Source organism: Mucilaginibacter sp. AK015, from assembly GCF_014200785.1.
GTDB lineage: Bacteria > Bacteroidota > Bacteroidia > Sphingobacteriales > Sphingobacteriaceae > Mucilaginibacter.
The window spans coordinates 1-57,671 of sequence record NZ_JACHCV010000006.1; the positions used below are offsets into that span (position 1 = coordinate 1).

General features: G+C 46.1%; 48 protein-coding genes (1 of these 48 running past the window's edge). 30 read left to right on the plus strand and 18 right to left on the minus strand.

From position 1 onward, the window contains the following. Positions 1 to 75 precede the first annotated feature (75 nt). The 6 genes from HDC91_RS18580 to HDC91_RS18605 all read left to right on the plus strand — a co-directional run bounded on the left by HDC91_RS18580 (position 76) and on the right by HDC91_RS18605 (position 9,184). Complete coding sequence (locus HDC91_RS18580; RefSeq protein WP_183554762.1) at positions 76 to 321, plus strand: hypothetical protein; 246 nt, start codon at positions 76 to 78, stop codon at positions 319 to 321. 236 nt (positions 322 to 557) lie between these two features. Beyond that, on the plus strand, positions 558 to 1,883 hold the full coding sequence (locus HDC91_RS18585; protein WP_183554763.1) for a Gfo/Idh/MocA family protein: 1,326 nt from the start codon (positions 558 to 560) through the stop codon (positions 1,881 to 1,883). A 21-nt stretch (positions 1,884 to 1,904) separates the two neighbouring features. After that, entirely contained in the window at positions 1,905 to 3,281 is a 1,377-nt protein-coding gene (locus HDC91_RS18590; RefSeq protein WP_183554766.1) for a DUF1080 domain-containing protein, read from the plus strand. A gap of 376 nt (positions 3,282 to 3,657) precedes the next feature. Next, the gene (locus tag HDC91_RS18595) at positions 3,658 to 6,060 is read left to right on the plus strand and encodes an ABC transporter permease (protein WP_183554768.1); all 2,403 of its coding nucleotides are present in this window, start codon (positions 3,658 to 3,660) and stop codon (positions 6,058 to 6,060) included. Between the two features lie 93 nt (positions 6,061 to 6,153). Then, positions 6,154 to 8,625: an ABC transporter permease gene (locus HDC91_RS18600; protein WP_183554770.1), complete on the plus strand. Its 2,472-nt coding sequence runs from the start codon at positions 6,154 to 6,156 to the stop codon at positions 8,623 to 8,625. Positions 8,626 to 8,638: 13 nt separating this feature from the next. Beyond that, positions 8,639 to 9,184 carry a family 16 glycoside hydrolase gene (locus HDC91_RS18605; protein ID WP_183554772.1) on the plus strand — a complete coding sequence of 182 codons (546 nt, stop codon included), beginning with the start codon at positions 8,639 to 8,641 and terminating at the stop codon, positions 9,182 to 9,184. 191 nt (positions 9,185 to 9,375) lie between these two features. Here HDC91_RS18605 and HDC91_RS18610 read toward each other — a convergent pair whose 3' ends face one another. Continuing rightward, on the minus strand, positions 9,376 to 9,786 hold the full coding sequence (locus tag HDC91_RS18610; RefSeq protein ID WP_183554774.1) for a BrxA/BrxB family bacilliredoxin: 411 nt from the start codon (positions 9,784 to 9,786) through the stop codon (positions 9,376 to 9,378). Positions 9,787 to 9,987: 201 nt separating this feature from the next. Between HDC91_RS18610 and HDC91_RS18615 the strand changes: the two genes are divergently transcribed. The 4 genes from HDC91_RS18615 to ahcY all read left to right on the plus strand — a co-directional run bounded on the left by HDC91_RS18615 (position 9,988) and on the right by ahcY (position 12,914). Continuing rightward, positions 9,988 to 10,839: a M23 family metallopeptidase gene (locus HDC91_RS18615; protein WP_183554776.1), complete on the plus strand. Its 852-nt coding sequence runs from the start codon at positions 9,988 to 9,990 to the stop codon at positions 10,837 to 10,839. Positions 10,840 to 10,897: 58 nt separating this feature from the next. Next, positions 10,898 to 11,074: a hypothetical protein gene (locus HDC91_RS18620; RefSeq protein ID WP_183554778.1), complete on the plus strand. Its 177-nt coding sequence runs from the start codon at positions 10,898 to 10,900 to the stop codon at positions 11,072 to 11,074. Positions 11,075 to 11,080: 6 nt separating this feature from the next. After that, on the plus strand, positions 11,081 to 11,461 hold the full coding sequence (locus tag HDC91_RS18625; RefSeq protein WP_183554780.1) for a hypothetical protein: 381 nt from the start codon (positions 11,081 to 11,083) through the stop codon (positions 11,459 to 11,461). Between the two features lie 136 nt (positions 11,462 to 11,597). Then, positions 11,598 to 12,914, plus strand: a complete 1,317-nt coding sequence (gene ahcY / locus HDC91_RS18630; RefSeq protein ID WP_183554782.1) for an adenosylhomocysteinase — start codon at positions 11,598 to 11,600, stop codon at positions 12,912 to 12,914. Between the two features lie 162 nt (positions 12,915 to 13,076). Here ahcY and HDC91_RS18635 read toward each other — a convergent pair whose 3' ends face one another. Beyond that, positions 13,077 to 13,478, minus strand: a complete 402-nt coding sequence (locus HDC91_RS18635) for a DUF5655 domain-containing protein (RefSeq protein WP_183554784.1) — start codon at positions 13,476 to 13,478, stop codon at positions 13,077 to 13,079. Positions 13,479 to 13,620: 142 nt separating this feature from the next. On the opposite strand from HDC91_RS18635, the gene HDC91_RS18640 reads away from it, so the two are divergent. The 4 genes from HDC91_RS18640 (at position 13,621) to HDC91_RS18655 (ending at position 19,992) form a co-directional block, all read left to right on the plus strand. Then, positions 13,621 to 15,219: an aminopeptidase P family protein gene (locus tag HDC91_RS18640; protein WP_183554786.1), complete on the plus strand. Its 1,599-nt coding sequence runs from the start codon at positions 13,621 to 13,623 to the stop codon at positions 15,217 to 15,219. Positions 15,220 to 15,307: 88 nt separating this feature from the next. After that, complete coding sequence (locus tag HDC91_RS18645; protein WP_183554900.1) at positions 15,308 to 16,024, plus strand: pyridoxine 5'-phosphate synthase; 717 nt, start codon at positions 15,308 to 15,310, stop codon at positions 16,022 to 16,024. Between the two features lie 116 nt (positions 16,025 to 16,140). Further along, positions 16,141 to 19,050, plus strand: coding sequence for an aminomethyl-transferring glycine dehydrogenase (gene gcvP, locus HDC91_RS18650; protein ID WP_183554788.1), 2,910 nt, complete (start codon positions 16,141 to 16,143; stop codon positions 19,048 to 19,050). A gap of 522 nt (positions 19,051 to 19,572) precedes the next feature. Further along, positions 19,573 to 19,992, plus strand: coding sequence for a response regulator (locus HDC91_RS18655; RefSeq protein ID WP_162430774.1), 420 nt, complete (start codon positions 19,573 to 19,575; stop codon positions 19,990 to 19,992). Here the strand turns inward: HDC91_RS18655 and HDC91_RS18660 are convergent. Next, entirely contained in the window at positions 19,989 to 20,759 is a 771-nt protein-coding gene (locus HDC91_RS18660; protein ID WP_183554790.1) for an MBL fold metallo-hydrolase, read from the minus strand. The genes HDC91_RS18655 and HDC91_RS18660 overlap by 4 nt on opposite strands. A gap of 285 nt (positions 20,760 to 21,044) precedes the next feature. Here HDC91_RS18660 and HDC91_RS18665 point away from each other — a divergent pair, with 285 nt between their 5' ends. From HDC91_RS18665 to HDC91_RS18680, 4 genes are all read left to right on the plus strand, one after another. Beyond that, positions 21,045 to 21,419 (plus strand): BlaI/MecI/CopY family transcriptional regulator, encoded by a 375-nt coding sequence (locus tag HDC91_RS18665; RefSeq protein ID WP_183554792.1) that lies wholly within the window; start codon positions 21,045 to 21,047, stop codon positions 21,417 to 21,419. A 121-nt stretch (positions 21,420 to 21,540) separates the two neighbouring features. After that, positions 21,541 to 23,607, plus strand: coding sequence for a M56 family metallopeptidase (locus HDC91_RS18670; RefSeq protein WP_183554794.1), 2,067 nt, complete (start codon positions 21,541 to 21,543; stop codon positions 23,605 to 23,607). A 126-nt stretch (positions 23,608 to 23,733) separates the two neighbouring features. Then, positions 23,734 to 25,455 carry a DNA repair protein RecN gene (recN, locus tag HDC91_RS18675; protein ID WP_183554796.1) on the plus strand — a complete coding sequence of 574 codons (1,722 nt, stop codon included), beginning with the start codon at positions 23,734 to 23,736 and terminating at the stop codon, positions 25,453 to 25,455. 103 nt (positions 25,456 to 25,558) lie between these two features. Further along, complete coding sequence (locus HDC91_RS18680) at positions 25,559 to 26,371, plus strand: enoyl-ACP reductase (RefSeq protein WP_129876133.1); 813 nt, start codon at positions 25,559 to 25,561, stop codon at positions 26,369 to 26,371. A 160-nt stretch (positions 26,372 to 26,531) separates the two neighbouring features. Here HDC91_RS18680 and HDC91_RS18685 read toward each other — a convergent pair whose 3' ends face one another. After that, the gene (locus tag HDC91_RS18685) at positions 26,532 to 26,933 is read right to left on the minus strand and encodes a hypothetical protein (RefSeq protein WP_183554798.1); all 402 of its coding nucleotides are present in this window, start codon (positions 26,931 to 26,933) and stop codon (positions 26,532 to 26,534) included. Positions 26,934 to 27,070: 137 nt separating this feature from the next. Here HDC91_RS18685 and HDC91_RS18690 point away from each other — a divergent pair, with 137 nt between their 5' ends. Genes HDC91_RS18690 through HDC91_RS18705 form a run of 4 tightly spaced genes read left to right on the plus strand, consistent with a single transcriptional unit; the run spans position 27,071 to position 31,531 of the window. After that, positions 27,071 to 28,171, plus strand: coding sequence for a carboxypeptidase-like regulatory domain-containing protein (locus tag HDC91_RS18690; RefSeq protein ID WP_183554800.1), 1,101 nt, complete (start codon positions 27,071 to 27,073; stop codon positions 28,169 to 28,171). A gap of 25 nt (positions 28,172 to 28,196) precedes the next feature. After that, positions 28,197 to 29,264 carry a carboxypeptidase-like regulatory domain-containing protein gene (locus HDC91_RS18695; RefSeq protein WP_183554802.1) on the plus strand — a complete coding sequence of 356 codons (1,068 nt, stop codon included), beginning with the start codon at positions 28,197 to 28,199 and terminating at the stop codon, positions 29,262 to 29,264. A gap of 20 nt (positions 29,265 to 29,284) precedes the next feature. Next, entirely contained in the window at positions 29,285 to 30,424 is a 1,140-nt protein-coding gene (locus HDC91_RS18700; protein ID WP_183554804.1) for a carboxypeptidase-like regulatory domain-containing protein, read from the plus strand. A 36-nt stretch (positions 30,425 to 30,460) separates the two neighbouring features. Further along, complete coding sequence (locus tag HDC91_RS18705) at positions 30,461 to 31,531, plus strand: carboxypeptidase-like regulatory domain-containing protein (RefSeq protein ID WP_183554806.1); 1,071 nt, start codon at positions 30,461 to 30,463, stop codon at positions 31,529 to 31,531. A 60-nt stretch (positions 31,532 to 31,591) separates the two neighbouring features. Here the strand turns inward: HDC91_RS18705 and HDC91_RS18710 are convergent, their stop codons facing one another. Continuing rightward, the gene (locus tag HDC91_RS18710; RefSeq protein WP_183554808.1) at positions 31,592 to 34,129 is read right to left on the minus strand and encodes an ATP-dependent Clp protease ATP-binding subunit; all 2,538 of its coding nucleotides are present in this window, start codon (positions 34,127 to 34,129) and stop codon (positions 31,592 to 31,594) included. Positions 34,130 to 34,605: 476 nt separating this feature from the next. On the opposite strand from HDC91_RS18710, the gene ettA reads away from it, so the two are divergent. Then, positions 34,606 to 36,288 carry an energy-dependent translational throttle protein EttA gene (gene ettA, locus HDC91_RS18715; RefSeq protein WP_183554810.1) on the plus strand — a complete coding sequence of 561 codons (1,683 nt, stop codon included), beginning with the start codon at positions 34,606 to 34,608 and terminating at the stop codon, positions 36,286 to 36,288. Between the two features lie 192 nt (positions 36,289 to 36,480). Here ettA and HDC91_RS18720 read toward each other — a convergent pair whose 3' ends face one another. Continuing rightward, positions 36,481 to 37,344, minus strand: coding sequence for a DUF4349 domain-containing protein (locus tag HDC91_RS18720; protein WP_183554812.1), 864 nt, complete (start codon positions 37,342 to 37,344; stop codon positions 36,481 to 36,483). 166 nt (positions 37,345 to 37,510) lie between these two features. Between HDC91_RS18720 and HDC91_RS18725 the strand changes: the two genes are divergently transcribed. Continuing rightward, positions 37,511 to 37,780, plus strand: coding sequence for a hypothetical protein (locus HDC91_RS18725; RefSeq protein ID WP_183554814.1), 270 nt, complete (start codon positions 37,511 to 37,513; stop codon positions 37,778 to 37,780). Between the two features lie 2 nt (positions 37,781 to 37,782). Here HDC91_RS18725 and HDC91_RS18730 read toward each other — a convergent pair whose 3' ends face one another. The 11 genes from HDC91_RS18730 to HDC91_RS18780 form a co-directional block, all read right to left on the minus strand. Then, positions 37,783 to 38,931 (minus strand): MFS transporter, encoded by a 1,149-nt coding sequence (locus tag HDC91_RS18730; protein WP_255476795.1) that lies wholly within the window; start codon positions 38,929 to 38,931, stop codon positions 37,783 to 37,785. Positions 38,932 to 39,017: 86 nt separating this feature from the next. After that, complete coding sequence (locus tag HDC91_RS18735) at positions 39,018 to 39,524, minus strand: hypothetical protein (RefSeq protein ID WP_183554816.1); 507 nt, start codon at positions 39,522 to 39,524, stop codon at positions 39,018 to 39,020. An 81-nt stretch (positions 39,525 to 39,605) separates the two neighbouring features. Then, positions 39,606 to 40,307, minus strand: coding sequence for a DsbA family protein (locus HDC91_RS18740; RefSeq protein ID WP_255476796.1), 702 nt, complete (start codon positions 40,305 to 40,307; stop codon positions 39,606 to 39,608). A gap of 748 nt (positions 40,308 to 41,055) precedes the next feature. Then, positions 41,056 to 41,271, minus strand: a complete 216-nt coding sequence (locus HDC91_RS18745) for a hypothetical protein (protein WP_183554818.1) — start codon at positions 41,269 to 41,271, stop codon at positions 41,056 to 41,058. A gap of 299 nt (positions 41,272 to 41,570) precedes the next feature. Beyond that, a complete protein-coding gene (locus HDC91_RS18750; RefSeq protein ID WP_162430789.1) occupies positions 41,571 to 41,780 on the minus strand; it encodes a heavy metal-binding domain-containing protein in 210 nt (69 codons plus the stop codon). A gap of 3 nt (positions 41,781 to 41,783) precedes the next feature. After that, positions 41,784 to 43,223 carry a PepSY domain-containing protein gene (locus HDC91_RS18755; RefSeq protein WP_183554820.1) on the minus strand — a complete coding sequence of 480 codons (1,440 nt, stop codon included), beginning with the start codon at positions 43,221 to 43,223 and terminating at the stop codon, positions 41,784 to 41,786. A 1-nt stretch (position 43,224) separates the two neighbouring features. Continuing rightward, a complete protein-coding gene (locus tag HDC91_RS18760; protein ID WP_183554823.1) occupies positions 43,225 to 45,567 on the minus strand; it encodes a TonB-dependent receptor in 2,343 nt (780 codons plus the stop codon). Between the two features lie 118 nt (positions 45,568 to 45,685). After that, positions 45,686 to 46,057 carry a hypothetical protein gene (locus tag HDC91_RS18765; protein ID WP_183554826.1) on the minus strand — a complete coding sequence of 124 codons (372 nt, stop codon included), beginning with the start codon at positions 46,055 to 46,057 and terminating at the stop codon, positions 45,686 to 45,688. A gap of 102 nt (positions 46,058 to 46,159) precedes the next feature. Further along, positions 46,160 to 46,519, minus strand: coding sequence for a glycoside hydrolase (locus HDC91_RS18770; RefSeq protein ID WP_162430793.1), 360 nt, complete (start codon positions 46,517 to 46,519; stop codon positions 46,160 to 46,162). A gap of 138 nt (positions 46,520 to 46,657) precedes the next feature. Next, positions 46,658 to 47,092, minus strand: a complete 435-nt coding sequence (locus tag HDC91_RS18775; RefSeq protein ID WP_183554828.1) for a hypothetical protein — start codon at positions 47,090 to 47,092, stop codon at positions 46,658 to 46,660. A gap of 21 nt (positions 47,093 to 47,113) precedes the next feature. Beyond that, positions 47,114 to 47,548: a hypothetical protein gene (locus HDC91_RS18780; protein WP_183554830.1), complete on the minus strand. Its 435-nt coding sequence runs from the start codon at positions 47,546 to 47,548 to the stop codon at positions 47,114 to 47,116. A 317-nt stretch (positions 47,549 to 47,865) separates the two neighbouring features. On the opposite strand from HDC91_RS18780, the gene HDC91_RS18785 reads away from it, so the two are divergent. The 6 genes from HDC91_RS18785 (at position 47,866) to HDC91_RS18810 (ending at position 57,469) form a co-directional block, all read left to right on the plus strand. Further along, positions 47,866 to 49,872: a glycoside hydrolase family 127 protein gene (locus HDC91_RS18785; protein ID WP_183554832.1), complete on the plus strand. Its 2,007-nt coding sequence runs from the start codon at positions 47,866 to 47,868 to the stop codon at positions 49,870 to 49,872. 72 nt (positions 49,873 to 49,944) lie between these two features. Next, entirely contained in the window at positions 49,945 to 52,167 is a 2,223-nt protein-coding gene (locus HDC91_RS18790; RefSeq protein ID WP_183554834.1) for a putative Ig domain-containing protein, read from the plus strand. A gap of 139 nt (positions 52,168 to 52,306) precedes the next feature. Then, positions 52,307 to 53,254, plus strand: coding sequence for a dihydrodipicolinate synthase family protein (locus tag HDC91_RS18795; protein ID WP_183554836.1), 948 nt, complete (start codon positions 52,307 to 52,309; stop codon positions 53,252 to 53,254). 197 nt (positions 53,255 to 53,451) lie between these two features. Beyond that, positions 53,452 to 55,023, plus strand: a complete 1,572-nt coding sequence (locus HDC91_RS18800) for an aldehyde dehydrogenase (NADP(+)) (RefSeq protein WP_183554838.1) — start codon at positions 53,452 to 53,454, stop codon at positions 55,021 to 55,023. A 67-nt stretch (positions 55,024 to 55,090) separates the two neighbouring features. Further along, complete coding sequence (locus tag HDC91_RS18805) at positions 55,091 to 56,092, plus strand: 4-hydroxyproline epimerase (RefSeq protein ID WP_183554840.1); 1,002 nt, start codon at positions 55,091 to 55,093, stop codon at positions 56,090 to 56,092. 132 nt (positions 56,093 to 56,224) lie between these two features. Continuing rightward, positions 56,225 to 57,469 carry an FAD-binding oxidoreductase gene (locus HDC91_RS18810; protein WP_183554842.1) on the plus strand — a complete coding sequence of 415 codons (1,245 nt, stop codon included), beginning with the start codon at positions 56,225 to 56,227 and terminating at the stop codon, positions 57,467 to 57,469. A gap of 79 nt (positions 57,470 to 57,548) precedes the next feature. Here HDC91_RS18810 and HDC91_RS18815 read toward each other — a convergent pair whose 3' ends face one another. Continuing rightward, positions 57,549 to 57,671 carry the end of a DUF5777 family beta-barrel protein gene (locus HDC91_RS18815; RefSeq protein WP_183554844.1) on the minus strand. The gene runs 816 nt beyond the window's last position, so only the last 123 of its 939 coding nucleotides appear in the window; its start codon lies beyond the right edge, outside the window; it ends in the stop codon at positions 57,549 to 57,551.

Sequence of the window (57,671 nt, forward strand, 5' to 3'; positions counted from 1 at the left end):
AACGAAGATAGATAAAGTGTCGTGCTTTCATGAACGGTAGTCCGCTCATTGCCGCGGAGGGCTACTTCTTTTGTCTTGATACAAAAGAAGCAAAAATCAAGTCAGCAAAAAGGCTTCTTTGCGCACAAGGCCTTTACCCTGCAAGGCAGGCAGAACCACGGGCTGCAAAATCTCGCCCCAACTTCGTTCGCACCCGGCCCCTGCGCTTCGGGCAAGTATTGCTATGCCCTTGCCGCGCTAAAGGCCATTATCGTTCTGCCCGCTTTCGCCCGAAGCTGTTTTGCTGACGAGAGAAAACATAACCGTCATTGCGAGCGATAGCGTGGCAATCCTCGATAGAAAGGCCGCTGTAAAGGGGGGAAGTACATCCACTGACGATCCATCAACTCACTACCAGTCGTAACGAAGAACAAATGAAGTGTTGTGCTTTTATGAACATCAGCGCAAGAACGGGTGGCTTTTATGTAATAAAATCGCTACCCTGCCGGATATTTTATGATTAAACTGCTATTTTAGCTTTTACCAATTGTGCTTATACATCACTAATACCTATTGTTATGCAACGCAGAAGATTTATCCAGGGGGCAGCCCTCACGGGCACCAGTTTTTTAATTGGGTCGCAATTAGCCGCGGCCGGTACCTTCACGGGGTCGCCAAATAAAAAAGTTATCATTGGGGTAATGGGGGTTAACAGCCGCGGAGGGTTCCTGGCGCAAAAGTTAGCCGCCCTGGCCGATGTAGAGATAGGGTACATATGCGATGTAGACAGCGTTGCCATGGGCAGGTGCATTGCCGATATCGAAAAAATAACCGGCAAAAAGCCTACCGGGATTACCGACGTACGCAAACTGCTTGAGAAAAAAGACCTTGACGCCCTGGTAATAGCCGCGCCCGACCACTGGCACGCGCCTGCCACTATATTGGCCTGCCAGGCAGGTAAACATGTATACGTAGAGAAGCCCTGCAGCCATAACCCGCACGAAGGCGAGCTGGCCATAGCCGCCGCAGCCAAGTATAACCGCCTGGTACAAATGGGCAGTCAGCGGCGGTCGTTTGATAATGTACAGAAAATGGTTGCCGAACTGCATGCCGGCATTATTGGCCGGGCTTATTTTGCAAGGGGCTGGTATGTAAATAACCGCAAAAGCATTGGCATAGGCAAGGTAGTGCCTGTGCCAGCAAACTTGAATTATGAATTGTGGCAGGGCTATGCCCCGCGCAGGCCATACAAAGATAACCTGATACACTACAACTGGCATTGGCACTGGAACTGGGGCACCGGCGAAGCCCTTAACAACGGCACGCACGAAATTGATGTAATGCGCTGGGGGCTTGGGGTTGATTTTCCGAACAGGGTGACCTCGTCGGGCGGTCGCTTTGCCTTTAAGGATGATTGGGAAACCCCTGATACGCAAACTATACTGGCGAATTTCCCGAATAATACCGCCTTGTCATGGGAGGGGCGCAGTTGCAACGGCTTTAATTCTGAAGGAGTGGGCCGTGGTGTTGTATTTTATGGCGATCACGGTACCATTTATTATGGCGGCGGGAATGGCTACCAGGTTTATGATTATGATAACAAACTGGTGAAAGAAGTAAAGGATGAAACCCCGGTAGATGCTGCTAACAAAGTAAGCCCTACTGAAATGCTTGACCGCGTGCACCTGCAAAATTTTGTGAACGCCATACGCGGTACCGAAAAGCTGAATCAAACTATCATCAACGGGCATAAATCAACCGTGATACCGCAATTGGGTAATATTGCCCAGCGTGTTGGCCGTGTGCTGAATCTGGATACCACTAATGGCCATATCCTGCACGATGCCGAAGCGGCCAAACTTTGGGGCCGCGAGTACCAACCCGGATGGAATTTAAAAGTTTAACACATCAGCCTGAAATAAATTATGAAGAACTTAACTACCTACCTGCTTGCTATAGCTATGGCCGCCGGTGTCCAAACTGCATCGGCGCAAAGCAAAGCCGGCTACACCAATTTGTTCAATGGCAAAAACCTTAGCGGCTGGAAAATACTGGCCGGCAAAGCCGAATATAAAGCAGAGAACGGCGGCATAACGGGCACAGCGGTATTAAACAGCGGCAATACTTTTTTAGTTACCGAGAAAGAGTACGGCGATTTTATTTTAGAACTTGATGCCAAAACCGAAAGCAACCTGACCAACTCCGGCATACAATTGCGTAGCCATTTTGACCCGGCAGGGCACGATGGCAAGGGACTGGTTTATGGCCGCCAATGCGAAATTGACCCGAGCGACCGCAAATGGAGCGGCGGGATATACGACGAGGGCCGCCGCGATTGGCTTTATCCAATGGAGCTGAACGCCAAAGCCCAAAACGCCTGGAAGAACGGGCAGTTTAACCATATTAAAATTGAGTGCATTGGCAACACTACCAAAACCTGGATAAATGGTGTAGCAGCAGCTTACGTTATTGATACCATAGATACCAAGGGCTTTATTGGATTGCAGGTACACGCCATTAACGATGCCGGGCAGGCAGGGAAGAAGATATTTTTTAAAAACATCCGTATAAAAACTACTAACCTGCAGCCGCAGCCCTTTGCGAAGGATGTTTACGTAGTTAACCTGCAGCATAACACCTTGTCGGCTTACGAAAAACAGGATGGCTGGAAGCTTTTATTTGACGGAAAAACCAGCGCGGGCTGGCATAGCGCTACCGCCGCTACCTTCCCGGCAAAAGGGTGGAAGATCGAGAACGGGATGATATCCGTTATCGGCGCCAATGGCGGCGAGGCTACCAACGGCGGGGATATCATTACCGATAAAATGTATAGCGCCTTTGATATGTCGTTCGAGTTCAGGATGAGCCGGGGGGCTAACAGCGGGGTTAAATACTTTGTTACGCTTGATGAAAAAACACAAGGCTCGGCCATCGGGCTGGAGTACCAGGTGCTGGATGATGCCGTTCACCCCGATGCCAAACTGGGCCGGGATGGTAACCGCACCCTGGCATCGTTGTATGATCTGATCCCTGCAAAAAAACAATCCCGCTTTGTGCACCCTATCGGCGCATGGAATACCGGGCGTATTGTGGTTTTGCCAAATAACCATGTAGTGCATTATCTGAATGGCATCAAGGTGCTGGAATATGACCGCGGCTCCAAAGCCTACCGCGACCTGGTAGCCATAAGCAAATACAAGGTTTGGAAAGATTTTGGCGAAGCTAAGGAAGGGCACATCCTGTTACAGGACCACGGCTTTGATGTGGATTACAGGAACGTGAAGATTAAAGAGTTAAAATAACCCTTTGCCTTTGTCATACTGCATCTGATCGCCGGCATATAACCGACATGCATAGTTGGTATCAGTTCCCTTACTATCGCCCAGGATGACAGATTATGTAATACGTCATGGTGAGCCTGTCGAACCGTTAGCGGACTATGCCCGCCGCGCACCCTTCGACAGGCTCAGGCTGACACCTCCGCTTTCTCATACACCTAAACAGCTCATTTTAAAAAGTTTATAACCGAACACCGCACCGTCCGTTTACGAACGGTTGATGAGTTGCTTTTGATTGTAAATAATTTATAATCAATTGGTTGTAGTTTTGGCACGTATGTTATATTGTTCCTTATAGCAAGCTTGCTTGCTAACTAACAATAAACTAAACTGTAGGGCAATGTTTAAAAATTATCTGAAAATTTCCTGGCGCAACCTGTTAAAAAACAAGGCGCATACGTTTATTAATGTTACCGGGCTATCGGTTGGTATGGCGGTAGCTATGCTGATTGGCCTTTGGATATGGGACGAGGTATCTTATGATAAGTATTTTAAAAACCGCGATAGAATAGTGCAGGTTTGGCAGCACCAAACCTTTAACGGCATTGTAGGCAGCCAAACCTCCATACCCATCCCTTTAGGAACGCTGCTGCGTACAGATTACACCGGCAAGGGTAAGGACTTTAAGTATATGGTGCTTTCCAGCTGGACATTTGAACATGTACTTGCCGTTGGCGATAAAAAGATAACGCAAACCGGCAACTTTATGCAGGCCGAAGCGCCGGATATGCTGTCGCTTAAAATGCTGAAAGGGACACGCGGGGGGTTAAAAGATCCGTTGTCCATCCTGTTATCGGCTAAAGTTGCCAAAACTCTTTTTGGTGATGCCGACCCGATGAATAAAACCATTAAGATAGATAACAAGCAATTGCTTAAGGTTACCGGCATTTACGAAGACCTGCCGCACAACACTACCTTTAATGATCTGAACGTAATTATCCCCTGGGATTTTTATATGACCACGCAGGATTGGTTTAAGCGTGCGGCAACAAGGTGGGGCAATAACTCGTTCCAGCTGTTTGCACAGTTAAACGATAACGTTGACATACAGAAGGTTGATGAGCGGATAAAACCTCTGAAGCAAAAAAACATTGCGGCGCAGGGCGACTCGGTAGGCGCGGCGGCCAAGCCTGCGATATTTTTACATCCGATGAATAAATGGCACCTGTACTCGGAGTTTAAGGATGGCGTTAATACCGGCGGGGCGATACAATTTGTATGGTTGTTTGGCATTATCGGCATGTTTGTGCTATTGCTTGCCTGTATCAATTTTATGAACCTGAGCACCGCCCGGTCAGAGAAACGCGCCAAGGAAGTAGGTATCCGTAAAACGGTGGGCTCGCTGCGCAGCCAGCTGATAGGCCAATTCTTTAGCGAATCGTTAATGGTAACGGGCTTTGCATTTTTGTTTTCGATAGTGCTGGTGCTGTTGATATTGCCGTGGTTTAACCAGGTAGCTTCTAAAACCGTTCAGGTGTTATGGAATAACCCGGTATTCTGGATAATGGGATTGGGCTTTGCCTTGTTCACGGGACTTATAGCAGGGAGTTACCCCGCGTTCTACCTGTCGTCTTTCCAGCCGGTTAAGGTTTTGAAGGGCACCTTTAAAGCGGGCAGGTACGCCGCGTTGCCGCGTAAGGTATTGGTAGTACTTCAATTTTTTGTATCGGCAACCCTTATTATAGGAACAATTATCGTTTTCAGGCAGGTGCAGTTCACCAAAAACAGGCCGGTAGGGTATGATCGTACAGGCCTGGTGCAGGTAAGCATGAAATCTGACGATATACATAAAAATTTTGCTGCGGTACGTAACGACTTGCTGCAAAGCGGCACTGTCGTAGAAATTGCCGAATCAAACAGCCCGTTAACCGGCATTTATTCAAACAACAGCGGTTTAAACTGGCGCGGTAAGTCGCCCGACCTGCAGGACGATTTTGCAACCATGCGGGTAACGCACGAATTTGGCAAGGTAGCCAACTGGAAACTTATTGAAGGCCGCGACTTTTCAAGAGAGTTTGGGAGCGATACATCGGCAATGATATTGAACGAGTCGGCAGCGAAATTTATGAATTTTAAGCATGCGGTAGGCGAAATTATTGATTGGGACACCAAATTTAAAGTGATAGGTGTTATAAAAGATATGGTGATGTCATCGCCGTATGAGCCTGTAAAACCAACTATTTTTATACTGGCCAACGGTCCCGAAGGCACTATCGATATTCGACTGAACCCTAAAAAAAGCACACACGAAGCATTGGCTAAGATTGAAGCCGTGTTTAAACAATACGATCCCGGCAGCCCCTTTGAGTATAAGTTTACAGACGATGAGTACGCTCAAAAATTTGCTAATGAGGAACGGGTGGGTAAGCTGGCAGGTTTCTTTACCCTGTTAGCAATATTTATAAGCTGTATGGGCTTGTTTGGCATGGCATCGTTCATGGCCGAGCAGCGCACTAAAGAAATAGGGGTACGAAAAGTGCTTGGAGCGTCGGTGTTTAGCCTGTGGCGCCTTATGTCAACCGATTTTGTTATCCTGGTAAGTATATCGCTTTTAATAGCCATACCAATGGCTTACTACCTGATGCACGGCTGGCTGCAGGATTATAAGTATCGCACAGAGCTTTCGTGGTGGGTATTCGGGCTTACGGCTTTGGGCGCTATTGGCATCACCATATTAACGGTAAGCTATCAAAGCATCAAAGCCGCATTAACCAACCCGGTGAAAAGTTTAAAAACAGAGTAAAGGGATTTTTTGATTTCGAATTTCGGATGTTCGATTTCGGATTTAATTTCAGCTTTAGGATTTAGGATTTAGCGTTTAGAATTTAAAATTATCATGTTCAATAACTATCTAAAAATGGCATGGCGTGTACTATCCCGTCAAAAGCTATTCTCGTTGATCAACATACTGGGCCTGGTTATTGGTATGGTGGCGTGTATGCTTATTATACAATACATCAGCTTTGAGTTAAGTTACGATAAGTTTCAAGCCAATGCCGATAGGATATACCGGGTAAAGCACCAGAACTACAGCCAGGGGAATTTAATTGAAAACCTGCCAAAAACATACTCGGCGGTTGGCCCGGCCTTAAAAGCAGAGCTGCCCGGCGTTGAGGAACAAACCCGTATCTCTAAACTCGAAGGGCAGGTAAGTACACAGGCGGGCACCAATGTGGTTGCGTTTAACGAGCGCCGTTTATACCTGGTCGAGCCCTCGTTCCTCAAAGTGTTTTCGTTCCCTTTAGTGCAGGGGACTGTTAACGCGCTAAGCAACCCAAACACCGTGGTGATAACCGAAAGTACGGCAAAAAAATATTTTGGTAACGCCGATGCCATTGGTAAAACCATCAGGATACAGCAGCAGATATCTGGAACAAATATCACGGCTACGATAACTGGGGTTTGTAAAGATGTGCCCGCAAACTCGCACCTGCAGTTTGATTTCCTGGTATCGCAAGATCCGCACGCCGGCGATTGGCTTTACGCCGATTCGTACACCTATCTTTTATTATCGCCAAAAATAAATTACAAACGTTTTGAGGCCATGTTGCCGGCCTTTATCAAAGATCATGTAGCGGGTAACGATAAGCTGAATAATGCAAGCTTTACTTTGGGGAAAACCAATATCAGCAACATAGCATTAAGCTTGCAGCCCCTGCGCGATATTCACCTCTACTCGAACCTTACCGACGAGATAAGCGCCGGCGGCAATGGTAATATGGTTTGGTATTTGGGTATTATAGCAGCGTTGATTTTGGTCATCGCTTATATCAATTATATCAACCTTTCTACCGCTAAGGTAATTGAACGTGCCCGCGAAGTGGGCATACGCAAGGTACTGGGTTCGCAGCGCGTTCAGCTTATCATTCAGTTTTTGTTTGAGTCGGCATTACTGAATGTCATCAGTTTAATCGTGGCGGTATTTGCTGTAATTTTATTAATGCCCTGGTTTAGCGCTTTATGCGGTGTGCAAATACAATTTACGCTGTGGAAAAACCCCGCCTTTTTACCAGGCTTTGCAGGCTGCTTATTAGCAGGGATTGTGCTTTCGGCATTTTACCCCGCGCTGGTACTTTCTGATTATAAACCTGTACAGATACTCAAAGGTAAATTTCAAACCAGCGCGCAAAGTATATCGCTGCGCAAATCTTTAGTGGTTTTTCAGTTTGTGGCCACCATAGCTTTTATGATAGGCACCCTTGTGGTTTACCGGCAGGTTAATTACATGAAAAGCGCCAACAAAGGGATGGACATGACCCAAACCCTTGTTGTAAGGGCGCCGCAAATTGTGAGGGATAACGATGCCGATGCTATGAGTTTTATGCATAAGGATAGCGTTTTCCAGACGGAGATAATGCGTAATCCGCGCGTGCAAAACGTTACCTCATCATCGGCAATACCCGGCGAAGTGATTAACTACATCATGGCTTACAGCCGCCCTGAGGTGGCAGCGGGCGAAAAGGGGATAAGGCTGCCAACCCTTGAAATAGGCGGCGGTTTTTTAAACCAGTTTAAGGTAAAAGTAATAGCCGGCAGTAATTTTGATTCGGCCGTACAAACCAACGGGTCGTTAATGATGCTGAACGAAGCGGCGGTGCTGTCATTAGGGTATAAGAACCCGCAGGATGCAGTGGGTAAGATCATCCAGACCAAAAATGGCCGCGGCAGGGTGTTTGATAATACCATTGTAGGAGTGATAAAAAACTTCCATCAAACATCGCTTAAAGAAGGGTTTACACCTACGGTTTTCAGGCTTATAGACCCATCCAGCGTAACCCATTACGAGTTGAAGGTAAACACGGCCGATATGCCTGCCACCATCGCTCAGATCAATAAAACTTATAAGGCCATTTTTACCGATGCCGCTTTCGATTACTTTTTTCTGGATGAGTTTTTTGACCAGCAATATAAAACCGAGCAGCACTTTGGCCAGGTATTCAGTTTGTTTTCGGGACTGGCTATATTGGTTGCCTGCCTTGGTTTGTTCGGGCTAACGCTCATTACCATTGGCCAACGGGTTAAAGAGATAGGCATCCGTAAACTATTGGGTGCATCCATACCCAATATTTTACTGCTCATATCAAAAGATTTTGTGAAATTACTGGCTATTGCAAACGCTATTGCAATACCGCTGGCTTATTGGGGTTGTTATAAATGGCTGCAGAATTATAAGTTCCGTATTGATTTTAGTATCTGGTTCTTTATTGTGCCAATGGTATCAGTGTTCGTCATCGCGCTGGCAACCATTAGTTTGCAGGCGGTAAAGGCTGCCATAGCCAACCCGGTAAAAAGCTTAAGAGCGGAGTAAAAAGATATTAGTTATGAAAAAGCACAAAGCATTGATTTTTTTAGCCTGCCTGTACAGCATTAACTGCTTTGCCCAGCAGGTTAAGCCGCAAGCCGGCAACTTAACCGTTGTTAACCGTCAGGCGAGTTTTGCAAGCGATGGCAGTTTGCACCTAAACGGCGTAGACAACGCGGGCATGGCATGGATCAATAACCTGAAATTTACCAATGGTGTAATAGAGTTTGATGTAAAAGGCAACGACCAGATGCAGGGCAGCTTTGTAGGCGTGGCGTACCATGGGTTAAACGATAGTACTTATGAATGTGTGTATTTCAGGCCCTTCAATTTTTTGGCTGCCGACCCGGTTAGAAAGAGCCATGGGGTGCAGTACATCGCCCCGCCAAAATATGACTGGCCTGTACTCTGCGAAAAATATCCAAACAAATATGAACAGGCGGTTGTGCCCGCACCCGACCCTAATGCGTGGTTTCACGTGCGTATAACGGTTACGCCAGCAAAAGTTAATGTGTATGTGAACGGCCAGCAAAAAGCTGCCTTAACGGTTGAGCCCCTGCTTTAAACAGGCGGAACCAAAATTGGCTACTGGGTAGGCAACGGCTCGCCCGGCGACTGGAAAAATTTAAAGATCGCCAATGCCAAATAGCGAACTTAAAACTGTAAGCGCAAAAAAAGGTTCGATGTTTTGCATCGAACCTTTTTATAAAAATCAAAGAAACTGATCTCTGATCACAAATCTCTCATCACTAAACCTTAGCAATATTGCTCAAACGCGCCGATCAGGTTATCCGCTATCATTTGTGCAGGGCGGCCTTCAATCTGGTGGCGCTCTATAATGTGCACTAATTTACCATCTTTAAACAAAGCCATTGATGGCGACGATGGAGGGTATGGCAGCATCAGGTTACGGGCAGCGTTAACAGCCTCGGTTTCCATTCCTGCAAAAACGGTTACCAGTTTGTCCGGGTGTTTTTCGTTAGCTGCGGCCATACGTGCTGCAGGGCGGGCATTGGCTGCTGCGCACCCGCATACCGAGTTTACCATCACAAACACGGTGCCTTCGCTTTTTATAGCTTGCTCAACAGATTGTGCGTCTTTTAATTCCTCAAAACCAACTCTGGTCAATTCTTCCCTCATCGGGGCAACTAAATATTCTGGGTACATAATTTTACTTCGCTTATATTCAGCACAAAAATACTTAATTCAAAATAAAAACAACCCGTTATCAGAATAATCCGCAATAATTGACGTTTCGGTTATAATAACGGTTACAGGCATTTTAAGAATTATTTTTTATCTTGCATTTTTAATATTGTTAACCCTAATTAACACTATTGTAATGAACTTAAAATCAATGTTTTAGGTATGGGAATTATTACTCGAAAAGATAGCGCCCAACCACGCGTAGTACAAGTAAAGGCAAAACACTTTAACTCGCTTAAGTTTACAATTGCCGCTGTATTAATAGTAGTAATGGTACTGATGACGGCCATTGTGCGCCTTAGCTCGCAAAGTGCGCAGCAAAGGCAGGAGAACAGCAGGCTGCAATCGCAGATAGCTGCATTACAGGGACAAATTGATAAAGAATCGCAGGACGCGGTGTTGCTAAACGCCGAAAAGGAAGGCCAGCGCAGCAAAGCCGTATCGTACATACTTGACATACAGGCTAAGCTAAAGATCATAAACAATTTTATGCACAAACGTGGTTTGCGCAGTATATCGTTTAAAAAAATAAACGTTAGCGATAAACCCAATAACGAAACCAAGCTATACGCCGAGTTTAGCAGTTATCTGGATAAACTTGTAAATAATATTGCGTTTACCCCCATGGGTTATCCAAGATTAAGCTCGTTCACCTCTTTTTTTGGTTCGCGCGGCAATCCATTTGATTTTGGCGGGAAGGAGTTTCATCCCGGCATTGATTTTAAAGGCCACCGCGGCGACCCCGTTAAATGTACAGCCAGCGGCAGGGTGATATTCGCAGGCAGGGCAGGGGGGTATGGCAATTGCATAAAAATACGCCATGCCAATAACCTGGAAACTTGGTACGGGCATTTATCAAAGATAAATGTAAAGGAAGGCGAGCGGGTTACCGTTGGCGATATCATTGGCAAAGTTGGTTCAACAGGGCGTTCCACCGGCCCGCATTTGCATTACGAGATACGACGCAACGGCCATCCGGTTAACCCCAAACAATACCTGAGTATTAATCTTTAGAAAGTGTTTTTTTAGTTTATTATTGCCTATATTAGTTATACAATTTAATATTATCACAATGAAAGACGAACTTAAAAAAGACGAATCGGCAAAAAAAGGGAAAATTATTGTTGTATCTGAAGAGGCACAGTTAAAGGACCGTAAGGACCTAACCCTTAAAGAGATTTGCGAGGCAGACCATGTGGGCAGATGCGGGTATTGTGACGAGCAGGGACGGTTTACCGCTTGCGCCTAACGCAAAATGAAAATAATTATTCTTTGCTTTTGGGTTATTATAACACGTATTGGCTATTACTTTTTAATACAAGGCAGCCACAACGGGTTATACTATATACAAATGAGTAACCTGAAAGATATTTGCCAGTACCTGGCCGTTGCGGGGTTTCTGCTTATATGCTACAAGAGGCAATTGGCCCGCAAAATAAGGCATGTTATAATTTTCGCACTTATTTATTGTCTTTCGTTCGCCGTTATTATGCTATACCCTTTTTTGGGCGGCGACATCAGCAGCGGCAGCGAATCGGCCCTGTTTGTATTCAACTCTTTTTGGGCCTATGCATCGGCAGCCTTGCTGGTCTACTTAGTATTCAGCTCCGACGATTTTTCTACCAAACAAGCCTAAAGCTCCCTGTCGACACCGGTTTCACCAAGCTTAAGGTCCACCTCCTGAGGTTGTGTAATTGCCGGGTAATCATAACGCAACCTATTTCATTAAAATATTTATAATCACTATTTTTGCAGTTCAAAAAAATAATAATATGTCATCAGTAGAAACTGCATACGTTAAAAATAAAGTGAAGGACCCTTCACTGGCCGCCTGGGGCCGCAAAGAAATTGAATTGGCCGAGGCCGAAATGCCGGGCTTAATGGCGCTGCGTAAAGAATATGGCCCCGCTAAGATATTAAAGGGTGCACGTATAGCGGGCTGTTTGCACATGACCATCCAAACCGCTGTTTTAATTGAAACTTTGATAGAACTGGGTGCCGAAGTTACCTGGTCGTCATGTAATATATTTTCTACACAAGATCATGCTGCTGCTGCAATCGCTGCCGCCGGCACTTCAGTTTATGCCTGGAAAGGCATGAATGCTGAAGAGTTTGACTGGTGTATTGAGCAGACCTTATTTTTTGGCGAAGACCGCAAACCATTAAACATGATACTGGACGATGGCGGCGACTTAACCAACATGGTACTGGATAAATATCCCGAGCTTATAGATGGCATTAAAGGCTTATCTGAAGAAACCACTACAGGCGTGCACCGTTTATACGAGCGCATGAAAGCAGGTACACTGCCAATGCCTGCCATTAACGTAAACGATTCGGTTACCAAATCGAAATTTGATAACAAATACGGCTGCCGCGAATCGTTGGTTGATGCCATCCGCCGCGCTACCGATGTAATGATGGCCGGTAAAGTGGCTGTTGTTTGCGGTTATGGCGATGTGGGTAAAGGTTCGGCCGATAGCTTACGTAACGCCGGTGTACGTGTTATCGTTACCGAAATTGACCCTATCTGCGCGTTACAGGCAGCAATGGAAGGCTTCGAGGTGAAAAAATTAAGCACTGCTATAACCGAGGCTGATATTGTAGTTACTGCAACAGGTAACAAAAACATTGTTCGCGAGCAGCATTTCCGCGCGTTGAAGGATAAAGCCATTGTTTGTAACATAGGCCACTTTGATAACGAGATTGACATGGCCTGGTTAAACAGTGCTTATGGCAATACCAAAATTGAAATAAAGCCACAGGTTGATAAATACACCATTGATGGTAAAGACCTTATAGTTTTGGCCGAAGGCCGTTTGGTAAACCTGGGTTGCGCCACCGGCCACCCAAGCTTTGTAATGAGTAACTCGTTCACTAACCAAACTTTAGCTCAAATTGAGCTTTGGACAAACGGCGATGCTTACGAAAACAAAGTTTATACCCTGCCAAAACACCTTGATGAAAAGGTTGCCCGTTTGCACCTGGAGAAAATTGGTGTTGAATTGGAAGTTTTAGACCAGGACCAGGCCGAGTACATCGGCGTAACAGTTGATGGTCCGTTTAAACCGGAGTATTACAGGTACTAAGTCAAAAGTTTAAAGTAAAAAGTAAAAATGGGATATGGTTTTTGGCCATGTCCCTTTTTTGTTGACACATCAGTCATGCCGAACTTGTTTCGGCATCCCTAATGCAAAGTAGCCTGTTTATCCTGAGAGGTCCTGAAACAAGTTCAGGATGACAAGATATTTTCACAGCAACTCATAAGATTCTCTTATCCACGCGAATAATTGCGGGCGCAATTCACCGGTGTGGCTAAGCCTGATATTATTTTGATACCTGCCTGCCGTAGCAATGCTCTTGTAAACCGGCGGCTCGGTTAGCGGGTTGATCGAGTAAAACTTAAGGTCGAGCACTTTTTGCATGGGGCGGATAACAAAAAAAGTTTGCTTATGCACAAAAGTGATACAGTTTGGGGTAGTGCCTACCAAAACATCGGGCCAGTCGGCAACCTCGGCAAGCAGCTTATCAAACAGCAACAACAACTCATCGGGCTTGCCGTTAAAAAGGTCGTCGAGGCTAACCCTGGCGCAGTAATGCCTTTGGGTTTCGCTGGTTAGTTCACGGTCGCATTTGGGGCAGGTGTAGGGCATAGTGAGTCCTCCGAGATGTGCTAAGATATAAATTATTGATTTTAAAGCGCAGGTGGTTTGCAGGTTTTGCAACAGGTGATAATCGCATAAATATTCTTTTATATTATTTGTAACTTAAGCCGTTTTTTAAGACCTGATTATAATGAAACTATTAACTAAAACCTTTATCACAGCCGTGGCTGTGTGCCTGGGCAGCTTTACAGCTTTTTCGCAGGAAAACCTGCCTAAAGATTACCTCACCAAAGAATTTCATGCCGGCCGCCGCCAGGCGCTGCGCAACCTGATGCCTGCCAACTCGGTAGCAGTAGTATTTGCTTACCCCGAGCAGGTATTCTCTAACGATGTAAACTACGTTTTTCATCAAAACCCCGATATGTACTATTTTTCGGGCTACATGGAGCCCGATGCCGCGCTGCTGATATTTAAAGATATGCAGGGCACCGGCGATACCAGCTATAACGAGGTGCTTTTTGTACGTAAACGCAACCCGCAGCAGGAGCAATGGACCGGCAGGCGCCTGGGTGTTGACGGAGCAAAGGCTAAGTTAGGTTTCACAAGGGTTTACAATGGCAGCGAGTTTGCCAAATTCCCCATCGACTTCAAAAAATTCAGCGCCGTTATTTATGATAATATAAATGACGATGCTACCGGCGACCTGAAGAGTTTGATAACCACGTTTAAAACCAGGGCTGCGGTACCAAATATTGATAAAGCCTTAAAAGCCGATTATGATATTATTAATAAATATGCCACCGGTAAAAATTTAACACAGATCATAAACTACATGAAGCCCCGTCTTGATGACGACGCGCATAAAAACAGCGCAATTATACAAGCGTTGGTAGCAAAGCCGGATTCGGCCACTTTGATTGACGTTAAAGCCAAAATCAAGGAAACCATGGGCAGCGCCGGCTTATTTACTGAATACACAACCAAACTGCGCGGCATTAAGCAGCCCGAAGAATTGGCGCTACTAAGCAAATCGGTGCAATTATCGAGCATAGCCCATGCCGAGGTAATGCGCGCGGTAAAACCAAACATGAGCGAACGCGAACTGGAAGGCATATTAATGTATGTACACCGTAAGTATGGCGCCGAAAACGAAGGCTACCCGCCAATAGTAGGCGTTGGTGCAAACGGCTGTATACTGCATTACGAGGAAAATAACGAACAGGTGCTGAATAACCAGTTGGTGCTGATGGATGTTGGCTCGGAATATCATGGCTACTCGGCCGATGTTACCCGCACGGTGCCGCCAACCGGCAAGTTTACCGAAGAGCAGAAGGCTATTTACCAGATAGTTTACGATGCGCAGGAAGAGGTATTTAAACTGTGTAAGGCAGGTGTGCCTTATTCGTCCCTGGAAGCAAAAACGGGCGAAATACTTGCCGCCGGTTTAATAAAGCTCGGTATCATCAAAGAAGCGAAAGAATTGCGCACCTATTACCCGCATGGCGTATCGCACCACATGGGGCTTGATGTTCACGATAAGGGTTCGTACACAGGCAACCTGGAAGAAAACATGGTGATCACCGTTGAGCCGGGCATTTATATTCCCGCGGGCAGTAAGTGCGATAAGAAATGGTGGAACATTGGTGTACGTATCGAAGACGATGTAGTTATCGGCAAAGATAAGGGCACTATTTTATCGTTAGATGCGCCCAGAAAATGGCAGGATGTTGAGAAAATGGCCGCGGAAAAAAGTATATTTGACGGTGCGAAATTCCCGCCGCTTAAATAGGATTACTTATTATATCGGAAAGCCCCTACAAGTCGGGGCTTTCCTGTTTTAAGCTATTTTAATGATATTTGTGCTTCATATCAAAACTATGGCCCGCTTATCCGTCAACATCAATAAAATAGCTACCCTGCGTAATTCGCGCGGCGGCGACAACCCAAATCTGATACAGGTTGCAAAGGACTGCGAACGTTTTGGCGCGCAGGGTATAACTGTACATCCCCGGCCCGATGAAAGGCATATCCGCTACCAGGATGTTTTCGACCTGAAAAAAATAGTAACCACCGAGTTTAATATCGAAGGAAACTGCCAGGAACAAAAATTTATCGACCTGGTGCTGGCTAACCAACCCGAACAGGTAACCCTGGTGCCCGATGCATTGGGGCAGATCACATCAAACCACGGGTGGGATACCATAAAAAACCAGCAATATTTAAAGGATATAATTAGGGTATTTAAAGACGCCGGCATTCGCGTATCTATATTTGTCGACCCCGTTGTGGACATGATTGACGCCGCAGCCACCACCGGTACCCACCGCATTGAACTGTACACCGAGGCTTATGCACACAACTACCTAACCAATAGAGAGGAAGCCATAGCGCCTTATGTACAGGCAGCCGAAACCGCGTATAAACTTGGCCTGGGCATCAACGCCGGGCACGACCTCGATCTGCACAACCTTAAATACTTCGCGCAAAACATACCCGCGCTTGATGAGGTAAGCATAGGCCACGCCCTAATCAGTGATGCCCTGTACTATGGCTTGGAGAATACTATACAGATGTATTTGAGGCAGCTGGCTTAGTGTAAAACATCGCCTATTTTTCCTTTGGTAAACCTACTGTCACTATCGTATTACCTGATTGTTATTCAACAGCTAAATTGTACCTTTGCGATAAATTTTAAGGGACAACCATTTCAATGAAGCTGAACGTAGATTACCAGGAAAAATTCCAGCAAAGGCACATAGCGCCAAACCAGGCAGATACCGAAAAAATGCTTAAAACTGTCGGTGTAAATTCGCTTGATGAATTAATTGATGAAACCGTACCGGCCCGGATAAGGCTTAAGGCCCCGCTAAACCTGCCGGCAGCTAAAAGCGAATTCGATTACCTGAATACGCTAAGGCAAACAGCTTCAAAAAATAAAGTATTTAAATCGTACATAGGCCAGGGCTACTATGATGTAATTGTGCCCGGTGTTATACAGCGTAACATCCTTGAAAACCCGGGATGGTATACCCAATATACGCCATACCAGGCCGAAATAGCCCAGGGCCGATTACAGGCCCTGCTGAATTTCCAGACTATGGTTATCGATTTGACCGGGATGGAAATTGCCAATGCATCATTACTTGATGAAGGCACGGCAGCTGCCGAAGCTATGTTTATGCAATACAGCCTGCGCAAAAATCAGCAGGCCAATGTTTTCTTCGTTTCAGAAGAACTGTTCCCGCAAACTATTGATATTTTAAAAACACGCAGCGAGCCCTACGGCATTAAACTCCAGATTGGCAACCACCGCACCGTACAATTAACCGACGATATGTTTGGTGCTATTGTACAATATCCTGCGGGTAACGGGGCCGTTTATAACTATACGGATTTTGCGAACGCCCTCCACGATAAAGATATAAAACTTACTGTTGTTGCCGATATCATGAGCCTTGTGCTGCTAACCCCGCCGGGAGAGTGGGGCGCCGATATTGTGGTGGGCAGCACCCAGCGCTTTGGCGTACCCATGGGCTTTGGCGGCCCGCATGCGGCATTTTTTGCCACTAAAGAAGAATATAAACGTTCCATCCCCGGCCGCATTATTGGCGTAACCATAGACAGTGCCGGTAACTATGCCTTGCGCATGGCGCTGCAAACCCGCGAGCAGCACATCCGCAGGGATAAAGCTACTTCAAACATTTGTACAGCGCAGGCATTACTCGCCATTATGGCCGGTATGTACGCGGTTTACCACGGTCCGCAAGGTATTAAACTGATAGCCGAACGCATACACGGTTTAACCGTTCTGCTGGCTAACTCGTTAAAAGCCCTTGGTTATGAGCAGTTGAACGAAACTTATTTTGATACCCTGAAATTTGACGTTGGACCGTTGGTTGGCCCGCTGCATTCAGAAGCGCTGAACAATGAAGCAAACCTGAATTATAACGGTTCAGTGGTTACCATTTCTGTTGATGAAACTACCTCGACCGAAGATATCAAGACACTTGTACGTTTCTTTGCCAAGGTAAAAGGTAAAACGCTTGCCGATTCAAACTTTGATACCTTGAAGGGGAATGTTGAAGGCATTATTCCTGCAGAGCTGCAGCGCACCTCGGCTTACTTAACACACAGCTTGTTTAACTCGCACCATTCTGAACACGAAATGCTGCGTTATATAAAATCGCTGGAAGCAAAAGACCTTTCGCTTTGCCACTCAATGATCGCCTTGGGTTCATGTACTATGAAGCTGAACGCGACGACCGAAATGATACCCGTTACCTGGGCCGAGTTTAGCAAGATGCACCCCTTTGCACCAACCGATCAGGTTGGCGGCTACATGCAGTTGTTTGACGAACTGAACAAATGGCTGAGCGAAATTACCGGCTTTGCAGCTATGAGCCTGCAGCCAAACGCAGGTGCCCAGGGCGAATACGCGGGTTTAATGGTTATCCGCGCTTACCATAACGATAGGGGCGACAGTCACCGTAACATTGCCCTGATACCATCATCTGCACACGGTACCAACCCTGCATCGGCGGCAATGGCCGGCATGAAGATAGTGGTGGTAAAATGCGACGATAACGGTAACATAGATGTTGCCGATATGAAGGCAAAAGCAGAGCAATACAAGAATGAGCTCTCGTGCCTGATGGTAACTTACCCGTCAACCCACGGGGTGTTCGAGGAAAGTATTATCGAGATCTGTGAGATCATCCACCAAAACGGCGGGCAGGTTTATATGGATGGCGCCAACATGAACGCGCAGGTAGGCCTTACAAGTCCTGCTAACATCGGTGCTGATGTTTGCCACCTTAACCTGCATAAAACCTTTTGTATACCGCACGGCGGTGGCGGCCCCGGCATGGGCCCGATTGGTGTAGCTAAGCACCTGGTGCCATATCTCCCCGGCCATGCCGTTGTTGATATCGATAACGGAAAAGCCATCCACGCCGTATCCGCAGCACCATGGGGCTCTGCATCTATCCTGATCATATCGCACGCTTACATTGCCATGATGGGCGCCGACGGGTTAACCAACGCAACCCGTTACGCCATACTGAATGCCAACTATATTAAAACACGCTTAAAAGATCATTATAATGTGTTGTACACCGGCGCTAACGGCCGCTGCGCGCACGAAATGATATTGGATTGCCGCTCATTTAAGGCTTACGGTGTAGAGGTTGTAGATATAGCCAAACGCCTTATGGACTATGGTTTCCACGCGCCAACAGTATCGTTCCCGGTTGCGGGTACGGTTATGATAGAGCCAACAGAATCGGAACCAAAACACGAGCTTGACCGCTTCTGCGACGCGATGATATCTATCCGTAACGAAATTACGGATGTAGAGAACGGCATATCAGATAAAACAGATAACCCGCTGAAGAACGCGCCGCACACCGCCGCAGTGATCACCGGCAACGATTGGGAGCACCCATACACCCGCCAGAAAGCTGCTTACCCGCTACCTTATGTTGCGGCCTACAAATTCTGGCCTTCGGTTGGCAGAGTAAACGATACCTATGGCGACCGTACGCTTATCTGCTCGTGCCCCCCGCTAAGCGATTATGAATTTGAAGAGAGCGAGGTAACTACGCCCGAGTACGGAACGTGAAGATAGATGTGCAAGATGTTTAAATATGCAGATGTGCAGATGAAAAATGACTGAAGTAAGGCCCCTTAAGGGGCCTTTTTTATTGGTTTCGCCCTTGTTGGTGTTGTCACTAACAAGCGGCTATGCATTCCGTTTTACCGTTGTAAAAGTTATTGGCTACTGCGCCATCCCGCGTAAAAGAATGGGCTATGTGCGATTCCCTCGCAGCAAGAGGGTGTAGGAAGGTTAATAAAGCGGACTGAACCCTCCCTGCCACCACCACGCCAACCGCACCCCTCCCGGCAACCGCTTAAATTGACTTTTTGCAAAGGAAGATAAATGAGTATGCTGTTATATGGTTCTCATTTGCTGCCTTTTGCAACTATTTGTACATTATTTACGTATTTATACTAATATTGTCTGCATTGGTTGCCGTAAACACTTAGCTTTAAAGAGCGCGTTTACACGTAACTTTAATGAAATTTTAACGTTTACAACCTTTAAGAATATAACTTTTTAATTTGCAATTCCGTATAAGACCCTATGAGCCTTAATAACGACAAAACAGTAAGTGTTTTATTGGTTGATGATGATGAGATAAATAACTTTATTTCGATAAAGTTGATAAAGAAAGCGTTGACCAATTCTGATATTATGGCATGCCTTAACGGTAAATTTGCTATTGATCAACTGGCTGATATTCAACGTAAAGATCCAAGTAAGCTCCCCGACTATATCCTGCTGGATATCAATATGCCGATCATGAACGGCTGGGAGTTTCTTGACGAGTACAAGCGCTTAAACCTCGACCCGCTCGGTAAAAGCAAGATCTATATTATTTCATCATCGGTGTTCAGTAACGACATCAACAAGGCCCGATCATACCCACTGGTAAAAGATTTTATCTCAAAGCCGCTTAATGTCGAGAAAATAAAAGAGCTTTTTGGAGTATCGTCGAACTAAGCCGGCGTAACTACAAACTGTTCGTCGCGGTAACTAACAGTTCCTATTGCTGTCGCCCGTGCATGATAAAATAAACAGGTATAACCTTCGGCTGCGGCTTTTTGTCCGTATTGTATACGCAGACCGGCGGCGCGATTACCATCATAATCGTATTTAGCTACAAACTTTCTTATCAGCTGCTCGGGCTCTGGCAGCTCATCGCCTCCAAAAAATACCTTTTGTCCTTCAATATCTATCCAAAACACCTGGTGAAACTTACTGTGACCGGCAGATAGCTCATATTTAATACCGGGCTTGTACTCCCCGCTGTCTTCAACAAAATCAATATCGGCTTTATCCTTCAACGCTTCAAAAATTTCTTTATGGTATGAGGAGGATGCGCCGCTTAAGGCAAATTCAAACTCCCGGCGCTGGATAACATGTTTAGCTTGCGGAAAGCTTGGTTCCAGCTGGCCGTTACGCTCGACCACCAACCCGCCCGAGTGATCATAATGCAGGTGAGACATGAGCACCAGGGTAACATCGTCAGGGTCGAAACCTGCGTTGCGGATATGCTGATGCAGCAACAGTTCGTCGCGGGTGTCCTTATAGCCAAGGCCGGCGTCAAGTACGATAAGGTCGGTAGCGGTTTTTATCAGAAAGGGATTAACATGAATGAACAATGAGCCGGGGCGGTCCCTCTTGCTATCCGTTTCGGGGTTAAAGGGAATGAATTTTTTGGTAGCATCAACTGAGTATGAGCCCTCGCCCAAAGCAAAAATTTCCATAACTAATGTTTGCGCAAATATAAGGTGCAGAAAGCTAAGCGGGGAATGTTGGGTGATAAATGACATTAGCTTCAACATCGCCTTAAAACCTTTGATTCCTCTGCGTTAAACTCCGCACCGGATGTTACCGGCTTATTCTATGGCTGATTTAAATACCCGCTGTAACGTTTTTAATCGACTAACGTCTATTAGGTGCGATCAAGTAAAAAATATTTTTAAATAAATTTTGATATACGAAAACTATCGTACATATTTGTACGAAGAAATTCGTATAACTTTAAAAACATGGATTTTAAACCGACGGAAAGCGAGCTGGAAATATTACAGGTAATTTGGAAAAAAGGGAAATGCAGCGTACGCGATGTACACGAGGAACTTGCCAAAAATAAGGACTCGGGCTATACAACCACACTTAAGCTAATGCAGATAATGCACGAGAAAGGCTTGGTTGAGCGCGATACGACGGCCAAAAGCCACTTGTATACGGCTTTGATAACCCGCGAGGCGGCTCAACAGGGCGCACTGGATAAAATTTTGTCGACGGTGTTTAAGGGCTCTACATCCGACTTGGTGATACAGGCACTGGGCCAGCACCGGGCTTCAAAAGACGAAATAGACGCGATAAAAGATTATTTGAAACAGTTTGGTGATGGTGAGTAGTGAGTGGTGAATAGTGAGTAGTCAGGTGTAAGTAGTTGGAGGTCTGGGTTTAGGATTTAGAGCTTCGCTTTTAGGATTTAGAATTTAGAATTTACCTTTTACGATTTAGAATTTAAAGGTTATGGAAAATATACTGTATAACATTAGCCAGGTTTTAGGGATAACCATTGTCCACTCGTTATGGCAGGGGTTGCTTATCTATTTTTTGCTTAGGGTAGTATTGCTGGTTGCCGGTAAATTGCCATCATCTACAAAATATATGTTGGCAATGGGCAGCTTAGTGGTTATAACAGGTTGGTTTGCCTATACGCTGGTACACCAGATCCAGGTATACGATTGGCTGGCAAAGCCTGCTAACCTGGCCAACATGCCTATAATGCTTGAACTGCCTGCCAATATACGCCAGTTTAATGAGCAAACCATACGTTACTACTATAGTATAGAAGAGTACCTGCCCTATGTAACCGCGATATATGTTGCCGGTTTGTGTTTGAACCTGGTAAGAATAGTGCTTGCCCATAAAAAAATACGCAGTATAAAGCGCACCATGAGTATTGGTGTGCAGCTGCAGCAGCAAATAGGCAGCCTTGCTAAAAAGCTTGATATCGGCAAAAAAGTGAAGGTTGGCTTTAGCAAAATGGTTGATGTGCCCTGTATTGTAGGGTATATTAAACCGGTTATATTATTGCCGTTAACCTTGTCTACCTACTTGGGTGCCGAAGAAATTGAAGCCATATTACTGCACGAACTGGCTCATATTAAACGTAACGATTATGTGCTTAACCTGCTGCAGCAAGTTATAACCACGTTGTTATTTTTTAATCCGTGCGTGTTACTTATCAATAAAATAATAGGCGAAGAACGCGAGAACAGCTGCGACGATCTGGTTGTAAACGCTACTCAAAACCCTGTTATATACGCGAAAGCTTTATTCAAATTAGAGCAAAACCGCCAAAACGAGTTACAGTTAGCGCTGGCTGTAACAGGCAAAAAGTACCATTTATTAAACCGAATTGAAAGAATCATGAAAACAAAAAAACAAACCCCAAGCGTAAGGCCAACATTAGTGGCCATGCTTATATTAACCATAAGTATTGGCAGTTTAGCCATGCTTAATCCCCGTATAGCAGAAGGAAAAATATCCTTAAAGGCCATAAACCCGGTTATAACAAAATTATTGGCAACAGATACCGTACCTGTAAAAAAGGCTGTAAAGGCACAGGCAAAAGCGGTTAAGGCCACAGCCAAGGCAAATGTTAAAACCAACGCGGCACTAAAAGCTAAATTTAAGGCCGAAAAGGATGCAGAAAGCTTTAACTATGGTTACCATTACAACTATAACGGATTAAACGACCCCGAATTGGAACGTTTAAGCAAAGAAGTTGAAAAACATGCTGATGCCGTAGGCAGATATTATGATAGCCCTGAGTTTAAAGCCCAGAGCGATCAGATGAGCAAGCTGGGCGACGACGTAAGCGCATTTTACGATAGCGATAAAATTAAGCAGGCAACCGCTGCGCAGGAAAAGGCCGCCGCCGAGTTTAACAAATTGTATGCCGGCAAAGAGGTGGGTACCGAACAGATGAGTAAACAGATGGAGGTATTAGGTAAGCAAATGGAGCAGTACTTTAACTCGCCCGAGTTTAAAACCATGAACGACAAACTGATGAAGCAGTACGGCATCAGCCAACGCGACTACCATACCGATAAGGACGAGAATTACAAAAAATACCAGGCCGAACTGGATAAGACCCTATCGCCCGAAATAAAACAGGCAACTAAGCAAATGCGTGACCTGGGCGAACAGATGCGCGCCCGCTTTGATAACCCTGAGGTGCGTAAAGCACAGGAGCAGATGCGTGCCGCCGGTGCAGATATGCGCGAGGCGTTTAATAACCCTGATATTAAGCGGAAACAGGAAGAAATGCGCAGGCTGGGCGAAAAGATGCGTAGCTATACCGGTAATGCCAGTGTTAAACAGGAGCAAAAGCTGTTACGCGAAGCGTCTGAGAAACTGAGGGCTTATACGCAAACGCCTGAGTTTAAAAAGAAGTTAGCAGAGTACCGCAAAACGCACCCGGAAGAACGTTTTTATTGGAATAACGATAACAACAACGATAACGACAATAACAATAATAATAATAACAACAGCAGCACCGAAAAGGCTGAAAAAGCAGAGAACAAATAAAATTAGCAGATAGGTGATTGGCGAACCTTTTGGAACCAGTCGCCTACAACTTAATCAGCAAACTCACCGACACAAATGCTGTAAAATTAGTAATTTAGTATCCTCAAAAACGGGGATACTTTTTTTATGCTTCAAAAGCTAACCATACAAAATTACGCGCTGATAGATAACCTCGAGATCAATTTTGATAAGGGGTTAAATATCCTTACCGGCGAAACCGGGGCGGGTAAATCTATCATTTTAGGGGCTCTGTCGCTTATTTTAGGGCAGCGGGCCGAAAGCCGTTACTTTTTTAACCAGCAAAAAAAGTGTGTGATAGAAGGCGCTTTTAAAATTGCTGGTTTCCACTTAAATACGTTTTTTGAGGATAACGACCTGGATTATGATGGCGAAACCGTATTGCGGCGCGAAATTTCGGCCGATGGTAAATCGCGCGCGTTTGTAAACGACACCCCGGTAAACCTTGCTACGCTAAAGCAACTTGGCGAAAAGCTGATAGATATACACTCGCAGCATGCCACTTACGAAATAAACGACCCCGAATTTCAACTGCTGGTAGTTGATGGCGTTGCCGGCCACCACGATTTGCTGAGCAGCTATCAAACTAAATACCGTGCGTATAAAAGATCGCTTAAGCAGCTTGATGAACTGATAGCCCAAAACGATAAAGCGAAGGCCGATCTGGATTACTACCAGTTTCAGTTTGACGAGCTGGAAAAGGCAGCAATTGCCGCTGATGAGCAGGAGGGGCTTGAAAGGGAGCTGGCCACACTAACTAATGCTGAAGAAATAAAGCGTAACCTGTTAGGCGCGCATTACCTGATGCACGAGGGCGAAACATCTGCTATAATACAACTGCGGGAAGCAGGGCAGCAGCTATCAACGATAGAAAGATATAACCCCGAGGTAGAAGAGCTGCATGAGCGGCTTAAAAGTACGCTGATAGAACTAAAGGATATTGCCGGCGAACTGGAAAACATAGAACAGCGAACCTTTACCAATGAGGCCCGGGCCGAAGAAGTAAACACACGCTTAAGCATGTTGTACAACTTGCAGAAAAAACACCGGGTAAACACCAATGCCGAACTGCTTGAAATACAGAATGACCTGAGCGAAAAAATACAACAGGCCGTATTTGGCGACGAAGCGGTAGAGAAGCTGCAAAAGCAGATCGCAGCAAATAAACAAGAACTGGAAGAAATAGCGAAAGAGCTATCGGCCAACCGTAACAAAGCTATCCCGGTAATACAGGACAAAGTTTTGGCCGGCCTTACCGAAATGGGAATGCCAAATGCTGTATTAGAGATAGAGCAAACAGTCGGAAAGTCGGAAAGTCAGCAAGTCGGAAAGATAGCTTCTTCTGCGGACTTACGGTCTTCCGGACTTTCGGACAATCTTTCAAAAAACGGCATCGATACTATCCGCTTTATGTTTTCTGCAAATAAGGGGCATGCCTTGGCGGATATGAGCAAGGTAGCATCGGGCGGGGAACTGAGCAGGCTGATGCTGAGTATCAAATCTATCATAGCCGAATACACCGCCCTGCCAACCATTATTTTTGATGAGATAGATACGGGCGTAAGCGGCGAGGTGGCCAACAAAGTAGGGCAGGTGATGGAGCGCCTGGCGCAAAACCTGCAGGTAATAACCATAACCCATCTGCCGCAAATTGCGGGCAAGGGTAAAAGCCACTATTTTGTTTATAAGGACAATTCGTCAACCGTAACCAAAACCCGCATCAAAAAGCTCGACGATAACGAACGGGTACTGGAAATTGCCAAAATGCTGAGCGGTGATAACCCCGGCGAAAGCGCCCTGCAAAATGCAAGGGAGTTACTAAGTATTTAAGATTGCAGATTTTAGATTTAAGATTGGGCTTTCCTCAATCTAAAATCGTAACTCCAAAATCGTAAATAAAACATAACTTTACCCACTTATAAAACTAAAAACAATGGCTTACAATTTATTAAAAGGTAAAAAAGGAATTATTTTTGGTGCCCTTAACGAGCAATCCATCGCCTGGAAAGTGGCGCAGCGCTGCCACGAAGAAGGTGCCGAAATAGTTTTAACCAACTCGCCGCTGGCCTTGCGCATGGGCGAACTGAATAAACTTGCAGAGGAATGTAATGCCCCTGTTATCCCGGCGGATGTAACCAGCAATGAGGATGTAACCAACCTGTTTACCAAAAGCATGGAGCATTTTGGCGGCGGCGTTGATTTTGTTTTACACTCGATAGGTATGAGTGTAAACGTGCGCAAAGGCATTGCCTACACCGATAATAACTACGAATTTACCCACAAGGGGCTTGATATATCTGCGCTGAGTTTTCACCGCGTGCTGCAAACAGCCATGAAACTGGATGCTATAAATGAGTGGGGATCGGTTGTAGCGCTAACTTACATTGCCGCGCAGCGTGTATTCCCTGATTATAACGATATGGCCGATAACAAAGCTTATCTGGAAAGCATTGCCCGTAACTTTGGCTACCAGTACGGTGTTAAAAAACATGTACGTATCAATACCGTGTCGCAGTCGCCAACCCGCACCACGGCAGGTAGTGGTGTAAAGGGCTTTGATGGCTTTATCAATTATGCCGAAAAGATGAGCCCGCTGGGGAATGCCGATGCTAACCAGTGCGCTGATTACTGCGTAAGCTTATTTAGCGACTTAACAAAAATGGTTACTATGCAAAACCTTTTCCATGATGGTGGCTTCTCGTTCACCGGCGTTACTGCTGCTGTGATAGAGCAGATGGAAAAATAATAACAACCAGTATGTTCAAGGCTGACAAAATGCGAATTGTCATGGTGAGCCTGTCGAACCATTCAATACCGGCTAAGTCTTCGACAAACTCACACTAACTGTAAAACAAAAGGCCCCGATAATTATCGGGGCCTTTTGTTTTACAGTTAGATCTGCAGAATTACTGCTGCGAATCTATCAGTACGATTTTTACATAGATCGGGTCGGTGTCGTTTGGCGCACCCGAACCGCTCGACCTTTGTTTGTAAAGGGTTACATGGCCAGGGTTGTGGGTAAAGCTGAAGGCTTCTCCGTCAAAAGTTTCCGGGATCTGCTCCCATGGGTTATTACTGCCATAAGAGATATAAACCAATACAGCGCCGTTCTCGTTGTAATCATTATCAAGCTGGGGAACATTCAGGTCTACCGATAAGGTATTCGCATCAAAGTCCGACCAGTCGTTTGAGTTTACAGTTTTAACAACGGTAAAATTGTTGCTGGGGCCAATAACGGTTTCTTTTTTGCACGAAGCAGCAGTCAGTAAAATAACCGACACGCATAGGATAGATAGTAGTTTTTTCATGTGATAATTATTTGTTTGATCATAAAACCGGCTATGAACCCTATCATAACGCTTTTATAATGTGTTTATATATAGAAGACGCTATATTTTGAAAAAGGTTTAAATAACTAACTAATTAGTTTTACATTTATTTTTTAATGAAGAGGTTTTTGGCAATGCTTTTTTTTATCCCGTTTGCCTGCCATGCGCAGGTAAGTATAACGGGTAAGCTGGTTAACGCTACAGATAAAAGTGATGTAGCCGATGCCAGTGTATTTTTAAGCAACGCAACCATAGGCAATAAGTCCGCCGGCGACGGCTCTTTTATACTGCGTGGCGTTAGGCCGGGCCAGTACGAACTGGTTGTAACCGTTGTTGGTTATGAAACCTACCGCCGCGACGTGTTGGTCGCCAGCGACAACATCAGTTTACCTGCTATAGGTTTAACCCCTAAAGTAACAAGTTTGGCAGAAGTAAATATTACGCCCGACCCCGAGTGGGAGCGAAACTACGATGTATTTAAAGAAGAGTTCCTGGGCACTTCTGCTATGGCCCTGCGGTGTACAATACTTAACCCCGAAACCATTGACCTGGAGTGGGACAAAAACGCGCTGCAGTTAACAGGGTCGTCATCCGGTTTTGTGGAGATAGACAACAAGGCTTTAGGCTACCATATTAAATATCTTTTATCGCGGTTTATAAAAGACTCGAAGATCAGCCTGGTGTATTACGAGGGTTCGGCGTTATTTGAAGAAATGAAAGGTACGGCCAGGGAAAAAGAGCGCTGGAAAAAGAACCGCCGACTGGCTTACGAGGGATCGTCTATGCAGTTTTTACGCGCCGCGATAGGTAATAATATAACGGGTTATGGCTTTGAAGTTTTAAGGCTGATCAGAAAGCCTAACCCCGACGCCAAAGGTTTTAACGACAAATACATCCAAACGTTGGTAAATGCACCGCTAACCCCGGCTGATTTTACGGTTCGCACGGATAAGAAAGGCCTGTTCGCGTTGAAGTTTACCGATTGCCTGTATATTATGTATACCAAAAAGCGCGAGGATGACCGATACAACAGCACCTACCGGTTGCTGCATATGCCAAATTACTTAACAACTATAGCATCCTTTACCGGGCCTTACGCGTTATTTGATACAAATGGAGTAATACTAAACCCCTCTGCAATAACTTTTGAAGGCAATTGGGGCAAAAGCCGTGTTGCAGAAATGTTACCTGTTGATTATACACCCAAGGAGAAGTAATGGTATATTAGTTTTCAGCTTATTTATGAAACATTTTTTATTCGTTTTATTGCTGTTTCCTGCCGTGTGTTTTTCCCAGGTTAATATCAGCGGAAGGGTTGTTGACGCTGCCGATGGTAAACCCATACCTGATGCCAGCGTGTTTTTAAATAATGCAACTATCGGCACAAAATCTGGCGATGACGGAAGATTTGCGCTGAACAAGCTAAGCGCCGGCCAATACGATCTGATAGTAAGGGTGATAGGTTACGAAACTTATCGCCAAACCATTATGGTAAATGGTGATGTCAATCTCCAGGATATTAAATTACTGCAGAAAACCATGGTGATGAACGAAGTGGTTATAGCCGGTAAAGACCGTAAGCGAGCTCGAAAGATCAGGATGTTTAAGGAGCAGTTCTTAGGCAGGTCGGCTTTTGCAAGGCAATGCACTATATTAAATCCGGAAGAGCTGATTCTGGTTTTTGGCAAGCACGAAGACGTGCTCACCGTTCATACCAACAACTTTTTAGAGATTGATAACGATGCACTTGGCTATAAGCTGAAATATCTGGTCAACAACTTTGTTTTAGACCGGCTTACCCTTAACGTAAGTTATGAAGGCGACGTATTATTTGAAGAAAAACCAGGCACGGCCGAGCAAAAGGAAAAATGGGAAAAAAACCGCCGCCGTACTTACTTTGGTTCGCCAACGCACTTCTTAAGGCAGGTGCTCGCCGATAAGGCCGACGCCAATTACATGGTGCGAAGTTTTTGCATAAAAAAAATAGATAACGGAAAAGTTTTATACGATACTTTGGCGCCGGTGAAATACGTGCGCAAAACAGACCGCAGGGGAGTGTTCGCGTTGAGTTACCCCAGTGGTATTGATATTTTTTACTATGGCCCCGGGGTAGCGCATTCGCTCCACTATGCAAACGGAACAGAAAAAGGTAACCGAGGCCAGGTGGCGGGCATTCAGTTTATTGATGAATATCTATATTTTGATACCCGCGGTACCATCCTTAACCCTACCGGGGCGCTGTTTAATTACCAGTGGGGAAAAAGCCGGGTAGCCGAGTTGCTACCGTCTGATTATTGGCCGGCCAGCTAAAACTTTCATATATTACGTAAATGAAACACGTCCTCATAATACTTTTTTTATTACCCCTTACTTGCCTCGCGCAATTTAAAATAAGCGGGAGGGTAATAAACGCAACCGATGGTAAACCTGTGCCCGATGCCAGTGTGTTCATCAATAATACTTCGGTTGGGGCTAAGGCGGGCAGCGATGGTTCATTTACTTTGCGCAACCTAAACCCCGGCCAGTATAACCTGATAGTTAGCGCTATAGGTTACGAGCGCTTTAGCAAAACCATATCTGTCGAAAGGGACATAACAATGGATGATGTTAAACTGCTTCCTAAATTAATGATGATGAACGAAGTAGTTATAGCCGGTAAAGACCCGTACCGCGCCCGCAAGTTAGCTATGTTTAAGGAGCAGTTTTTGGGCAGGGCGCTTTTTTGGCGTCAGTGCACTATTATTAATCCTGATATTTTGAAGCTAACGTTCAGCGATCATCAAAAAATTCTTACTGCAAGTACCAACGATTTTTTAGAAATTGAAAACAATGCCCTTGGCTACAAATTGAAGTACCTCTTAAATAGTTTTACGCTAAACAAACGGGCGTTGAATATGGCTTATGAGGGTTTTGTGCTTTTTGAAGAGAAACAAGGTACAGCAGAGCAAAAGGCTGAATGGGAAAAGAACAGGCGGAAAATTTACTATGGTTCGCCAACGCATTTTTTACGCACATTACTGGCGGGTAAGGTCGATTCTGATTTTATGGTAAGGCCATTTTGTATGAAGCATGTCGACTCGGTAGAAAGCGGGCACCCTGATCCTTTAACCGGTGTTTACAAATATGTACGCATGCCCAGGTACGACACCTTGAAGACCAACAGCTATGTGCACCGTACCGACAAGCCGGGAATATATGCCATCGGTTACCCTGAAGATCTGGATATATTTTATTATAAGCCCGGGGTAAAGCATTTTAGGGATAACCAGGGAAATGAGTTTGGCAACAGGGGGCAAATAGGCAGTATAGACTTTATCGACAGGGACTTACTTTTTGATCTTAACGGCACCATATTAAACCCTACAGGCGCATTTTTCAGGTACAACTGGGGGGTAACCAGGATGGCCGAACTATTGCCGATTGATTACCGGCCACCCCTCAGGGATATTGACCCGGCCAAAAACCATTAATTTGAATGAGATATAAATAAAACGCTTTCAAAGTTTATGAAGTACTTACTCATCTTACTGTTATTATTCCCTGTTACTTGCCTCGCGCAATTTAAAATAAGTGGCCGTGTTATTAACGCAACCGATGGTAAGCCCGTACCCGATGCCAGCGTGTTTTTAAATAACGAAACCATCGGCACAAAGTCGGCAGGCGACGGAACCTTTATTTTGAGCAATTTGACTACCGGCCAACATGATCTGACGGTAAGCGTGATAGGGTATGAAGTGTATCACCAAGCGCTGATGGTAAAAACTGACCTGGTTTTGCCCGACATAAAGCTTCCGCCAAAAACAACCATGCTGGGTGAAGTAAAGATAGAGCTTGACCCCAGGCGCGAAAAAAAACTAAAGGAGTTTACGCAGCAATTTCTGGGATCATCAGCCTATGCACGGCAGTGCGAAATATTAAATCCTGATGTTTTAACACTAAAGTACAACAGGGACGGCAATGTGCTTACCGGTAGTTCTGATGATTTTTTGGAAATCAATAATAACGCTTTGGGATATAAGTTAAAATACCTGATAACCCGGTTTGTGGTGGACAGAAATGAAAATAAACTTATATATGAGGGAGCTGTACTGTTTGAGGAACTGGATGGCAATGATAACCAGGTTAAACAATGGAAAAGCAACCGGATGAAGGTTTACTACGGTTCGCCAACGCACTTTTTGCGCGAAATACTGGCCGACCGGGTAGATAGCGGTTACTCGGTAGAAACCAAGAAGATCATTAGCAGTTACGTAACCGTAAAGGGGTTTACCGGCAACAAGAGCACCTCGCGCACTGCTTTGCAGCCCGCAGATTATGTACACCGTACCGATACTGCCGGCATATTTGCCCTGGGTTACAATACCCCCCTCGAAGTATATTACAAACCTCGCAAAGCCAGGGGCAAGGCAGCAAACACGCACCCGCAGTATGCAACAATTGGCTTTATAGACCCATACCTTTATTTTGACGGTAACGGTACAATTTTAAACCCGATGGGTGTAGTATTTAACTATGCCTGGGGAAACAGCAGGGTAGCGCAGCTATTGCCAATAGATTACTGGCCAACTGAAAATTAAATGCCAGGCACAAAAAAAGCCCGCTTGCATAACAGGCGGGCTTCTTATTATTAAGAGTAATTACTTCTGTTCTTCCTCTTCTTTTGGTTTGGCGTCATCGTTCTTTTTGTCGATAACCTTTATTTCGTTGGTTTCTTTGTCGTAATCAACCATCAGGGTATCGCCTTCGGTAAGTTCGCCTTTCAGTATCTCTTCGGCAATCGGGTCTTCCAGGTATTTCTGGATGGCGCGTTTAAGCGGCCTTGCACCAAACTGCGAATCGTAACCCTTTTCGGCGATGAACTCCTTGGCAGCTTCGGTTAGTTCTATTTTGTAACCAAGGCTGTTCACCCTGCCAAACAGGAAGCCCAACTCGATATCGATGATCTTGAAGATCTCGTCTTTACCTAATGAGTTGAACACGATAACATCATCAATACGGTTTAAAAACTCCGGCGCGAAGGCGCGTTTTAAAGCATTTTCTATCACGCCGCGCGAATGGGAATCGGCCTGAATAGCTTTCGCGCTGGTTGTAAAACCTACGCCCTGGCCAAAATCCTTCAGCTGGCGTGCGCCGATGTTGGATGTCATGATGATGATGGTGTTCCTGAAATCAACCTTGCGGCCCAGCGAATCGGTCAGCTGACCTTCATCCAATACTTGCAGCAGGATGTTGAACACATCCGGGTGTGCCTTTTCTATCTCATCCAGCAATACAACGGCGTATGGTTTGCGGCGCACTTTTTCGGTAAGCTGCCCGCCTTCTTCGTAACCAACATAGCCCGGAGGCGCACCCACTAAGCGTGATACCGCGAATTTTTCCATGTATTCGCTCATATCAATTTGTATCAGCGCGTCTTCGGTATCAAACATAAAACGGGCAAGCTCCTTAGCCAGTTCGGTTTTACCCACGCCGGTAGGGCCCAGGAATATGAACGAGCCTATAGGCTTTTTAGGGTCTTTAAGGCCGGCGCGTGTACGCTGTATGGCGCGTGTGAGCTTTTTAATTGCATCATCCTGGCCAATAATTTTACTGCCAATAGTTTCGCTCATGGCAAGCAGTTTGGTGCTGTCGGCCTGGCCAACACGCTGTACCGGTATGCCGGTCATCATGCTCACTACCTCTGCAACATTATCTTCGGTTACGGTGTAACGTTTAGATTTTGTTTCGGCTTCCCACAGCGATTTGGCTTGTTCAAGCTCTTCAAGTAAATGTTTTTCAGTATCCCGCAGTTTTGCAGCTTCCTCGTATTTCTGGCTGCGTACAACTTTGTTCTTTTCTATTTTTATCTGTTCGATCTTTGCCTCTATATCCAGGATTTCCTGCGGAACATGGATATTGGTCAAATGCACACGCGAACCCGATTCATCCAAAGCGTCGATAGCCTTATCCGGTAAAAACCTGTCGGTAATGTAACGGGTAGTTAAAGCCACGCAGGCATTAATAGCTTCTTCGGTGTAAGTTACACCGTGGTGCTCTTCGTATTTTTCTTTAATACGGTTAAGTATCTCTACAGTTTCGTCGGGGGTGGCCGGTTCAACCATCACCTTTTGGAAACGGCGGTCCAAAGCGCCGTCTTTCTCAATATACTGGCGGTATTCATCCAAAGTGGTTGCGCCGATGCATTGTATCTCGCCACGCGCCAGAGCGGGCTTAAACATATTCGAGGCATCAAGCGAGCCTGACGCGCCGCCTGCGCCAACTATAGTATGTATCTCATCGATAAATAAAATTACATCCGGCGATTTTTCAAGCTCGTTCATTACGGCCTTCATACGTTCTTCAAACTGGCCGCGGTATTTTGTTCCTGCCACAAGCGAAGCAAGGTCAAGCGTAACCACGCGTTTGTTAAACAATACACGCGATACCTTGCGCTGTACAATACGCAGGGCAAGGCCTTCGGCAATGGCGCTTTTACCAACACCCGGCTCGCCTATCAGGATAGGATTGTTCTTTTTACGGCGCGATAATATCTGCGATACGCGCTCTATTTCCTTCTCGCGGCCAACTATAGGGTCAAGCTTGCCTTCTTCGGCGGCCTTTGTCAGGTCGCGGCCAAAATTGTCAAGTACCGGTGTTTTTGATTTAATGTCAGATACCTTTTTAGGCTGGGTGAACGAGTCGTCTTCCTTAAAATCGTCGTCGCCACCGGTTGATGATCCCGGCATTTCGTCGGTAACATCATTTTTGTTGGATTCAACCTCACTTTTAAATACCTCGTAGTTTACATTAAACTGCATCAGTATCTGCGAGGCAATGTTGTCCTCGTCGCGCAGGATAGACAGCAGCAGGTGCTCGGTGCCTATCACATCGCTTTTAAAGATCTTAGCTTCAAGGTATGTTATTTTCAAAACCTTTTCGGCTTGTTTGGTTAACGGGATACTGCCTATATGTACATTGGTGCCAATTGTTCCTTTTACAGCATCCTCAACAGCACGGCGTAGTTTAGCGGTATCAACGGTTAGCCCTTTTAATAATTTGATTGCCACACCATCACCATCGCGGATGAGGCCAAGTAAAAGGTGCTCTGTACCAATATAATCATGCCCAAGGCGCAACGCCTCTTCCCTGCTATACTGTATCACATCTTTAACCCGTGGCGAAAATTTAGCTTCCATATATACCTTTCTGATTATGATCGTCCTAATCTATAAATTTGTTTTTACCTGTCAAGACGATTGTTATAACATTTATCAACAATATTGCCAACTTTTTTGCTTTACCGGAAACAGACAATTTTATGATAGATAGTCTGTTAAAATAAACTTTTTATGGCGAATTAATGCCCCACAAACAACCTGAGCAGTAATTATAAACGGTTAAACTTATATTATTTGATATGTTGGGCACCAAATAGTTTAACCTGATTACGGGTATTGCGCAACTATTATAACAAAGCAGGGCAAATAGTCACTGTTTATGACAATACGGCATGCTTGTGTATGATAGTTTGATAAACCAACCCGTTGTTAGCAAACCAACCAATTTACAATGAAAGATACAAGTTAACAGATGAATTTGTAGTGAAAATTATCCACCATTCCACATTTCAAGTTATATATTTGCTCTTCCTAAGTACAAAGCATAACATTTTATGGCAGACGAGAAGATCATTTTTTCGATGGCAGGGGTAAGCAAAGTTTATCCGCCGCAAAAAACAGTGTTAAAAAATATTTACCTGTCGTTTTTTTACGGCGCTAAAATTGGCGTTATCGGGTTGAACGGTTCGGGTAAGTCCTCGCTGTTGAAGATCATCGCGGGGATTGATAAAACCAATATTGGCGAAGTGGTGTTTTCGCCGGGCTACACCGTGGGTTACCTGAGCCAGGAACCCGAGCTTGATCCTGATAAAACCGTAAGGGAAATTGTGGAGGAGGGCGTTGCCGAAACTACCGCGCTGCTAAAGGAATACGAAGAGATAAACGAAAAATTTGGCCTGGAAGAGTATTACAGCGATGCCGATAAAATGGATAAGCTGATGAGCCGCCAGGGCGAGTTGCAGGACAAAATAGATGCTGTTAACGCCTGGGAGCTTGATGTAAAGCTGGAGCGCGCCATGGATGCACTGCGCTGCCCCGAGCCCGATACAAAAATTTCGGTACTATCGGGCGGAGAGCGCCGCCGTGTGGCTCTGTGCCGCCTGCTTTTGCAGGAACCTGACGTGTTACTGCTTGATGAGCCTACCAACCACCTGGATGCCGAATCGATAGACTGGCTGGAGCAGCACCTTAAACAATATAAAGGCACCGTTATTGCCGTAACGCACGACAGGTACTTTTTGGATAATGTTGCCGGCTGGATACTGGAGCTTGACCGTGGCGAAGGTTTACCCTGGAAGGGAAATTATTCTTCATGGCTCGAACAAAAATCTAAACGTTTGGCGCAGGAGGAGAAAACCGAAAGCAAACGCCAGAAAACCCTTGAGCGCGAGCTGGAATGGGTGCGCATGGGCGCTAAAGGCCGTCACGCCAAATCAAAGGCACGTTTATCAAACTACGACAAGTTAGCATCTGAAGAAACAAGGGAACGCGAAGAAAAGCTGGAGCTGTTTATTCCGCCCGGCCCGCGTTTGGGCAATATCGTTATCGAGGCCAATGGCGTTACCAAAGCCTACGGCGATAAGGTGTTGTTCGAAAACCTAAACTTTTCGTTACCGCCGGCGGGTATAGTGGGCATTATTGGCCCCAATGGCGCGGGTAAAACTACGCTGTTCCGCCTGATAACCGGGCAGGACCAGCCAGATGCCGGTACCTTCCGCGTAGGTGATACCGTCGCGCTCGGTTATGTAGACCAGATGCACGACGACCTTGACCCTAACAAATCTGTTTGGGAAAACGTAACCGACGGGCTTGATAATATTATGGTGGGTAACCGTCCGCTAAATTCCCGTGCGTACGTATCTAAATTCAACTTTAACGGCGCCGACCAGCAAAAAAAGGTAGGCGTACTATCCGGCGGTGAACGTAACCGCGTGCATTTAGCCATCACGCTAAAAAAAGGATCGAACGTATTATTGCTGGATGAGCCGACCAACGATATCGACGTAAACACCTTACGTTCGCTGGAAGAAGCGCTTGAGAACTTTGGCGGCTGCGCGGTAATTATCAGCCACGACCGCTGGTTCCTGGATAGGGTTTGTACCCACATCCTGGCGTTCGAGGGTAATTCGCAGGTTTACTTCTTCGAAGGCAACTACAGCGATTACGAAGAAAACTACAAAAAACGCGTTGGCGATGTAGCGCCTAAGCGGATTAAATATAAAAAGCTAACGGTGTAGCACGAAGCAAGACAACAAGAATCAAGATATAAGATATAAGATATAAATAAGCCCGGCTGCGCAAGCAGCCGGGCTTATTTATATCTTCGCCCGTCATTGCGAGGTACTAAGCAATCTTTTCACATGTAAAGCGGCCTGCGAGGTCAGGAGATTGCTTCGTACCTCGCAATGACGGTTTCGGTAGCATTTAATTCACACCTTCAACACTGGATACTTTCTTTTATACACTCTAAAGCACATCCAAACACCAGCGCCTGCCAGTATCAACACCCAAAGGTTGGCCAGGCCAAGTATCAGTTCGGTAAACAGGTACCAGCCATTAGCAAAGGATTGCAACAGGCGGGTGAAAAAAGGCATTTTATACGTCGAAAGGTCATCGTTAACTATGATCTCTTTATAGATGGTATTGCTTTGATAAAAGTTAAGGCTTACAACGCTGTAGTTTACCGCTTCATCAATCTTTTCATTATTTATCTGGCCGTCTACCATATCGTCTTTTAGCCATAACACAGCTTCAGGGTTTTTTATCTTTATTTTACCCGTCTTTTGCTGCGCTACCATTTCCCTGCGGTTCTTCAGCTTTAGTTTAGCCGACAAATAATCAAGCGATTTATCTTCGATATCCATTTGGCGCGAGGTAATGTAGATCCCCATATGACTCACATGGTTCATAAAGTCTTCCAGCTTTTCTGAGGGTATTTTCACGGTCATTTGGGAAGTAGTATTAAATGCTGATACCCGCATCACCGAGTCGTTATTCAGCTTTACGTCCTCGCTACGTTCGATCGACGAACCCATTTGATGATGGACGACCATGCCGTTAAGCCTGGCGGTAAGATGCGCGATGGAATCGCCTGTTTGCTGTACGTTCTTTACTTTAAAACGTATATCGGCAGTTTTTACAAGTTTTGGCGTTACGTTATTTACGGTGTCGCCTGCGCTGGTAATGGCTGTTGTATCTGCGCTGTTATTGGCAATTTCATAACGGCCTTCCCTCCCTTTACATGCTGCCAGCAAGGCTATGCCTGCTATCACGATAATGATCTTTGCTTTCATGGTTTTAATTGTTTTTTTTATTGATACCGGCAATGATACGATGGTAACCCAGCCAGGGCTTGATATTCAAAATGTTACATTGGATACGGTTAGCATGAACCAGAACGCGCCCTTACATTCAAAAACTTAATTCGTTGCGGTCTGTTCTATAAGCAAATCAGATAATATGAACGCATATCAGCAAAAATGGATAGATGTGTTGCAGGCCGCCGGACTTAAAGACTGGAAGATAGAGGCCCGCGGAGAAGATATAGCGGTGGATATGCCGCACGTGACCGACCTGAAATTAATAAGGGATAATTTACCCGCCACACTGGGGGCGATAGCGCTTGATATAAACCTTCCGCGCGAACGTGTGAAATTTATCTTTCATAACGGGTACGAGAATTTCGAGTACGTTTTAAACCCAAACGAAGCGGATTTGAACGCCGGATAAGGTCAGATCCTGGCCTTTGTGGCAAAGAATGTTACACACAGGCCCATGACTGCAATAAGGGTAAAAGACGCCCGCAGCGTGGCAATGCCTGCTATAAAGCCAATTAAAGGCGGGCCTATTAAAAAGCCCAGGAAACCAATGGTTGATACGGCCGCCAACGCTACCCCCGGCGACATGGTTTTGGATTTGCCCGCCGCGCTGTAAACCAGCGGCACTACAGATGATACGCCAAACCCAACCAATAAAAAGCCGAACAGGGCGGTATATAAATATGGCAGCGCTACCGCGGTAAGCAGACCGGTTGCAGTAAGCAGCCCGCTGATCTGCAGGGTACGTTTTAAACCAAACCGATGGGCAAATTTATCGGCAACAAAACGGCCGGTAGCCATGGTAAGCATAAAAGCGGTGTACCCGGCACCCATTAAGGCGCTTTGCGCAAGCACTACCTTTTTAAAATAAATAACGCTCCAGTCAAACATGGCGCCTTCGCATATCAGCGAGCAAAACGCTACAATGCCCAGTTTAATAAGCGAGTTATCGGGCATTACAAATACCGGCCCCGCGCTGGCAGGCTTATCATTCTTTAAATACCTGGATGTAAAAATCACCGCGACAATAATCACCGCCATTATAAGACTGAAATGCTTAAACGGGATAACCTGTTTACCGATCATGAACGTGCCAATGGCCGCGCCGGTAAAACCTGCCAAACTCCACAGCCCGTGGAAAGAGGCAAGGATAGGCCTTTTATAAAGTTCTTCGGCGGCAACGGCCTGGGTGTTTACAGAAATGTTTACCGCATTGCTGGCAAACCCAAATACCAGCAGGCAAACAATCAGCTGTACCGTGTTCTGGGCCGCACCCAGCGTTACAAGCGCCAGGCTGTAAACGGTTAATGCGCCTATCAGCAGGTTGCGACTGCCTATGCGGGTGATTACCCAGCCCGAAAACGGCAGCGAACACATAAGCCCCACCGGAAGCGCAAATAACACTCCGCCAAGCCCCGCATCACTTAAATGAAGGTTTTGCTGTATGGTTGCAATGCGCGATGCCCAGCTGGCAAAGCATAGCCCTGTCATGAAAAACATGGCACCTACCGCTAAACGCAGGGTAGTCCTCGAGAAATTATATGCTTTGGTTGTAGCTTCCAAATACGGTCAATTACTTAGTGTTAAATCAACACTAACGGCAAATATAACTTATTTAGCAAACTATTATGCCGGCATAAAAACGTTTATCACATTTTTATGCTGAAACTGCCCGATACGGTTTTATCAGCCCCATTCGAAATATCTATAAGATCGCCCGTAAACGTGCCGGCTATAGTCCCTTTATTACTTCCGGATACATTATACTGCGTCACAGTTACCTTGCCTGCATCGCCTATCAAGGCGGTACCAGCCGCTAAGGCACTAATGTCGAAAGTACCGGTCCCGGTTATAGGCGCCATCAGTGTGAATAAGTTTGAGGCATCTGTTCCGCCACCAATTTGCACAGCGCCATCCGGAGGGAACTGGTCAGCCGTATAAACCTGGAACACAACGTTGCTTTTTAAGGTTGTTGTTTTACCGTCAATGGTGTAGGTGATGGTACGGCCGCTTGCTGTATTGCCATTATTATTGCCGTCGTCAACGCCCTCGTTGGCAACCGTTCCTTCAGGATAAACTGGCGCATCAAGCTTACAGCCGGCAATTGCCGAGATCAGGAGCAGGAAAAATATTGCTTTGGTAAAATTTTTAATCATATATAAATCAGGGGGTAAAAAAGTCCATTATACGAAGCAATATACCACTAAGTTTTAATTATTAATAAATAAAAATAACGGTTAACAATCGCCGTCGGGGCCGCAGGTTGGGCCTTCTGCCACGTTTGTTATTTGTCGCTCACCAGGCCACTCGCCAAAGGCTTTTTCGAGCGTTTGGGTAAACACCGGTACCGCCTGCGCGCCGGATACCGCGTATTTGCTGTTCATTACAAAAAAAGGTACGCCTTTTATACCCAGGTACTGGGCTTCAGCAATGTCGTGCTTCACTTCGTCGGCATAGGTATCGGCAGCAAGTACCTGCTTTATTTCAGCGGCATCCAGGCCGATAGCCGTACCCAATTCTACCAGCGTATCGGTATCGTCAATATTTTTACCATCGGTAAAGTAGGCCTTAAACAACGCTTCTTCGGCAGCATCACCCAGGCCGTGCTTTTTAGCCAGGTGACTAAAACGATGGGCGTTAAAACTATTAGCGACAACAGCACTGTCCATGTGATAGGTAAGGCCAACCTCTGCAGCCATTTCGGTAACATGATTGTTCATTTGCTGCGCGTAGTCGAGCGTCCAGCCTTTGGCGTCGGCAAGGTATTGGTTGATATTAACGGATGGGTCGGTTTCCATATCCGGGTTAAGCTGGAAGCTTTTCCACTCTATCTCTACCTTATCCTGGTGTGCAAATTGCTGTAAGGCATCTTCAAACCGCCGTTTGCCTATATAGCAGAACGGGCACATTACATCGCTCCAGATCTCAACTTTCATCATTTTAAAATTGGTATAAAGGTAAGGCAATAGAAGTGTGATCGCGTAAGCGTAAAGTAAAATCTGGATCGGTGTGACAAGGGGCCATTGCGTGAGCGGGGGTAGTGAGGGATCGAAGCGAAGTCGTTAGGTTTGTACTACGGATGAGCGTTAGTCCGCTCAATTGCCGCGGAGGGCTGTTACTTTGTCTTGATACAAAGTAACCAAAGATCAAGTCAGCAAAAAGGCTTCTTTGCGCACATGGTCTTTGCCCCGCAAAGCAGGCAGAACCACGGGCTGCAAAATCTTGCCCCTATTTCGTTCGCACTTGCCCCTGCGCTTCAGGCAAGTATTGCTATGCCCTTGCCTCCGCTCCAGGCCAACATCGTTCTGCCCGCTTTCGCCCGAAGCTGTTTTGCTGACGCGGAAACACAATCCCACACGTCATTGCGAGCGTAGCGTGGCAATCTTCGATAGAAAAGTCAGCCGCAAGAAAAAGCACTGCCTTAACAACACCTTCAAACTGCGGCATTGGCCTGTTCGGATAGCACAGGCATTGCCTTAGCAAACCCTTTCGCAGAACAGGACGCAGCCGCGACTTTTCTTTGATCACTTTCTTTTGAGAGAAAAGAAAGTGACATCCACTGACGATTCATCAACTCACTACCATTGCTAACGAAGAACAGATAAAGTGTTGTGCTTTCATGAACGCTGGTCCGCTCATTGCCGCGGAGGGCTACTTCTTTTGTCTTGATACAAAAGAAGCAAAAGATCAAGTCAGCAAAAAGGCTTCTTTGCCGCACAGGGCTTTACCCCGCAAAGCAGGCAGAACCACGGGCTGCAAAATCTTGCCCCAACTTCGTTCGCACCTCGCCCCTGCGCTTCGGGCAAGTATTGCTATGCCCTTGCCGCGCTCAAGGCCACCATGTTCTGCCCGCTTTCGCCTGAAGCTGTTTTGCTGATGTGGAAACGCAACCTCTAACGTCATTGCGAGCGTAGCGTGGCAATCCACGATAGGTTACCCACTGCCTTAACGCAACCTCAAACTGCGGCATTGGCCTGTTCGGATAGTACAGGCATTGCCCTAGCAAACCCTTTTGCAGAACAGGACGCAGCCGCGACTTTTCTTTGGTCACTTTCTTTTGAGAGAAAAGAAAGTGACATCCACTGACGATTCATCAACTCACTGCCATTGCTAACGAAGAAGAGATAAAGTGTTGTGCTTTTATGAGCGGACTAAGGTTGCAGATGCACAACCCACCACTATAAATTCCGGTTTGCTTCACCTTACTTCCCGGTCGTATCCCGCTCTACCAGGTCCATACCGCATTTGCTGCAGGTGCCGGGCTTGTCTGAGGTTATATCGGGGTGCATGGTGCAGTAGTATTTACCTTTTGGCGTGGAAGTTTCTTTGGCATCTTTTTGTGCCGGACTGCTGCAGGCACCTGCTCCGAAGAGCAGGCCTGCAAATGCTATGATAAAGAGCGTTTTTTTCATGATCTATTTGTTTTTAATAAAGGCGGAAAAGCCAAATAATGATACCACCAGCACACCTAAAGCGGCCAGCATACTTACAATATCGCGAATGTTTTTGCCCGCCCAGCTCATGCCGAAGTATTTGTGTAAAAATATAAACGAAAAACCTTCGGCGCGGTCAATGCCGGCAACTTTTGTGGCCGGCTGCGACGTGGTAGTTTCTATGTACCAGTTCTCGCCGGTAGGGTAGGCTACCTTTTGCACCGGCAGGCGCTTGTTTATAAACCCGTACTCGTTATCAAACTGGCGTACCTGGGTTATGTTAACGGTTCCTTTAACCTTTTTAGCACCCGGTTTGCCACGGTAAAAGTTAGCCAGCCAACGGGCATACTGCGTGTCGCCATCTGTCAAAAGGGTTCCGGTTTGGGTGTTGTAATAAGTGATGTTCTTTTTAAAATCGCTTACCTGGTACCAGGTGCTATCGTTGAATTTAACCAGGTTGATATTTTTAACCGAACTATCAGCATACGGCAACGCCAGGTTAGATACGGTAAGGTCTTTACCGCTGATCACCTGGGTGTAACTTTTTTGTTCGGGCCCGATGTTATGCAGCTTTACCGCCAGGTGAAACGCCGCGCTGATAACGAATGTTAACATCACGAAGGAAACTATTAACCCAATTTGCCTGTGAAAACGGTGTACAAAGCGGTTATCCTTGCGATTGCCTGCCTTACGGTTTTGCTGCGCTGCCTTAAACTTTTTCCAGAACAGCCCGTAAATGGTCAACCCGCTTAGCAGCGATAAGAACATGATGCTTACAATAACGAGCAGTACAAGTACACGGACCTGGTCGCCTGCAATATCCGCCAGGAATTGCCATGTGTGCATCTGCTCAAAAACAGCCAGCATAACCTTGCGGGTATTGTTATTAAACGTACCCATGCGGCTTTGCCCGGTCTCGATGTAAACATCCATACCGTTCGGCGTATCAAAGGCTACCTTCCAAACGGGCAGCAAGCGGTTAATGGGCTGATAATGGCTGTCAAAGGTTTTTTGCAGACTGATGGCTTTTATTTTTGATGTGCTATCCTGTGTAAAATAACGGGCCAGGTAAGTGGCATAAAGCTTATCGCCGCCGGGTAGCAATACGCCGGTATTGGCCGAATAGTAATTATATGTGCTATCTGTACCTAAAACCTGGTAATAGGTGTCTTTATTAAAACTGATCTGCCCCGCATTGATAAAGCTATCAATGCTATTTTTATTAAGTACCTGCTGTAAAGATAGCGCCGGTTTTGTTTTAGCCGGGGCAGGTTTGTAAACCTCCTGCGCAATTACCGGCCTGAACCAGTTTGACATAAAGGGGTGCGACAGGCCGCTCAGCGTCCACATGATAACCGGTACCAGGGCCGTTAGGCCGAGGATGCGGTGCCATTTATAAAAATTTTGTTTTGCTGTTGCCATGTTAATTTTTTGCAAATGAATAACTGATGCCCAGTGTGTAAACCCTTGGCGGCGCGGCGGTATAGGTATCGCCATACTGGTTGCTAAGCACGGTTGTGGCGTAAAGCTTATTGGTTACATTTAATACGTTAAGCCAAATGCCCGCGCCTTTTAGCGCACCGCTTTTTATATCAAAACCGGTACGCACGTTAAATATATCGTAACCCGAATAGCTTTTGGTGTTGGCCGGGTTGGTAAAGTACTTGTTGATGTGCTGCCACTCGCCGGCCAGCCGGAAACCGTTGATGTACGCGGGTTTATAAGTAAGCTCAGAATTAGCTATCCATGCCGGGGCGTTGTTCATGCGGTTGCCGTTGTAAACTTTAACGGTGCTGGTGCCGGTGCTAAAGTTTGTGGCCACTTCGCTATAATCCACGTAGGTGTGTTTGGCATTGGTGCCGCTAAACCTGAAGCTTACTTCGCTTACCGGCGCATAAGCAACCGAATACTCAACACCCCTGTGGCGGGTTGCGCCCGCATTTTGATTTTGGGTAGTGTTATCGGGCAATAGCTGGTTAATGATCTCGTTACGGCCTTCCAGGTCGTACAGGGTAACCTCTAAGTACAGCTTTTTGTTGAGGCCGGTAAACCAGCCGCCCGCCTCGTAATTATTAAAGGTTGCTTGTTTTAGCGGGGTTAGCTGGCGCGCGCTGTACAGATCGCCGGTTTCGGGCGGCTGAAAGCCCACGCTGTAATTGGCATACAAGCCTTTATTGTTGCCAAAATTGTAGGTAAGGCCAAGCTTTGGCGCTACAATATTAAAATCGTTTGTTTCCTGCTGTTTGTATTTGCTGCCCGTGGCAATGCCATTGGCAAAGTTATAATGGATGCGATCGTACCGAAGGCCCATTACAATGCGCAAAGGCTCGGCAGGTTTCAGTTCGTACTGCGCATACGCGGCCGTGTTGAACAGCTTTATGCGATAGTTATCAATATAATTACCCGTATTGGTGTAGCCGGTGTAAGTGTTGGTAGCTACATCCTTTTGGATATCCAGGAACTGGGCGTAATAACTGCTGGGGCTGTTATCGGCATAAACCCCAACAATTAACCTCGAATGCAGGAAATCTATATCCTGCCGGTGTTGGGCAAGCAGGCCCAGGCTGTGAAAACGCTGGTCGTTCTCCTGCCCGTTCGAGCTTAGGTAGTTACCGGCGTTATCCCTCACATCAGATATGTAATAGCTTGGCAACTGAGCGGTAGAGTTATTGCGGTAAAACAGGGTTAAGAAAGTGCTGCTTTGCGTGTTCCAGGTATGCTCAAGCCGGGTGTTGGCCCTAAACGCCTTTACCTTACGATAGGTAAAGCGCTGGTTTGCGCCGTACATTCGGCTGTAAAACTTAGCGCTATCCAAAGCGCCGGGGGTTTGGGTATTCAGGTAATTATAGGCGGCAGACGCAGTTAGTCGGGTGGCGTTGTTAAAATCGTAAGTGGTTTTAAAGTTGCCCGAGTATTTATCAAAGTCGCTGTAGTCCTGCCAGCTGTCGCGCTGTTTGGCTATATAGCCGCCGGCATACAGGCCAAATTTGCCTGTGCTGAAACCGCCATCGGCATCAACCCGGCGGTAGTGGTAATTATCGCCCCGCACAGATATATTGCCTGCATAAGCCGCTGGCGGGCCTTGTGTAATAAAGTTGACAGCCCCGCCAATGGCATTGCTGCCGTAAAGTGATGAGGCCGGGCCTTTTATCACCTCGATATCGCGCACACCGCTCATGTTGATCTCATAAAGCGAGTTGTGGTTAAAAATCCCGGTAGGGCGTATAGGCAGCCCATCTTCCATATATAAGTACAAAGCGTTATAGGTAATTGGCTGGCGTATAGCCATAGTGTGCTGCTCGTTCCCCAGGTCAACCATGTAAACACCAGTCACCTTGTTCAATAACTGGTAAAGCGCGGTGGCTTTGGTATCGTGTATCTGGGTAGCGTTTATTTTACTGATGGCGATGGGCGCGTCCTGCCGGGCCTGGCGCTCCCTGCTGGCAGATATCACCACCTGTTGCAAATCGATGGTTAAAGGCTCTAAAGCTATCTGTATCGGGGCGCTGCCCGCAAGGGTGTAGGTCTTGTCGGCAAAGCCTATCATTCTAAAGCGCAGTGTTTTAACGCTGTCGGCTGATAATGTAAACAGCCCTTTTGTATTGGTGGTGGTAAGCAATTGGCCGCTGGTGGCATTGCTTACCATAACGCCTGCAACAGCTTCGTGTGTTCGGGCATCGATAACGGTTCCGTGCGGTGTGCTTTGGCCAAAACATATGGCGGGCGCAAAGCACAGCAGGATATATAATAATGTAGAGAGTTTCATAAAAACGGGAAACTTGCCCTTTTGCGCAGGGCATTAACAAATTACAGCGCATGCCAATGCATAGCAGATACAGGCCTTTAAGCGGGTATCGTAAACTGTATGAATAAATAAGTTGTTTTTATGAAAGCCGGGGCGGCTGAAAGATATTGCGCGATTGCTCGGGCAGGTGGATACGGTAGTTTGGAACTTTGGTAACCGATAATAAAACCTGGTAAAACTTAACCGTAGCGGGTTGGGTGCAAAATGCTTCCTGAAACAGGTTTTTTTGTGCCTGGCGTTCTTCGGTGTTTTGTTTTTCCTGGGCCTGCTTTATCTTTTTCATGAAATAGCACTTGCCGTTGCAATGCAGCTGGGGCTTATCACGGTTTTCACAAAGTTTTGTCGCGATGTAGTTCCTGTTCAGCTCAAAACCCGCGTAAATAAAAAAACGCGAAAAATTGGCCGATACCAGTGATACAATTAATAAGTATGCGGTAAAACGTTGTAACATGCGGCGCAAAGATACGTGTAGTTTGTAATAAATGCTACCATTATAACGGCAAAAGCCCCCGACCGGTTGGCGGGGGCTTAAAATATTTGCGGATGGCCTTGATTACTTATCGCGTTTAACAACAAAATGCGAGCTGCTTCCGCCAAAATCGATATCCATCGCGCACGAATCGGCATAGGCTTTACCCTTATGCGGATAATCGGTGCCCGATACGTTTACGCTGAACGAGAACTCGTCGCCTTTAATTTTACCGTTATCAATGGGTACCTCGCCCATTTGAGAAGTTGCCGTGCCGGTAAGTTTTTCGCCGTCAACCTTAAAGTCGTACGATACCGCTATAGCGTTGCCATCCGGAGTGTTTAACGAACCGGTCCATTTGCCGTTAATATCAGCATAAATTGCCGCCAAACATACCATAAAGCAGCAGGATAACAGGGCTGTTGTAAAAATTTTTCTTTTCATGCAGGGTTATATTTTATAATCCTAATATAGGGTTTTATTGGTACAAAATAAACGCCCTTACAATTTAGTGCATACAATTATAAAAAAAGGCGGAAGGTTCACCACGCTCTCCCGCCATCAAAAAGCAATGGCAATTAATTATTCAAATTTATCAGCCACTACTTGTATCTTCCCGTTTAAGCCAACGGCTTCAAACGTAAGGGTAACCTTTCCATCTTTACCTTCAATGGTCACGGTGATGTCTTTGTCGTCTCCGCCGTCGCCGCTCACAATACTCTTTACAACCATTTTGCCCTCTTTATAAGGCACTTTCCAGTCGCAGGTTTTCGAGGTTATCTTGCCGGTCATTTTATGATCTTCATCCCCCGGCACAATGGTAATATCAGTACTGCTGATGGTGATAACAGCCGTTTCATCTTTTGTTTTAGATATGTTCCCGTTCTCATCAAAGTGGGTGGTTTTTGACGACGTAAGGGTTACCGTTTTGTCGCATTGCGCATAGGTTATGGTGGTGCCTGTTATTACCAGAAATAAAGCTACCAGTGCTGTTTTAAAAATTTTTCGTGTTTTCATTTTATGGGATATAAAGGTTAATTATTCAAATTTATCTGCTACTACCTGTATCTTGCGGCCAACCCTTTCTTCCACCTCGAAAGTGAGGGTTACTTTACCATCTTTGCCCTCGATGGTTACGGTAGCATGCATCTCATTGGTACCATCTTTACTCACCGTGGCTTTGATAACCGATCTTCCTTCTTTATAAGGTACTTTCCAATCGCAGGTATACGAGGTGATCTTGCCTCCCAGTTCATGGTCGTTACCCGGTACAATGGTCAGGTCGGTTTTGGTAACTGTAATTACGGCGCCTTCATCTACCGTGCGGGTTATGGTGCCTTTATCGTCAAGGTAGTTTGTAGACGATGCGGTAAGGGTAACTGTTTTATCGCATTGCGCTAATGCTACCCGGTGGCCCGCCACTGACAAAAAGCCGGCGAGTATAGTGCTTACTAAATAAAATTTCGTTTTCATTTTATGTGATGATTTAATTTTCTGTAAAGATATATGTTTTAAATAGTAATATGCAATACATAGTACTATTTATTTAATTATATAATTGAGATTTATTTACTTTCTTCAAATACAAGCGGATTGCCCCCGGAAAAACACGTAATTTTTTCAGGAATTTTCAGGAATTTTTAAGTTGAAGCCAATATTTTACCATGCACAAGGTTCGAATTTTATTTTTTAAGGTAAAATATGGGCATTATTTGGTAAAAATATGGCATCACGACGGTAAGTATTCCTGTACTTTTGGTTAGCTTTAAAATTCAAACAATTTATTGCCCATGAAAAAGTTTTGCCTGGTAATTCTAACCTCGTGCAGTCTTACTGCCTTTGCCCAAAAACAAGATTATAATATAAAGCCTCTGGCCTTTACCAACGTAAAACTGACTGATCATTTCTGGACACAGCGCATCGAAACCAACCGTACGGTAACTATACCGGCATCTTTTGCCCGTTGCGAGAGCACAGGCAGGGTAAAAAACTTTCAGATGGCGGCCGAACGCAAAGGCAAATTTTGTACGACTTACCCGTTTGATGATACCGATATTTATAAAACCATAGAGGGTGCATCGTACTCGTTAGCCCTGCATCCCGATAAAAAGCTTGATCGTTACGTAGATTCGATGATCACCATCATCGGCCGTGCGCAGGAACCCGATGGCTACCTGTACACCGCCCGTACCATCGACCCCTTGCATGTTGGCCCCTGGCTGGGTACCGAGCGCTGGGTTAAGGAGCAGGAAAACAGCCACGAATTATATAACGCCGGGCACATGTACGAGGGCGCGGCAGCCCATTACCTGGCTACCGGCAAGCGTAATTTCCTCAATATCGCCCTAAAAAACGCCGATTTGCTGGTACGTACCTTCGGGCCGGGCAAAAGGCATGTAGCCCCTGGCCACCAGGTGGTCGAGATGGGTTTGGTAAAGCTGTACCGCATTACCGGCAAAAAAGAATACCTGGACCTCGCCAAGTTTTTTATAGACGAGCGCGGACATAAGGAATACAACAAAAAAAGTAAAAGCGTTTATGAAAACGGCATTTACTGGCAGGATGACAAACCCGTAATTGATCAAACCGAGGCCGAAGGCCACGCTGTACGGGCCATGTACCTGTACTCGGGTATGGCGGATGTAGCTGCGCTAACAGGGGATAAACAATACCTGACCGCTATAGATAAGATATGGGATAACATGGTGGGCAAAAAAATGTACGTACAGGGCAGCATAGGTGCCGTTGGCGATGGCGAACGCTTCGGCGATAACTACGAATTGCCAAATGCAACCGCTTATAACGAAACATGCGCGGCCATTGGCAACGTATTCTGGAACCAGCGCATGTTTTTGCTGCACGGCGAATCGAAATATATTGACGTACTTGAAAAAACATTGTATAACGGCCTGATATCGGGTGTAGGGCTGGATGGTAAATCGTTCTTTTACACCAACGCCATGCAGATCCACGATAATTTTAACCATCCTGATATCGAGCGGGAGCGCGCGGGTTGGTTTACCTGCTCGTGCTGCCCCACCAACGTGGTAAGGCTGATGCCGTCTATCCCCGGCTATATTTACGCCCAAAACGGCAAGGATGTGTATGTAAACCTTTTCATCAGCGGTACAGGCAATATGAAGGTGAACAATAAAGACCTTAAGATCGTCCAGCAAAACAACTATCCGTGGGAGGGCGGACTGGCCTTTACCGTTGAGCCGGCAGGAACTATGGATATGAACCTGAGAATACGTATACCCGGATGGGCGCAAAACCAGGCTATCCCATCTGACCTATACAGCTATCAAGCCCCTGTAAACCAAAAAGTAGAAATAAAGCTTAACGGCAAGCCGGTTGAGTATCAAATGAGTAAAGGCTATGCAGTGATCAGCCGCAAATGGAAAAAGGGCGACAAGATAGACATGACCCTCCCCATGAATGTTCAGCGGGTTATCGCCAGTGATAAGCTCCAGGAAGATGCCGGAAAAGTGGCCCTGCAGCGCGGCCCTATCATGTATTGCGCCGAATGGAAAGACAACGGCGGCAAGGTAGCTAACATTATCATCCCGCAAAACACAACGTTTACCACCGCTTACGACCCCAGCCTGCTTAATGGCGTAACTGTGCTGAAAGCCGAGGTAAAAAGCGTAAATATTGATGAAAAAGCGCAAACGGTTTCTACCGTTGCTAAAACCATGACCGCCATCCCTTATTACAGCTGGGCTAATCGAGGCAAGGGCGAAATGACAGTGTGGTTTCCAGAACAGGTAAAATATATTGAATTGATATCAAAGTAGTTGCTAAAACCGTAGTTTTGACAGTAAACCAATAGCGTTTAATACGTCACCTAAAATCAAATCGATATCATCATGATGAAAAAACTTTTTTTACTGATCTGCCTGGCTGCGGCCTTTGTTACAGGGGCTGCGGCTCAGGAAATTTCCATTGATAAAGGCTGGAAATTTGCCATAAGCGACTCGGCCCAATGGGCGCAGCCCGCCTATAACGATGCCAACTGGAAACCCATCAACCTGGCGCGCCCCTGGGAAAGGCAGGGCTATGCAGATGTTAACGGTTTTGGTTGGTACAGGCTGCATTTAATTATCCCATCTTCCTTAAAAGAAAAATCTTACTTAAAAGATAGCTTACGCATCACCTTAAATGATGTTGATGATAATGACGAGGTTTACCTAAACGGACAGCTGATAGCCAAATATGGCGGTAAGGCCAGCGATATACAGACAGGCGATTATGGCCCGCGTAGCTATACCATAGCCGCAAATAATCCTGCCATTTTGTGGGATAAGCAAAATGTATTAGCGGTACGCATATTTGATACCGGCGGCGACGGCGGCCTGTATGGCAGTAAATTCACTTTGGCCATGGCTGACGTGATGGACCCTGTAAGCATTAATACTGATGCCGATTTCAATTATGGCGTTAACAATAGTTTAAGTAAATCCATCAAACTTATTACCACCAGTAATTACGTTTACAAGGGAAAGTTGACCTTTAAAGTAACCGATCCTGAGAATAACGCTGTTATTTATAACAAAACAAACGATGCCAGTTTTACAGCCGGCAAACCTTTTACATATAATTTCAGCATAGCCCGGCTGGCGCAAAAGTCATATACGGTTAGCTATACTTTTACCGAAGAAAAATCAGGTAAAAACATTACCAAAACGGATGGTACGCCTTATATTCTTACCCCTGCACCTGCCCTTACCCCTAAAGTTAACGGGCCCGATGTTTATGGTGCAAGGCCGGGCAACCCTTTTTTGTACCTGATACCTGCCAGCGGACAAAAACCGCTTACCTATGCGGCGAAAGGACTTCCGAATGGTTTAAAGCTGGATGCTAAAACCGGTATTATAAGCGGCGTGGTTAATCAAAAGGGCAATTATACCGTAACCCTTACAGCCAAAAACAGCCTGGGTGCAAATTCAAAAAACTTCACCATAAAAATTGGCGATCTGATTGGGCTTACCCCCGCACTGGGCTGGAACAGCTGGAATGCCTTTGGTTTATCTATTAATGATGAAAGGGTGCGTGTCGCCGCTAAAACCATGATAGATAAGCTAAGCGCACATGGCTGGAACTACATCAATATTGATGATGGCTGGGAGGCCGAGAACCGTGCAGCAAGCGGCGAGATCGTGACCAACCAAAAGTTCCCGGATATGAAGGCTACTGCCGATTTTGTGCATAGTCTGGGTTTAAAAATGGGGATCTATTCATCTCCCGGCCCACGCACCTGCGGTGGTTACCTGGGCAGCTGGCAGCACGAAGACCAGGACGCTAAAACCTATGGCGACTGGGGTATCGATTACTTAAAATATGATTGGTGCTCGTACACAGAAGTGGCGCCGCGGGACCTAACGCTGGATGATATGAAAAAGCCATACCGGGTAATGCGTGCATCGTTAGATAAGATACCACGCGATATTATGTACAGCTTTTGTCAGTATGGCATGGGCAAGGTTTGGAACTGGGGTGCTGAGGTTGGGGGCAATAGCTGGCGCACCACGGGCGATATTACCGATACCTGGAAAAGCATGGCGGATATTGGCTTTAGCCAAATGGATGCCGCCCCGCATGCCGAACCGGGGCATTTCAATGACCCGGATATGCTGATAGTAGGTAAAGTAGGCTGGGGCGATAACCAGCACAATACGCGCTTAACACCTGATGAGCAATATACCCACATCAGCCTGTGGAGCCTGCTGGCATCGCCATTGCTGATAGGCTGCGATATGGGCAAACTTGATAAGTTTACGCTTAACCTGCTTACCAACGACGAAGTTTTGGCTATTAACCAGGACGCATTGGGTAGAGAAGCCATGCGTGCAACAAAAACTGCTGATTACCAGGTATGGATAAAAGACATGGCTGATGGGAGCAAGGCTGTTGGTGTTTTCAATACGTCAGATATCTATCAAACGATTGTTATAAACAGAAATGAGAACGGCTTGCAGGGGCTAACCCAAGTACGCGATGTATGGCGCCAAAAGAATTTGATGTCGCCCCGTAACAGCTACACCGTTAAAGTAGCGCCACACGGTGTAATGTTGGTGAGATTTAGTAAGTAAGAAATTGGCCGATTAAATTGCCTCCTTGGGGAGGGCGCGATGATTGTGTAGCTGCAGGGAGGGGGGTACTTGTTTGACAGGCGGCCGATAATTTATAATGCTATTAGTAATAAGAAGAGTAAAGAAAAAAATAAACAATATGGGCGTAATTTGGAAAGGGGTATTCCCCGCAGTAACTACAAAGTTTACAGATGATGACAGGCTTGATTTTAATGCCTTTGATAAAAACATCGAGGCACAGATAGAGGCCGGTGCAAGTGGTATTATTATAGGTGGTTCGCTGGGAGAGGCAAGTGTTTTAAGCGACAGCGAAAAGATTGAACTGCTGCAACATACCGTTAAGGTGGTTGCCAAACGCGCCTATGTGATATTAAACATCGCGGAGCAAACCACAAAGGCGGCCCTGCTATGCGCGGCCAATGCCGAAAAGTATGGTGCCGATGGACTGATGATGCTCCCGCCGATGCGCTACAAGGCTGATGAGGAAGAAACTGTAAAATATTTTACAGATGTAGCCAAAAGCACAAAGCTGCCCATCATGATCTATAACAACCCATACGATTATAAAATTGAGGTTACGCTGGATATGTTCGAGCAGTTATCACCGTACAAAAACATACAGGCGGTAAAGGAATCAACCCGCGATGTAAGCAACGTTACCCGTATGATCAACCGTTTTGGCGACAGATTTGCCATACTTTGCGGGGTAGATACCCTGGCTTTAGAAAGCCTTTTTATGGGCGCCGATGGATGGGTGGCCGGTTTGGTAGATGCCTTTCCGAGAGAAACAGTTGCTATTTACCGTCTGGCTAAACAAGGCCGCATGCAGGAAGCGTTAAAGATCTATCGCTGGTTTTTGCCTGTGCTTGAACTGGATATTCATGCCAAACTGGTGCAATACATCAAGCTGGCCGAATCGGTTACCGGCCTGGGCACCGAAACCGTACGTTTGCCGCGATTGAAAATAACCGGCAGCGAACGCGACAGGGTCTTAGGCGCCATTAATCACGCCGTGAAAAACCGCCCGGAATTACCCGCGGGCAGCTGGGGCATAGAAGCTGAGGTGGATGTAACAGGTGTGAGTTGATAATACTGTTACCTGTTTAGCAGATGTCAGTCTGAGCTTGTCGAAGACTTAACAAAGCGGTGAAGAGGCTGTTATATATTTAAACAGGAAGCTAACCAACACAGCCATGTAAGTAAAGCCTTGTAATTATTAAATTACCCAGCCCCGCAAACATGGCGGTATGATAGGTAATTTACAACGGGCTAAATAAAAACACTATGGAAACACAAAATTTAATTGGTTATCAATATATAAAGGGCGGTAAAGCCTTCAGAGCGGTAAATCCCGCGACAGGTAACGAACTTGACGCGGAATTTAATGCCGCCAGCTTGCAGGATGCTGACAAAGCCATGCAATTGGCCGCCAAGGCATTTGAAACCTACAGCCTAACCGGTGGTAAAGCCAAAGCAGCTTTTTTGCGCAGCATTGCCGAAGAGATAAACGCCATTGGCGATACCTTAATACACCAGGCCATGGCCGAAAGCGGCCTGCCCGAGGCACGGCTGCAAGGCGAACGCGGGCGTACTACGGGTCAGTTGAATATGTATGCCAATTTGCTTGAAGAGGGCAGTTGGGTAGAAGCAGTAATTGATACTGCCATACCAGATCGCACTCCACTACCAAGGGCAGATATCCGTAAAATGATGGTGCCGATTGGTCCGGCAGTGGTATTTGGGGCAAGTAACTTCCCCATGGCGTTTTCGGTTGCCGGCGGCGATACCTGCTCGGCTTTAGCATCGGGTTGCCCGGTAGTGGTAAAAGCGCATCCGGCGCACCCGGGTACCAGCGCGCTGGTTGGCGAAGCCATTAAAAAAGCCGCCCAAAAACATGGTATGCCCGAGGGGGTGTTCTCCCTGCTTTACGATGATGGCTATACCATTGGCGAGGCATTAGTGAAACATCCCAAAACAAAGATTGTGACCTTTACCGGCTCGCTTAAAGGCGGCATGGCCTTAGTAAAAATGGCGCAGGACCGCGATGAGCCTATCCCGGTTTTTGCAGAAATGGGCAGTATAAATCCCGTTATATTATTACCAAAGGCTTTGGAAAAGCGCGCCGAAGAACTGGCAAAATTATCGGCAGCAATAACCACCAATGCGGGGCAATTTTGCACACAGCCGGGTTTATTGCTGGCTGTCAGATCTGCCGCGTTAGAGAAATTTAAAACAGCGCTTGCTGCCGCTATAGCGGATGTTAATTCGGCCACTATGTTAACGCCGGGCATTTGTGCCAATTTCAATAAACTATCCGGCGGCATGCTGGCAGATAGCAATGTTGAGGTTATAGCCAAATCAGACAAGCTCAACACTGATAATACTAATCAGGGCGCTGCCGTGGTTACCCAAATAAGCGCGTCGGCGTTTTTGGCTGATGAAAAATATAAAGAAGAGATCTTCGGGCCTTACACCATGTTGGTTCTTGCTGATGACGAAGCACAACTGGAGCAGGTGGTAGATAGCCTGCACGGCCAGCTTACTGCCAGCATTATGGCCGAGAAAGAAGAGCTGCCGCATTATAAAAGTATTACTGATAAACTGGCTAAATTAGCCGGCAGGGTTATATTGAACGGCCCGCCAACAGGGGTAGAGGTAGGCAATGCCATACAGCATGGAGGCCCGTATCCCTCAACATCCGACAGTCGTTTTACATCAGTAGGTACAGGTGCAATCAAGCGCTTTGTGCGCCCGGTATGCTGGCAAAACTGGGAGCAGGATATGCTGCCGGAAGAATTAAAAGACGGCAACCCGCTTGGTATATGGCGATTGGTTAATGGGGAAATGAGCAAATAGTTGAAAGTTTAAGGTGTAAAGTTGAAAGTGACTTTGAACCTTAAACTTTTCACTTTCAACTTAAAATATGAACAAAACATTCTTCTGCATAGACGCGCATACCTGCGGTAACCCGGTAAGGCTGGTTGCCGGCGGCGGGCCGAATTTGATTGGTGCCAACATGAGCGAAAAGCGCCAGCACTTTCTGCACGAGTACGACTGGATCCGCAAGGGCCTTATGTTTGAGCCGCGCGGGCACGATATGATGTCGGGCAGTATATTATACCCGCCTCATGACCCGCAGAACGATGTAGCTGTGCTGTTTATTGAAACCAGCGGCTGCCTGCCCATGTGCGGGCACGGCACCATCGGCACCATTACCATTGCTATCGAGGAAGGACTGATCACGCCGAAAATACCCGGCATTGTGCGTATGGAAGCGCCGGCCGGCCTTGTCTTGATATCCTACAAACAGGAAGGCAAAAAGGTGAAGTCGGTAAAGTTGGTGAATGTGCCAAGCTACCTTGCAGCCGAAGGCCTTCGGGTGGAGTGTCCTGAGCTGGGTATGCTTACTGTCGACGTTAGTTATGGCGGCAACTTTTATGCGATTGTTGATCCGCAGGAAAACTTCAAAGGCCTGGAAAACCACACCGCAGATCAGCTGATATCATGGAGTCGTGTTTTACGGCAGCGGATAAGTGAAAAATATACATTCGTCCACCCCGAGAACCCAACTATAAACGGCTGTTCGCATATCCTTTGGGCTGGTAAAACCATATCACCGGAAGCAACTGCACGCAACGCTGTTTTTTATGGCGATAAGGCGATAGACCGATCGCCGTGTGGCACCGGCACATCTGCACGTATGGCGCAATGGCATGCAAAAGGTAAACTTAAAAAAGGCGATAAGTTTATCCACGAAAGTATCATTGGCAGCCAGTTTATCGGCACGGTTGAAGATGAGGTAATCTTGGGCGGTAAGCCGGCCATTGTGCCCGGTATCGAGGGCTGGGCAAAGGTTTATGGTTACAACACCATCAAAATTGATGACGAAGACGATCCGTACGCATTTGGGTTTCAGGTAATATGATATGACAAGTAATCAGCACGTCATTGTGAGGAACGAAGCAATCTCTTTAGGACAAGCGGCCATGCAAGGCGTTAATACAAAGCCTGGAGATTGCTTCGTTCCTCGCAATGACGCGTAAAACAAACAGAGGGTATGAAAGCTATAATAATAGGCGGGGGAATAATAGGGCTCTTTTCAGCGTATTACCTGAACAAATCAGGCTGGGAAGTAGAGATACTGGAGCAGGGCGACCTGACGGACAACGCATCTTTCGGTAATGCAGGCATGATCGTGCCCAGCCATTTTATACCGCTGGCGGCGCCGGGCATGGTTGAGCAGGGCATCCGGTGGATGTTTAACAGTAAAAGTCCGTTTTATGTAAAACCAAGCCTAAGTCCCGACCTGATAGGCTGGGGACTTAAATTCCTAAAAGCGGCCAATAAACATCATATCGAACGTTCGGCAGGTGCCTTACGCGATCTTTCTTTACTCAGCAAAAATCTTTATCAAGGCCTTGAAAATGATGCTTACTTTGATTTTGGCTTTGCCGACAAGGGTATATTGATGCTTTTTAAAACGCCTAAATTTGAAGAAGAAGAACGCTATACCGCCGAAAAAGCGGTGCATTTAGGACTTGATGCTCAATACCTAACCGCTGATGAATGCCGCAAACTGCAGCCGGATATTGAGTTGGATATTTTAGGCGCGGTGCATTACCACTGCGATGCGCACCTATACCCCAATAAACTAATAGCGGGTTTGGTTAACTATTTAGAAAAGGCCGGGGTAAAGATTCACCGAAATACACCGGTTACCGGGATAGAGCATGCCGGGGGCAATATCACACAGGTCATCAGCAATGATAAAAGCTTTAAGGGCGATGCTTATATTTTAGCCGGGGGTGCATGGACACCTGCAATAGCAAAACTGGCGGGGTTAAAAATACCGCTGATGCCGGGTAAGGGTTATTCGTTTATGGTTGATGAGCCACGGCACCGTATGACTATCCCTGCGCTGCTGTGCGAGGCAAGAGTATCAGTAACGCCTATGAACGGGCAGATACGTTTTGGCGGCACCATGGAGATAGGCAAAATAAACCAGCAGGTGAATATGAACCGGGTGGCAGGCATCGTGGAATCCATCCCTCAATATTTCCCCGATTTTGCGCCTGCTTTACCACGGCAAAAAGATATCTGGTTCGGGTTTCGCCCATGCTCGCCGGATGGGTTACCGTACATCGGCTTATCTGACAAATATAAAAACCTGGCGGTTGCCGCCGGGCATGGCATGATGGGCTTAAGCCTTGCGCCGGCTACCGGCAAATTGGTAGATGAGATGCTGAATAACAACACCCCTTCGGCGGGTATCAGCCAGTTTAAACCGGACAGGTATGCTTAATATTTATCGATTTAGTGATTGACTGAATTAGTGATTAAAAATGGCTTTCTTAAAATCAATAAATCATTAACTTAATAAATCAATAATTGCTCCTGTGTTTCCTGGTAAAATCAAATATCCTGGAGATGGTAAATCCTAAACGGAACTGGCCTTTGCCCCAGCTCGATTCGGTATCGTTAAGGTAATTAAATTCGGATATGGC

Coding starts and splice junctions, on each gene's coding strand:
- HDC91_RS18585 (WP_183554763.1), top strand. CDS start 558: ATGCAACGCAGAAGATTTATCCAGGGGGCAGCCCTCACGGGCACCAGT.
- HDC91_RS18590 (WP_183554766.1), top strand. CDS start 1,905: ATGAAGAACTTAACTACCTACCTGCTTGCTATAGCTATGGCCGCCGGT.
- HDC91_RS18595 (WP_183554768.1), top strand. CDS start 3,658: ATGTTTAAAAATTATCTGAAAATTTCCTGGCGCAACCTGTTAAAAAAC.
- HDC91_RS18600 (WP_183554770.1), top strand. CDS start 6,154: ATGTTCAATAACTATCTAAAAATGGCATGGCGTGTACTATCCCGTCAA.
- HDC91_RS18605 (WP_183554772.1), top strand. CDS start 8,639: ATGAAAAAGCACAAAGCATTGATTTTTTTAGCCTGCCTGTACAGCATT.
- HDC91_RS18610 (WP_183554774.1), bottom strand. CDS start 9,786: ATGTACCCAGAATATTTAGTTGCCCCGATGAGGGAAGAATTGACCAGA.
- HDC91_RS18615 (WP_183554776.1), top strand. CDS start 9,988: ATGGGAATTATTACTCGAAAAGATAGCGCCCAACCACGCGTAGTACAA.
- HDC91_RS18620 (WP_183554778.1), top strand. CDS start 10,898: ATGAAAGACGAACTTAAAAAAGACGAATCGGCAAAAAAAGGGAAAATT.
- HDC91_RS18625 (WP_183554780.1), top strand. CDS start 11,081: ATGAAAATAATTATTCTTTGCTTTTGGGTTATTATAACACGTATTGGC.
- ahcY (WP_183554782.1), top strand. CDS start 11,598: ATGTCATCAGTAGAAACTGCATACGTTAAAAATAAAGTGAAGGACCCT.
- HDC91_RS18635 (WP_183554784.1), bottom strand. CDS start 13,478: ATGCCCTACACCTGCCCCAAATGCGACCGTGAACTAACCAGCGAAACC.
- HDC91_RS18640 (WP_183554786.1), top strand. CDS start 13,621: ATGAAACTATTAACTAAAACCTTTATCACAGCCGTGGCTGTGTGCCTG.
- HDC91_RS18645 (WP_183554900.1), top strand. CDS start 15,308: ATGGCCCGCTTATCCGTCAACATCAATAAAATAGCTACCCTGCGTAAT.
- gcvP (WP_183554788.1), top strand. CDS start 16,141: ATGAAGCTGAACGTAGATTACCAGGAAAAATTCCAGCAAAGGCACATA.
- HDC91_RS18655 (WP_162430774.1), top strand. CDS start 19,573: ATGAGCCTTAATAACGACAAAACAGTAAGTGTTTTATTGGTTGATGAT.
- HDC91_RS18660 (WP_183554790.1), bottom strand. CDS start 20,759: ATGGAAATTTTTGCTTTGGGCGAGGGCTCATACTCAGTTGATGCTACC.
- HDC91_RS18665 (WP_183554792.1), top strand. CDS start 21,045: ATGGATTTTAAACCGACGGAAAGCGAGCTGGAAATATTACAGGTAATT.
- HDC91_RS18670 (WP_183554794.1), top strand. CDS start 21,541: ATGGAAAATATACTGTATAACATTAGCCAGGTTTTAGGGATAACCATT.
- recN (WP_183554796.1), top strand. CDS start 23,734: ATGCTTCAAAAGCTAACCATACAAAATTACGCGCTGATAGATAACCTC.
- HDC91_RS18680 (WP_129876133.1), top strand. CDS start 25,559: ATGGCTTACAATTTATTAAAAGGTAAAAAAGGAATTATTTTTGGTGCC.
- HDC91_RS18685 (WP_183554798.1), bottom strand. CDS start 26,933: ATGAAAAAACTACTATCTATCCTATGCGTGTCGGTTATTTTACTGACT.
- HDC91_RS18690 (WP_183554800.1), top strand. CDS start 27,071: ATGAAGAGGTTTTTGGCAATGCTTTTTTTTATCCCGTTTGCCTGCCAT.
- HDC91_RS18695 (WP_183554802.1), top strand. CDS start 28,197: ATGAAACATTTTTTATTCGTTTTATTGCTGTTTCCTGCCGTGTGTTTT.
- HDC91_RS18700 (WP_183554804.1), top strand. CDS start 29,285: ATGAAACACGTCCTCATAATACTTTTTTTATTACCCCTTACTTGCCTC.
- HDC91_RS18705 (WP_183554806.1), top strand. CDS start 30,461: ATGAAGTACTTACTCATCTTACTGTTATTATTCCCTGTTACTTGCCTC.
- HDC91_RS18710 (WP_183554808.1), bottom strand. CDS start 34,129: ATGGAAGCTAAATTTTCGCCACGGGTTAAAGATGTGATACAGTATAGC.
- ettA (WP_183554810.1), top strand. CDS start 34,606: ATGGCAGACGAGAAGATCATTTTTTCGATGGCAGGGGTAAGCAAAGTT.
- HDC91_RS18720 (WP_183554812.1), bottom strand. CDS start 37,344: ATGAAAGCAAAGATCATTATCGTGATAGCAGGCATAGCCTTGCTGGCA.
- HDC91_RS18725 (WP_183554814.1), top strand. CDS start 37,511: ATGAACGCATATCAGCAAAAATGGATAGATGTGTTGCAGGCCGCCGGA.
- HDC91_RS18735 (WP_183554816.1), bottom strand. CDS start 39,524: ATGATTAAAAATTTTACCAAAGCAATATTTTTCCTGCTCCTGATCTCG.
- HDC91_RS18740 (WP_255476796.1), bottom strand. CDS start 40,307: ATGATGAAAGTTGAGATCTGGAGCGATGTAATGTGCCCGTTCTGCTAT.
- HDC91_RS18745 (WP_183554818.1), bottom strand. CDS start 41,271: ATGACGTTAGAGGTTGCGTTTCCACATCAGCAAAACAGCTTCAGGCGA.
- HDC91_RS18750 (WP_162430789.1), bottom strand. CDS start 41,780: ATGAAAAAAACGCTCTTTATCATAGCATTTGCAGGCCTGCTCTTCGGA.
- HDC91_RS18755 (WP_183554820.1), bottom strand. CDS start 43,223: ATGGCAACAGCAAAACAAAATTTTTATAAATGGCACCGCATCCTCGGC.
- HDC91_RS18760 (WP_183554823.1), bottom strand. CDS start 45,567: ATGAAACTCTCTACATTATTATATATCCTGCTGTGCTTTGCGCCCGCC.
- HDC91_RS18765 (WP_183554826.1), bottom strand. CDS start 46,057: ATGTTACAACGTTTTACCGCATACTTATTAATTGTATCACTGGTATCG.
- HDC91_RS18770 (WP_162430793.1), bottom strand. CDS start 46,519: ATGAAAAGAAAAATTTTTACAACAGCCCTGTTATCCTGCTGCTTTATG.
- HDC91_RS18775 (WP_183554828.1), bottom strand. CDS start 47,092: ATGAAAACACGAAAAATTTTTAAAACAGCACTGGTAGCTTTATTTCTG.
- HDC91_RS18780 (WP_183554830.1), bottom strand. CDS start 47,548: ATGAAAACGAAATTTTATTTAGTAAGCACTATACTCGCCGGCTTTTTG.
- HDC91_RS18785 (WP_183554832.1), top strand. CDS start 47,866: ATGAAAAAGTTTTGCCTGGTAATTCTAACCTCGTGCAGTCTTACTGCC.
- HDC91_RS18790 (WP_183554834.1), top strand. CDS start 49,945: ATGATGAAAAAACTTTTTTTACTGATCTGCCTGGCTGCGGCCTTTGTT.
- HDC91_RS18795 (WP_183554836.1), top strand. CDS start 52,307: ATGGGCGTAATTTGGAAAGGGGTATTCCCCGCAGTAACTACAAAGTTT.
- HDC91_RS18800 (WP_183554838.1), top strand. CDS start 53,452: ATGGAAACACAAAATTTAATTGGTTATCAATATATAAAGGGCGGTAAA.
- HDC91_RS18805 (WP_183554840.1), top strand. CDS start 55,091: ATGAACAAAACATTCTTCTGCATAGACGCGCATACCTGCGGTAACCCG.
- HDC91_RS18810 (WP_183554842.1), top strand. CDS start 56,225: ATGAAAGCTATAATAATAGGCGGGGGAATAATAGGGCTCTTTTCAGCG.